The organism is Nonomuraea sp. NPDC003754, from assembly GCF_053605785.1.
In genome coordinates this window covers 54393-110280 of sequence record NZ_JBSGJX010000028.1, presented here as the reverse complement: position 1 = coordinate 110280, position 55888 = coordinate 54393, and the positions used below count along the sequence as shown (strand labels likewise).

General features: G+C 71.6%; 53 protein-coding genes and 4 pseudogenes (2 of these 57 only partly in view). 23 read left to right on the top strand and 34 right to left on the bottom strand.

From position 1 onward, the window contains the following. From ACWEVS_RS30215 to ACWEVS_RS30200, 4 genes are all read right to left on the bottom strand, one after another. Positions 1 to 49, bottom strand: the 5' end (the start) of a protein-coding gene (locus tag ACWEVS_RS30215; RefSeq protein WP_452554243.1) for a hypothetical protein. It extends 1376 nt beyond the left edge of the window; 49 of the gene's 1425 nt are visible here — the first part of the coding sequence; the start codon lies at positions 47 to 49; its stop codon lies off the left edge, out of view. Continuing rightward, on the bottom strand, positions 46 to 3657 hold the full coding sequence (locus tag ACWEVS_RS30210; RefSeq protein WP_452554256.1) for an outer membrane protein assembly factor BamB family protein: 3612 nt from the start codon (positions 3655 to 3657) through the stop codon (positions 46 to 48). The genes ACWEVS_RS30215 and ACWEVS_RS30210 overlap by 4 nt, the downstream gene beginning before the upstream one ends. 372 nt (positions 3658 to 4029) lie before the next feature. Then, positions 4030 to 4431, bottom strand: coding sequence for an ATP-binding protein (locus ACWEVS_RS30205; protein WP_452554242.1), 402 nt, complete (start codon positions 4429 to 4431; stop codon positions 4030 to 4032). A 146-nt stretch (positions 4432 to 4577) separates the two neighbouring features. Beyond that, the gene (locus tag ACWEVS_RS30200; protein WP_452554241.1) at positions 4578 to 5273 is read right to left on the bottom strand and encodes a response regulator transcription factor; all 696 of its coding nucleotides are present in this window, start codon (positions 5271 to 5273) and stop codon (positions 4578 to 4580) included. Between the two features lie 75 nt (positions 5274 to 5348). On the opposite strand from ACWEVS_RS30200, the gene ACWEVS_RS30195 reads away from it, so the two are divergent. After that, entirely contained in the window at positions 5349 to 5981 is a 633-nt protein-coding gene (locus tag ACWEVS_RS30195; RefSeq protein ID WP_452554240.1) for a M15 family metallopeptidase, read from the top strand. Positions 5982 to 6332: 351 nt separating this feature from the next. Here ACWEVS_RS30195 and ACWEVS_RS30190 read toward each other — a convergent pair whose 3' ends face one another. Together ACWEVS_RS30190 and ACWEVS_RS30185 are read right to left on the bottom strand one after the other, a co-directional pair. Next, a complete protein-coding gene (locus tag ACWEVS_RS30190) occupies positions 6333 to 7859 on the bottom strand; it encodes an alpha/beta fold hydrolase (RefSeq protein ID WP_452554239.1) in 1527 nt (508 codons plus the stop codon). Positions 7860 to 8461: 602 nt separating this feature from the next. Beyond that, the gene (locus ACWEVS_RS30185; RefSeq protein WP_452554238.1) at positions 8462 to 9382 is read right to left on the bottom strand and encodes an NADP-dependent oxidoreductase; all 921 of its coding nucleotides are present in this window, start codon (positions 9380 to 9382) and stop codon (positions 8462 to 8464) included. A gap of 177 nt (positions 9383 to 9559) precedes the next feature. Between ACWEVS_RS30185 and ACWEVS_RS30180 the strand changes: the two genes are divergently transcribed. Next, positions 9560 to 9964: a winged helix-turn-helix transcriptional regulator gene (locus tag ACWEVS_RS30180; RefSeq protein ID WP_452416145.1), complete on the top strand. Its 405-nt coding sequence runs from the start codon at positions 9560 to 9562 to the stop codon at positions 9962 to 9964. A 49-nt stretch (positions 9965 to 10013) separates the two neighbouring features. Here the strand turns inward: ACWEVS_RS30180 and ACWEVS_RS30175 are convergent, their stop codons facing one another. The 3 genes from ACWEVS_RS30175 to ACWEVS_RS30165 form a co-directional block, all read right to left on the bottom strand. Further along, entirely contained in the window at positions 10014 to 10667 is a 654-nt protein-coding gene (locus ACWEVS_RS30175) for a pyridoxine/pyridoxamine 5'-phosphate oxidase (protein ID WP_452554237.1), read from the bottom strand. 102 nt (positions 10668 to 10769) lie between these two features. Next, on the bottom strand, positions 10770 to 11714 hold the full coding sequence (locus tag ACWEVS_RS30170) for a hypothetical protein (protein ID WP_452554236.1): 945 nt from the start codon (positions 11712 to 11714) through the stop codon (positions 10770 to 10772). 124 nt (positions 11715 to 11838) lie between these two features. Beyond that, positions 11839 to 12321: an RrF2 family transcriptional regulator gene (locus ACWEVS_RS30165; RefSeq protein WP_354917772.1), complete on the bottom strand. Its 483-nt coding sequence runs from the start codon at positions 12319 to 12321 to the stop codon at positions 11839 to 11841. An 84-nt stretch (positions 12322 to 12405) separates the two neighbouring features. Between ACWEVS_RS30165 and ACWEVS_RS30160 the strand changes: the two genes are divergently transcribed. Next, entirely contained in the window at positions 12406 to 13152 is a 747-nt protein-coding gene (locus tag ACWEVS_RS30160; RefSeq protein WP_452554235.1) for an SDR family oxidoreductase, read from the top strand. Positions 13153 to 13262: 110 nt separating this feature from the next. On the opposite strand, the gene ACWEVS_RS30155 is transcribed toward ACWEVS_RS30160, so the two are convergent. Beyond that, a complete protein-coding gene (locus tag ACWEVS_RS30155) occupies positions 13263 to 13523 on the bottom strand; it encodes a hypothetical protein (RefSeq protein WP_452554234.1) in 261 nt (86 codons plus the stop codon). A 377-nt stretch (positions 13524 to 13900) separates the two neighbouring features. Further along, positions 13901 to 14425 carry a TIGR03086 family metal-binding protein gene (locus ACWEVS_RS30150; protein WP_452416153.1) on the bottom strand — a complete coding sequence of 175 codons (525 nt, stop codon included), beginning with the start codon at positions 14423 to 14425 and terminating at the stop codon, positions 13901 to 13903. 19 nt (positions 14426 to 14444) lie between these two features. On the opposite strand from ACWEVS_RS30150, the gene ACWEVS_RS30145 reads away from it, so the two are divergent. The 5 genes and pseudogenes from ACWEVS_RS30145 (at position 14445) to ACWEVS_RS30125 (ending at position 19504) form a co-directional block, all read left to right on the top strand. Further along, positions 14445 to 15272 (top strand): AraC family transcriptional regulator, encoded by an 828-nt coding sequence (locus ACWEVS_RS30145; RefSeq protein ID WP_452554233.1) that lies wholly within the window; start codon positions 14445 to 14447, stop codon positions 15270 to 15272. A 593-nt stretch (positions 15273 to 15865) separates the two neighbouring features. Beyond that, complete coding sequence (locus ACWEVS_RS30140) at positions 15866 to 17689, top strand: serine hydrolase domain-containing protein (RefSeq protein ID WP_452554232.1); 1824 nt, start codon at positions 15866 to 15868, stop codon at positions 17687 to 17689. 18 nt (positions 17690 to 17707) lie between these two features. After that, positions 17708 to 18118 (top strand): annotated as a pseudogene (locus ACWEVS_RS30135) (DUF7134 domain-containing protein); the annotation flags it as partial. A 157-nt stretch (positions 18119 to 18275) separates the two neighbouring features. After that, positions 18276 to 18842, top strand: a complete 567-nt coding sequence (locus ACWEVS_RS30130) for a sensor histidine kinase (protein WP_452554231.1) — start codon at positions 18276 to 18278, stop codon at positions 18840 to 18842. Beyond that, positions 18839 to 19504: a response regulator gene (locus ACWEVS_RS30125; RefSeq protein ID WP_452554255.1), complete on the top strand. Its 666-nt coding sequence runs from the start codon at positions 18839 to 18841 to the stop codon at positions 19502 to 19504. The genes ACWEVS_RS30130 and ACWEVS_RS30125 overlap by 4 nt, the downstream gene beginning before the upstream one ends. A 38-nt stretch (positions 19505 to 19542) precedes the next feature. Here the strand turns inward: ACWEVS_RS30125 and ACWEVS_RS30120 are convergent, their stop codons facing one another. From ACWEVS_RS30120 to ACWEVS_RS30095, 6 genes are all read right to left on the bottom strand, one after another. Continuing rightward, entirely contained in the window at positions 19543 to 20460 is a 918-nt protein-coding gene (locus ACWEVS_RS30120; protein WP_449923644.1) for an SPFH domain-containing protein, read from the bottom strand. A 69-nt stretch (positions 20461 to 20529) separates the two neighbouring features. Beyond that, positions 20530 to 21504, bottom strand: a complete 975-nt coding sequence (locus ACWEVS_RS30115; protein ID WP_452554230.1) for a CapA family protein — start codon at positions 21502 to 21504, stop codon at positions 20530 to 20532. 876 nt (positions 21505 to 22380) lie between these two features. After that, a complete protein-coding gene (locus tag ACWEVS_RS30110) occupies positions 22381 to 25053 on the bottom strand; it encodes a hypothetical protein (protein ID WP_452554229.1) in 2673 nt (890 codons plus the stop codon). Positions 25054 to 25957: 904 nt separating this feature from the next. Further along, a complete protein-coding gene (locus ACWEVS_RS30105; protein WP_449923655.1) occupies positions 25958 to 27112 on the bottom strand; it encodes an NAD(P)/FAD-dependent oxidoreductase in 1155 nt (384 codons plus the stop codon). A 69-nt stretch (positions 27113 to 27181) separates the two neighbouring features. Continuing rightward, positions 27182 to 28054 carry an RNA polymerase sigma factor SigJ gene (gene sigJ, locus ACWEVS_RS30100; RefSeq protein ID WP_452554228.1) on the bottom strand — a complete coding sequence of 291 codons (873 nt, stop codon included), beginning with the start codon at positions 28052 to 28054 and terminating at the stop codon, positions 27182 to 27184. A gap of 338 nt (positions 28055 to 28392) precedes the next feature. Then, the gene (locus ACWEVS_RS30095) at positions 28393 to 29175 is read right to left on the bottom strand and encodes an SDR family NAD(P)-dependent oxidoreductase (protein WP_452554227.1); all 783 of its coding nucleotides are present in this window, start codon (positions 29173 to 29175) and stop codon (positions 28393 to 28395) included. Positions 29176 to 29279: 104 nt separating this feature from the next. On the opposite strand from ACWEVS_RS30095, the gene ACWEVS_RS30090 reads away from it, so the two are divergent. The 5 genes from ACWEVS_RS30090 (at position 29280) to ACWEVS_RS30070 (ending at position 34002) form a co-directional block, all read left to right on the top strand. Further along, positions 29280 to 29861, top strand: a complete 582-nt coding sequence (locus ACWEVS_RS30090) for a TetR/AcrR family transcriptional regulator (RefSeq protein WP_449923664.1) — start codon at positions 29280 to 29282, stop codon at positions 29859 to 29861. A gap of 747 nt (positions 29862 to 30608) precedes the next feature. After that, a complete protein-coding gene (locus ACWEVS_RS30085) occupies positions 30609 to 31160 on the top strand; it encodes an ArsR/SmtB family transcription factor (protein ID WP_354917734.1) in 552 nt (183 codons plus the stop codon). Next, complete coding sequence (locus ACWEVS_RS30080) at positions 31141 to 32358, top strand: MFS transporter (RefSeq protein WP_452554226.1); 1218 nt, start codon at positions 31141 to 31143, stop codon at positions 32356 to 32358. Before ACWEVS_RS30085 ends, ACWEVS_RS30080 begins: the two co-directional genes overlap by 20 nt. Positions 32359 to 32615: 257 nt before the next feature. Next, the gene (locus tag ACWEVS_RS30075) at positions 32616 to 33263 is read left to right on the top strand and encodes a response regulator (RefSeq protein WP_449923673.1); all 648 of its coding nucleotides are present in this window, start codon (positions 32616 to 32618) and stop codon (positions 33261 to 33263) included. 79 nt (positions 33264 to 33342) lie between these two features. Beyond that, positions 33343 to 34002, top strand: a complete 660-nt coding sequence (locus ACWEVS_RS30070) for an adenylate kinase family protein (RefSeq protein ID WP_354917726.1) — start codon at positions 33343 to 33345, stop codon at positions 34000 to 34002. A 526-nt stretch (positions 34003 to 34528) separates the two neighbouring features. On the opposite strand, the gene ACWEVS_RS30065 is transcribed toward ACWEVS_RS30070, so the two are convergent. Continuing rightward, positions 34529 to 34879 (bottom strand): ArsR/SmtB family transcription factor, encoded by a 351-nt coding sequence (locus tag ACWEVS_RS30065; RefSeq protein ID WP_452416175.1) that lies wholly within the window; start codon positions 34877 to 34879, stop codon positions 34529 to 34531. Positions 34880 to 35008: 129 nt separating this feature from the next. Here ACWEVS_RS30065 and ACWEVS_RS30060 point away from each other — a divergent pair, with 129 nt between their 5' ends. Then, entirely contained in the window at positions 35009 to 36193 is a 1185-nt protein-coding gene (locus ACWEVS_RS30060; protein WP_452554225.1) for an MFS transporter, read from the top strand. A gap of 62 nt (positions 36194 to 36255) precedes the next feature. Here ACWEVS_RS30060 and ACWEVS_RS30055 read toward each other — a convergent pair whose 3' ends face one another. Next, positions 36256 to 36603, bottom strand: a complete 348-nt coding sequence (locus ACWEVS_RS30055) for a Tn3 family transposase (RefSeq protein WP_452554254.1) — start codon at positions 36601 to 36603, stop codon at positions 36256 to 36258. A gap of 154 nt (positions 36604 to 36757) precedes the next feature. Further along, positions 36758 to 37363 (bottom strand): annotated as a pseudogene (locus ACWEVS_RS30050) (GAP family protein); the annotation flags it as partial. Between the two features lie 157 nt (positions 37364 to 37520). Here ACWEVS_RS30050 and ACWEVS_RS30045 point away from each other — a divergent pair. Next, the gene (locus tag ACWEVS_RS30045) at positions 37521 to 37994 is read left to right on the top strand and encodes a pyridoxamine 5'-phosphate oxidase family protein (protein WP_452416180.1); all 474 of its coding nucleotides are present in this window, start codon (positions 37521 to 37523) and stop codon (positions 37992 to 37994) included. Positions 37995 to 38223: 229 nt separating this feature from the next. Here the strand turns inward: ACWEVS_RS30045 and ACWEVS_RS30040 are convergent, their stop codons facing one another. From ACWEVS_RS30040 to ACWEVS_RS30005, 8 genes and pseudogenes are all read right to left on the bottom strand, one after another. Further along, on the bottom strand, positions 38224 to 39183 hold the full coding sequence (locus tag ACWEVS_RS30040) for an Acg family FMN-binding oxidoreductase (RefSeq protein WP_449923683.1): 960 nt from the start codon (positions 39181 to 39183) through the stop codon (positions 38224 to 38226). 189 nt (positions 39184 to 39372) lie between these two features. Further along, a complete protein-coding gene (gene narI / locus ACWEVS_RS30035; protein ID WP_452554224.1) occupies positions 39373 to 40077 on the bottom strand; it encodes a respiratory nitrate reductase subunit gamma in 705 nt (234 codons plus the stop codon). After that, positions 40074 to 40676 (bottom strand): nitrate reductase molybdenum cofactor assembly chaperone, encoded by a 603-nt coding sequence (gene narJ / locus ACWEVS_RS30030; RefSeq protein WP_452554223.1) that lies wholly within the window; start codon positions 40674 to 40676, stop codon positions 40074 to 40076. The genes narI and narJ overlap by 4 nt, the downstream gene beginning before the upstream one ends. Further along, positions 40673 to 40855: pseudogene (narY, locus tag ACWEVS_RS30025) on the bottom strand (nitrate reductase subunit beta); the annotation flags it as partial. The pseudogene narY and the gene narJ, both read right to left, overlap by 4 nt. Beyond that, positions 40801 to 41247: pseudogene (locus ACWEVS_RS30020) on the bottom strand (nitrate reductase subunit alpha); the annotation flags it as partial. The pseudogenes narY and ACWEVS_RS30020, both read right to left, overlap by 55 nt. A 245-nt stretch (positions 41248 to 41492) precedes the next feature. Continuing rightward, positions 41493 to 41939 carry a hypothetical protein gene (locus ACWEVS_RS30015; protein ID WP_452554222.1) on the bottom strand — a complete coding sequence of 149 codons (447 nt, stop codon included), beginning with the start codon at positions 41937 to 41939 and terminating at the stop codon, positions 41493 to 41495. 188 nt (positions 41940 to 42127) lie between these two features. Next, positions 42128 to 43261, bottom strand: coding sequence for a sensor histidine kinase (locus ACWEVS_RS30010; RefSeq protein WP_449923691.1), 1134 nt, complete (start codon positions 43259 to 43261; stop codon positions 42128 to 42130). Continuing rightward, positions 43258 to 43911 (bottom strand): response regulator transcription factor, encoded by a 654-nt coding sequence (locus ACWEVS_RS30005; protein ID WP_452554253.1) that lies wholly within the window; start codon positions 43909 to 43911, stop codon positions 43258 to 43260. Before ACWEVS_RS30005 ends, ACWEVS_RS30010 begins: the two co-directional genes overlap by 4 nt. Before the next feature lie 112 nt (positions 43912 to 44023). On the opposite strand from ACWEVS_RS30005, the gene ACWEVS_RS30000 reads away from it, so the two are divergent. Continuing rightward, the gene (locus ACWEVS_RS30000) at positions 44024 to 44362 is read left to right on the top strand and encodes a hypothetical protein (protein WP_452554221.1); all 339 of its coding nucleotides are present in this window, start codon (positions 44024 to 44026) and stop codon (positions 44360 to 44362) included. Positions 44363 to 44455: 93 nt separating this feature from the next. On the opposite strand, the gene ACWEVS_RS29995 is transcribed toward ACWEVS_RS30000, so the two are convergent. Continuing rightward, positions 44456 to 45331 carry a universal stress protein gene (locus ACWEVS_RS29995; RefSeq protein ID WP_452554220.1) on the bottom strand — a complete coding sequence of 292 codons (876 nt, stop codon included), beginning with the start codon at positions 45329 to 45331 and terminating at the stop codon, positions 44456 to 44458. 135 nt (positions 45332 to 45466) lie between these two features. Beyond that, a complete protein-coding gene (locus ACWEVS_RS29990) occupies positions 45467 to 46132 on the bottom strand; it encodes an AIM24 family protein (RefSeq protein ID WP_452554219.1) in 666 nt (221 codons plus the stop codon). Between the two features lie 198 nt (positions 46133 to 46330). Between ACWEVS_RS29990 and ACWEVS_RS29985 the strand changes: the two genes are divergently transcribed. Both ACWEVS_RS29985 and ACWEVS_RS29980 read left to right on the top strand, forming a co-directional pair. Beyond that, positions 46331 to 46783, top strand: coding sequence for a hypothetical protein (locus ACWEVS_RS29985; RefSeq protein ID WP_452416190.1), 453 nt, complete (start codon positions 46331 to 46333; stop codon positions 46781 to 46783). Then, on the top strand, positions 46770 to 47294 hold the full coding sequence (locus ACWEVS_RS29980) for a DUF3995 domain-containing protein (RefSeq protein WP_452554218.1): 525 nt from the start codon (positions 46770 to 46772) through the stop codon (positions 47292 to 47294). Before ACWEVS_RS29985 ends, ACWEVS_RS29980 begins: the two co-directional genes overlap by 14 nt. A 4-nt stretch (positions 47295 to 47298) precedes the next feature. On the opposite strand, the gene argG is transcribed toward ACWEVS_RS29980, so the two are convergent. Next, complete coding sequence (gene argG / locus ACWEVS_RS29975; protein WP_452554217.1) at positions 47299 to 48747, bottom strand: argininosuccinate synthase; 1449 nt, start codon at positions 48745 to 48747, stop codon at positions 47299 to 47301. A 142-nt stretch (positions 48748 to 48889) separates the two neighbouring features. Here argG and ACWEVS_RS29970 point away from each other — a divergent pair, with 142 nt between their 5' ends. The 5 genes from ACWEVS_RS29970 to ACWEVS_RS29950 all read left to right on the top strand — a co-directional run bounded on the left by ACWEVS_RS29970 (position 48890) and on the right by ACWEVS_RS29950 (position 53333). Beyond that, positions 48890 to 49747 (top strand): LLM class flavin-dependent oxidoreductase, encoded by an 858-nt coding sequence (locus ACWEVS_RS29970; protein ID WP_452554216.1) that lies wholly within the window; start codon positions 48890 to 48892, stop codon positions 49745 to 49747. Between the two features lie 109 nt (positions 49748 to 49856). Then, positions 49857 to 51035, top strand: a complete 1179-nt coding sequence (locus ACWEVS_RS29965; protein ID WP_452554215.1) for a tryptophan 2,3-dioxygenase family protein — start codon at positions 49857 to 49859, stop codon at positions 51033 to 51035. Positions 51036 to 51099: 64 nt separating this feature from the next. Then, entirely contained in the window at positions 51100 to 51534 is a 435-nt protein-coding gene (locus ACWEVS_RS29960) for an RrF2 family transcriptional regulator (RefSeq protein WP_452554214.1), read from the top strand. Positions 51535 to 51639: 105 nt separating this feature from the next. Next, entirely contained in the window at positions 51640 to 52830 is a 1191-nt protein-coding gene (locus tag ACWEVS_RS29955; RefSeq protein WP_449923718.1) for a globin domain-containing protein, read from the top strand. A 53-nt stretch (positions 52831 to 52883) separates the two neighbouring features. Further along, positions 52884 to 53333, top strand: a complete 450-nt coding sequence (locus tag ACWEVS_RS29950) for an ACT domain-containing protein (protein WP_354917660.1) — start codon at positions 52884 to 52886, stop codon at positions 53331 to 53333. A gap of 47 nt (positions 53334 to 53380) precedes the next feature. Here the strand turns inward: ACWEVS_RS29950 and ACWEVS_RS29945 are convergent, their stop codons facing one another. From ACWEVS_RS29945 to ACWEVS_RS29935, 3 genes are all read right to left on the bottom strand, one after another. After that, on the bottom strand, positions 53381 to 54802 hold the full coding sequence (locus ACWEVS_RS29945) for an amino acid permease (RefSeq protein WP_449923721.1): 1422 nt from the start codon (positions 54800 to 54802) through the stop codon (positions 53381 to 53383). Between the two features lie 91 nt (positions 54803 to 54893). After that, positions 54894 to 55352 carry an MSMEG_0567/Sll0786 family nitrogen starvation N-acetyltransferase gene (locus tag ACWEVS_RS29940; RefSeq protein WP_452416199.1) on the bottom strand — a complete coding sequence of 153 codons (459 nt, stop codon included), beginning with the start codon at positions 55350 to 55352 and terminating at the stop codon, positions 54894 to 54896. A 7-nt stretch (positions 55353 to 55359) separates the two neighbouring features. After that, positions 55360 to 55888: the final stretch of an MSMEG_0568 family radical SAM protein gene (locus tag ACWEVS_RS29935; RefSeq protein ID WP_449923726.1), read on the bottom strand. It continues 575 nt past the right edge of the window; the window shows 529 of its 1104 coding nt (coding positions 576-1104); its start codon lies off the right edge, out of view; the stop codon is at positions 55360 to 55362.

The following is a 55888-nucleotide window of genomic DNA, read 5'->3' as shown; positions in this document are numbered from 1 at the left end:
CCGCCACCGCGAGCAGGCGGACCAGGACCCGTCGTCCAACCACGGTCACCGACCGGAACCGCCGCGCGGCTTCCTGGCCACCAGGGCGTGGACGGAGCCGTCGTCGGTCAGCGCGTAGAGCACGTTCCCGCTCACCGACAGCGCCGAGGCCACACCCCCGCCCAGGTTGTACTCGGCCAGCTTCCGCCCGCTCGCCCGGTCCAGCGCCACGACGCGCCCGTCCCAGGTCGCGGCGTACACCACGGACTCGGTCGCCAGGGCGTGCATGGCGGGCGAACCCGGCCCCGCGCCCGCGCACCCGGCCGCGACCCGCCACTTGTCGTCCATCGGGCTCTCGCCCGGCAGGTACCCGAGCGGCGTCTCCCACACCGGGGTCGCCGGCGTCGCCGAGGCCGTGTCGTAGGCCCTGACCACGCCGTCCATACTGGCCACGTACGCCATCGCACCCCTGGTGGCGGGGCTGGTCACCGGCGGAGGCCCGGGCTCGCACGTGCTCGAGGTGCCGAGCTTGGCGTGCCAGACGACCTTGCCCTGCGCCTGCACGTCATGGCCGCGGACGCCCGACATGGTCGCCGTCACCAGCCCCGCGTCGGTCAACACCGGGGAGGACTGGCTGAACAGGTCGCCGCCCGTGTCGACGGAGGACTGCTGCGTGCAGGTGGCCAGATCCATCGCGATCAGCGTCTGGCTGGACCCCGAGTGCAGGTAGGCGGTGGTCGAGCCGGGCCGCCGTACGGCGACGCTGTGGTACTCGCCCCAGCCGCCCGGCGCGGCGAACCCGCCGGGCAGGCGGGTGCCGGTCCTGGCGTCGCGGCAGCGCACGCCGTCCCACTCCTGGTAGACCGCCACGCTGCGGCCGTCGGGCAGGTCGAACACGCTCACGGGGCCACCGGCGCGGCCGTAGCGGCGCACCGTCGACCCGGTGACCTGCTCGGCGTCGATCGTCTCCCAGACCACCTTGCCGGTGCGCGCGTCGAGCGCGTAGACGCGGCCGACACCCGTGGTGAGGTACACCTTGCCGTCGTGAACGGTCGGGTAGGACTCGGCGTCGCCGTCCAGGTAGGTCCGCCACCTCTCGGCGCCGGTCCGCGCGTCGTAGGCGAGCATCATGCTGTACGGCGAGTCGAAGGCCTGCGAGGCGACGATCACCTTGCCGTCCCACACGGCGGCGCCGTTGAGGTGGAACTGCTCGCCGGTGTTGGCCGCCCAGCGCAGGTCGAGCGTGGCGCCCGGGTCGTCCTCGGCCGACGAGCGGCCCTGCTCGTCGCCGCCCTGCCTGGTCCACTCCCGGCCGGGCGACGGCCTGCCGAGCCGCGGCTGGCCGCTCACCGTGAAGCTGGTCGTGACCGCCGGCCAGGTCGCCCCCGCCGTGTCCTTGACGACCAGCTCGGCGGTGTAGCTGCCGGGCAGCAGGCCGGTGACCCGCTCGCTCACCCTGGTCCACGACACGTGCGCCTGCGGGCACGGCTCGGCCGTACCGCCCGGCGGGGTGTAGCAGTTGACGATGCCCTTGGGCGAGGTCGCGCGGCCGAACGGCATCGCCTTCTCGTGCCAGACGGTTCTGCCGTGCCGGCGCAGGGTCAGCGAGGCGGTCGCGGGGGTGCGGCCGTCGTCCTCGGCGTACACCTCGACGGGCACGCCCGAGCGGGCGCTGTGGACGCTGTCCTGGGCGGGGCTGACCAGGGCGACGTCGTCGTCGACCTCGAACTGGCGGCGGGTGCCGGTGATGTAGCCCTTGTCGTCGCCGGTGACGCCGCTGAAGTCGAGCACCTTGTAGTCGGGCCTGGCGGCGTCGATGCCGTAGGTGCCCATGTTGTTGACCTCGACCGACCTGGCGAACGCGCCGCGCCGGTACTCGGCCTGCTGGTTGTGACCCGCGGCGAACATCCGCACGTCGTACTTGGCCAGCTCGTCCACGGTCGGCTGCATGCCGGCGCCGGGGCCCCAGCGGGTGAACAGCGAGCGGTGGGCGAACACCAGCACCTGCTTGCCGGCGGCGTGCCTGCGCAGGTCCTCGCGCAGCCAGGCCAGCTGCGGGGCCAGGCCCCTGGCGTCGTAGTTGTCCTCGAGCACCACGACGTGCCTGCCGTTGCGGTCGAAGCTGTACCACTCGGGGCCCAGGTTCCTGCGCCAGTACTCCAGGCTGCCGCCGTACCCGGTGGAGGTGGCGGTGCCACCGACGTCGTGGTTGCCGATGACCGGATAGAACGGCATGCCGAGCCTGCCCTTGCGCAGGCCCTCACGCAGCAGGTCGTAGCCGCCCTGGCGGCGCGGCTCGGCGGCGTAGTCGGTGACGGTCAGGTCGCCCGTGGTGATCGTCATGGTGGCGCGGTGCACCTCGGACATCGCCTCGACGTGCCCCTGCCACTGCGGGAGGGCGGTCCTGGCCTCGGCGTCGGTGCGGTTGCCCACCTCGACGTCGGAGACCATCAGCCACTTCTCCTTGGGGTCGGCCGCGTTGGTGTCGGGCACCAGCGCGAAGTCGAGCCGCTGCCCTTCCTTCGCCTCGCGGAAGAAGGTGGGCACGTAGTCGTCGCGCAGCACCGGTGTGTAGCCGTCCGGCGAGACGACGGAGACCAGGTCGGTCTCCCTGCGCGCCCGGTCGACGGTCAGCGTGTAGCCGCCGTCGGCGCCGGTGGTCGCCCAGACCGCGCCGTCGGTGACGGACACGTTCGGCAGCCCCTTCTCGCCCTGGTCCCTGACGCCGTCGGCGTCACGGTCGGCGAAGACCACGCCCTCGACGGTCACCGGCTCGGCGGCCGCTCCGGCCAGCGTGAACGTCACGGGCGCGGCGAGCGGGTCGTAGCCGTCGTCGGCCAGGAAGTGCGCGCTCCAGGCGCCTTCCCCGAGCGCGGCGGTGGACAGGGTGACGGTGCCGGAGGCGAGCGGCGCCCTCACCCAGGTGCGGGAGGCGACCTGGCCCGGTTTGTCGGCGGCCGCGTACAGGCCGACCCAGTTCAGCGCGCCCGGCTTGTCGGTGGTGTAGCTGAAGGTGACCGGCTGGCCGGCCTTGGGGTTGGGGGTGGTCAGCGCCAGGGTGCCGGCGGCCGTCGCGGAGGGCGTCCCGCTGGGGGAAGGACTCGCGGCCGTCGCCACTGTCGTCGCATCTGTCGTTGCCTCTGTCGTCGTCTTCTCCGTGCCCTGCCCGGGGTCGGCGAGCGCGGCGCCGGGGGCGAGCACGACCACGGCCAGCACCGCCGCGACGGCCGTACCGACGGCCCGCCTCGGCGTGCGCCGGTCCGCCGGCCCGGAGCCCGGCAGGCGGCTGCCCGCCCGGCCCGTACGGCGGCGCAGCGCCGCCACCGCCACCCCCATCAAGCTCAGCGCAAGGATGAGCGCCAGGCCCAGGACCACCACCGTGAGCCGGCCGGGGCCGGCCGCGTGCGCGCCGGCGGCGTCGACCACGGGCAGCTCGGCCGTCACGTTGACGGTGGTGCCGTCGAACTCGGTGATGATCTCCGACAGGCCGCCGGACTTCAGCACGGCGCCCAGATCGAGCCCGTCCACCGCGCAGGGCCACGCGAGCTCGATGACCACCCCGTCCGGAATGCCCCCGGTGTCGCCGGACACTCCTTGCGCGGTGACCGGACAGCCGCCCGCGAGCAACCCCTTCGCCCAGGCGCCCGCCTGGCCGGGAGTGACGACATCCTTGTGCACAACCAAGCGACCGCTTGTTGAACTGGATGTGGCGTGCACGACGAGCTCGGCATGCTGCCTGCTGAGGTGTGCCGCAGCCGGAGCTGCGACGACCAACGAGCCGATCACGGCGGCGATTAACGCACAGAAGATCCGGACGGCATTAAATGTGTGATATGGCCTATATTGCATGCCGACTAAGCTAGACAAGTTGCCTGCCGCCGGACGAGCACCGGCAACGATGTTCACCCACCCGCCCCAAGAATTCACCCGTCGTCACCTCCTGGACCACGCCGGGCGGATCCACTCGGCGGCCGCCGGGCGATCCGTGCTGATAAATGACGCCCCGCCTCGCCCCCGGCACGGACCTGGACGACCTCCTGCAGGCGCTCATCACGCCGAGGCAACGCCCGAAGTGCCGCCGGCAGCCCGGGACAACGCCGTCCATGCCCTGCGGAGCAGCGTCAGCGCACCCGACATGGGCCGGGTGGCTGTGCGGCAGTTGCTTTGTCCGTCATCCGCCGGGGTGCGGGGGTGCGGGGGTGCGGCGGGTAGGCGCACGGCGACGGTGAGCCCGCCGGTGGGACGCGCGGTGACGGCGAGTGTTCCGTCGTGCGCGTGGGCGATACTCTTGACGATCGCCAGGCCGAGACCGACGCCCTCCCGGGTGAAGGACCGCTGGCCGGCACGGCTGAGCAGGATCTGCGCCTCGGCCAGGTCGATCGCTCGGGTGTTGACGATGTGGAGGCGTTCGACGAGCTCGTCGGCCTGCCGCCGCGGATCGTTGCGGGCCACGTCGGGAAGGGTCTGTGTGATCGCCAGCGGGGTGCGCAGGGAGCCAGCATGCTACCGGCGAGAATCCACCCTCCCAGGAGGCCGAACACCAGCAGGAAGGCCGGCACCGCGACCGCTGCCGGACCGAAGGCGCGCAGCCAGGCGCCCTACTCACCGTCCCCTCCCCCGAAACCGGTGCCGGACGCCGTGCCGATGCGGTACCCGACGCCGGGCACCGTCGCGATGACCCAGGGTTCGCCGAGCCGCTTGCGCAAGGCCGAGACCGTGATGCGCACGGCGTTGGTGAAGGGGTCGGCGTTCTCGTCCCACGCCCGTTCCAGCAGCTCCTCGGCGCTGACGACACCGCCTTCGGCGGCGACCAGCACCTCGAGAACGGCGAACTGCTTCCTGGTCAGCGCGACGTACCGCCCATCCCGGTAGACCTCCCGCCGGAACGGATCCAGCCGCAGACCGGCGATCTCCCGCACGGGCGGCCTGCTGTGGGCGCGACGGCGGTCGAGTGCCCGGAGCCTGAGCACGAGCTCTTTGAGCGCGAACGGCTTGGTGAGATAGTCGTCGGCGCCGAGCTCGAAACCCGAGGCCTTGTCGTCGAGCCGGTCGGCGGCGGTGAGCATGAGGATCGGCATGCCGCTGCCGGAAGCGACGATGCGTCGCGCGATCTCGTCACCGGACGGTCCGGGAATATCACGGTCGAGGACGGCGATGTCATACGGATTGACACCCAGCAACTCGAGAGCGGTCTCGCCGTCACCGGCGATATCGGCCGAGATCGCTTCCAGACGGAGCCCATCACGGATGGCTTCCGCCATATAGGGCTCATCCTCGACGATCAGTACGCGCATTCTGCCGATACTACGAACCCGAACATATCGTCGGCGTATCGGAAATCGCATAAGCGCTGGTAACACCACGCTGCCTTGACTGGCGGCATGAGTCTTCACACACCGGCGCGATCAGGAGTCGGCCGCGCCCGCCGGCTCGTAGTCGTCGGCCTGGCAGCGGTCATCGCCGCGATCGTCGCAACCCTCGGTTATCAGCTGGTCTCGTCGTCGGCCACCTCGTTCAGCGATGTTCTCGGCGAGCACCGGGGTGCTGCCGGCGAGGCTGACGGCGTCGTCCCCGACGGCGTGACGGTCTTCGACGACGAGTTCCCGGCTGTGGCCAAGCTCGATCCGGACCTGCTCGAGGCCCTGCGCCGAGCCGCGACCGACGCCGCTGAGGACGGCGTCGAGTTCCACGTCAACAGTGGATGGCGTTCTCCGCGGTACCAGCAACAGTTGCTCCGCGATGCCGTCTCCAGGTACGGCTCGCAAGAGGAAGCCGCGCGGTGGGTCGCCACAGCGGACAACTCCGCCCACGTGTCCGGGGACGCCATCGACATCGGACCCTTCGACGCGACGGCGTGGCTGTCCAGGCACGGCGCCGACCACGGGCTATGCCAGATCTACGGCAACGAATCCTGGCACTACGAACTGCGCCCCGAAGCAGCCGACCGTGGGTGCCCACCGATGTATGCCGACCCCACCGACGATCCAAGGATGCGGCACTGACCAACGCCGTCGGCGTATCCCGTCCCGGTGACCCCCACTCACCCTGCAGACCTTTCCCGACCGCGGCAGGCAGGCTGCAGAGCCGGGATCCGGTTGGAGCTGCTGATCGGGCCGCTGACGGGAATCTACGACCCGAACGGGCTGGGAGGCGTGGCGCCGTTGCCGCACGGCCGGGGTGCTGGACGTGAGGGTCGCGGCCGGCCGTACATCGTGAGCGAGTTCATCGCGGGCTCGCGACCCTCGACCGGCTCGAACGGCCGCGAAGCGGCCGGCGACCACGACAGGCGCCCGGGGCCGCCGCAGGACCGCCGCCGGCACGGCCGGGGACGCGAACAGGCCAGGTCGACGCGCTCAGCCGGTGGTGAAGGGCGGAACGGTGAGCGTGTCGACGCAGGAGGTGTCGTAGCCGCCGGAAGGCTGGTCGAAGAAGCCGACCAGTATCGCGCGGGCGCATGCGGATTGGTCGAACACGGAGTGGCCCAGCCCGGGGAACACCAGGACGCGCGAGCGGGACAGGCCGGTGGCGGCGGCAGCGGCCCACCGCGTTCCGGCGGGCCCGTCGAAGGTTCCCGACATCAGCAGGGCGGGCACGTCGCTGCGGGTCTGGGCCGTCACCCGCCGATCGGCGCGTCCGACGTCCCAGGCCGCGCAGTCGGGGAAGATCCGGGCGACGAACTCCTGCTGCGGCGGCAGCGACAGCACCCGGTCGGGGAAGTCGGGCAGCGCGGCCTGGCCCGCGGCCTGCACCTTCCGGCGGTCGGTGAAGGCCGCCTGCTCGCGGCAGACCACCCCGTAGAACAGGCCCCAGCCGACGAAACCGGGCGGGGAGTTGCCGGCCAGCACCGTCCTGGCCGCGGGCAGGCCGTCGCCGGCGGCCAGGGCGTGCACCGCGGCGGGCACGGTGGTCAGCGCCCAGGGCGGCAGGGCCGCCACCACGACCATGTTGGCCAGCTGGTAGCCGTCGAACACCACGGTGGTGGGCGGGGCTCCCGCCTGGCCGGGCACGGGCACCGTCAGCGGCCGGCGGTTCAGGCGCCGCACGGTGGCGGTGAACTCGGCCCGCAGGCCGGGGTAGGCCGCCTGGCAGGCCGGCTGGGCCGCGCACGCGGCGAACATGGCCTGGTACTGGTCGGCGGCGTTGGGCCACAGGCCTTCCAGGAGGTTGAGGTGGGGTGTGACGACGGAGTCCAGCACCATGCTGCGGATGCCCTGCGGATGGTCGCGCAGCAGTTGCAGGGCCAGATCGCTGCCGTAGGACACCCCGTAGACGTTCCATTCCTTGACGCCCAGCGCCGTGCGCAGATCGGCGATGTCGGCGGCGTTCTCGGTGGTGTTGTACGCCGACAGGTCGTAGCCCGTCCTGGCCAGCCGGTCGCGACATGCCCGGGTCGCCTCGACACCCTTGCGGGTGGTGTCCGGGTCGGTGGCCACCATCGTGACCGCCCGGCGGGTGAAGGCGTCGATCTCCGGACAGCTCAGGAGCGGCTCGGCGCGCCCCGTCCCCCGCTGGTCGACGAAGACGACGTCCCGGTCGGTGTTGATCGCCGGAGAGAGCCTGGAGACGGTGAAGGCGTCCAGCAGCCCGGACCCGCCGGGTCCGCCCGTCAGCCACACCACCGGGTCGGGCCTGGGCCGCGCCGCGGCGGCCTTGAGCCGGGCCACAGCGATCTTGATGGTGCGCCCGCCGGGCCTGGCGCGGTTCTCCGGCACGGTCAAATACCCGCAGCTGAACTCCGGCCCCAGCGCGGGCACGCCGCGCAGGATCGGCGCCGGACACGCCGCCGGGGCGTAGCGCGCCCGGGCGGCCGGCTTCGGCTCCTCGTTCGCACACCCGGCGGCCCCCGCCGCCAGCAGCACGGCAACGGCGAAGCCTGCCACCGCGCGCAGCCGGCGACCGGCGCGCCCGCTCGCCTTGACGCGCCTGTGGCTCGGCCAGAAGGTCCGCGTTTTCCTGTCCGGCCACGGACAGGTTCTCGACGGAGGTCGCCCGGCGTGCGTGCGCCCGTCCGCGTGCCGCGCGGCGCCCCGCCCTGCGCGGCGGCCCGGTTCGCCGTGCCCTGGTTCGCCGTGTCCCGGGCTGCCGGCGTGGACGGACACGGCGTCGGGTGGTGTGTCGGTCATCGTCCCTCCCGGCCGAGCCCGCGGGTCTGCCCGCCGGCGAGCCGGGGACGGCCTGGCGGCCGTCGCTTCCCAGCGGAGGCGTCGATGCCGGCGCCGACGTTCACGCCGTCCGGCCGGAGCGGTCCGGGATGAGCCCACCGGCCGGGGCCGGACCCACTACCCATTAGGCACCCGCCCCTGCGCATCCCGCAAGCCGCCCTTCGCGGCGGCACCGCAGGGTCCCGCCGGACGCCCACCACAGCTTTGCCGGACTGGCCGGACCGGGCCTCGGCGGTCCGTCGCGGACGCGCCCTCTCCGGCAGCAAGCGGCCCCGAAGGCGGCGATCAGCGGTGCCGCCGCACCCGGGTCCGGGCGGGCTTCACCCGACGGTCACCGCGAGCTTGCCGACCGTGCCGCCGGTGAAGTCGGCGACCGCCTGGGCGCCGTCGGCCAGGTCGTAGGCGCGGGCGAGCGGCACCCGCAGGCGGCCGGCGACCACCTCGGCGGCCAGGAAGGCCAGCGTGGCCGGGCTGGGGTCGGCCATGATCGCGGTGGCCTTGACGTCCTCGCCGTCCGGGACGAAGTGCAGCGTGGAGGCCAGCCGTCCGCCCGGGACCAGCAGGCCGGCCACCGCGGCGCCGTCGCCGGCCAGGTGCAGCGCGGCCTGCACCCCGCCGGGCGCCACCGCCTCCACCTGCGCCCGCAGGTCGTCGGGATCCACGACGTAGCGGGCGCCGAGCGCGGTGACGAAGGCGGCCTGGGCGCCGGGCCGGGCCGTGGCGATGACGGCGGCGCCGCGGGAGGCGGCCAGCTGGACGGCGTAGGCGCCCACCCCGCCGGTCGCGCCGGAGATCAGCACGCTCTCCCCGGGAGCCGGGGCCACGGCGTCGACCGCGTTGAGCGCCGCCGTACCGGCCAGGCCCAGCGCGCCGGCCCTGGCGTGGTCGAGCCCGTCGGGGATGCGGCTGATGCCGTACTGCTCGCCGACCACCACGTACTCGGCGAAGCCGCCCTGTCCGAGGGTGGGCCGCATGACCACGCCGAACACCTCGTCGCCCACCGCCAAGCCGCTCACCCCGGCCCCGACGGCCGCGACGCTGCCGGCGAAGTCCTTGCCGAGCACGACAGGGAACTCGTACTCGTAGACGCCCTTGAGGAATCCGCCCAGGACACCCAGGTCGAAACCGTTGACCGAGGCGGCCCGCACGCGCACGAGCACCTCGCCGGGGCCGGGCTCGGGGGTGGGCAGCTCGATGAGCGCGGGAGCGGCTCCGAAGCCGGAGAACGCGACAGCACGCATATCTGGTCACTCCTTGTTCGATGACGATGACGTCTGGCGCCGGCAGGCGCGGGACGGTTCCGGTCGCGGACGGTCCGCCCTCGTCGGGAAGGCCGTCCGGCCGGGCGCAGGCCTACCGCACTTTCTGTGCGTTGGTTATGCCTTGTGCGCGCCTCGAGTCTGGTCCAGAATGCCGCCATGACGGAAGAAGGCACTTTGACCAGCCCACCGCACACCGATGTGCGCGTCTCCGAGGACCACCATGTGTGCCAGCTGCGCGATGTGCTGGATCGGGTGGGCGACAAGTGGAGCGTGCTGGTCATGAGCCTGCTGGGCGACGGCCCCAGGCGGTACTCCGAGCTGCAGCGCGCCATCGAGGGCATCTCCCAGCGCATGCTCACGCTGACGTTGCGCAGCCTCGAACGCGACGGCCTGGTCGAACGGACGGTCACCCCGACCTCGCCGCCACGCGTCGACTACGCCCTGACCCCTGTCGGCCAGACGCTGTCCGGCCAGGTGAGCGGGCTGATGCGCTGGGCGGAGCAGCACCGCGCGTACGTGGCCGAGTCCCGCCGCCGCCACGACCTCGCGGCAGCCGGTTGACGCGGCAGCGGGCCGCCTGCCGTACGGCGGGGCCACCGCCCGGCCGCGATCACGGCCACAGCCGGCCGCGCAGCCAGGCCGATCCGGTGCGCTCGTAGCGCAGGCGCGTGTGCCTGCGCTCGTGGTCGGCCTGCCAGAACTCGACCTCCTCAGCGGTGAGGGCATACAGCGTCCAGGCGGGGGCGACCAGGTCCGGGTCGGCCGTCACCCGGGCGTAGGCCTGCTCGAAGGCGGCGTCGAGCTCGGCCGGGTCGTCCAGCGGCTCGGACTGGCGGCCGATGAGCGCCTCGGCACGCGAGGCCGGCGGGCGCGCCAGGAAGTCGGCGGCGCCGGCCTCGGCCCCGGCGGGCGCGACCGGGCCGCGGACGCGGATCTGGCGGCCCAGCTCGGGCCAGTAGAAGACCAGGGCCGCGTGCGGGTTGCCGGCCAGATGGCGGCCCTTGGCGCTGTTGGCGCCGGAGGCGAAGAACCAGCGGCCGTCCTGGCTGACGTCCTTGCAGATGAGCACGCGGGCGGCGGGACGGCCGTCGGTGTCGGCGGTCGACAGCGTCATGACGTGTGGTCCGAGCACCCGCGCCTCGATCGCCTCCCCCAGCCAGCGCGCGAACAACGCCACCGGCTCGTCCGGAGCGGCCGCGGCGTCGAAGTCCGGCAGCTGGTCGGGGAAGACCGGAAGGGACCGCAACAGATCGCGCACAGTCATCAGGCCATCTCCTCCTGGGTCATGGCGTTCGGGTGGGATCTCCGCCATCATGCCGAATCCGGACCGCCGGCGGTGAGCGGGTGCCGCCGGACGGAGGCGTCCCTACCGGTCGAAGTGCCGGATCGGGTGGCCGGACGGATCGGTGGTGAGCCATGATCCGTCCGCCAGGGGTTCGAGGGCGTAGGGGTTGCCGGCGTGCCCGTCGAGTTCGTCTTCGACCTGGCCCGTGCGCAGGTTGACGCGCCAGTGGCGCAACCACTCCCGCTCGTCGTCGCCCTCCCCGCCGAGGGTGACGACGGCCGTGTCGGCAGTGAGGTAGCCCCCGCCCCATTCGACGAAGGTGTCGTCAGGGTCGTGGCCGAAGGCCTCGACCGGCAGCTCGAGCGTGACCTCACCGTCCGGCCAGGCGTGGAAGGCGACGTCGGCCTGCTCGTGGTCGACGGTCATGAACTGGGCGCCGTCGGGCGCCAGGGCGATGAGGCACCGGTCGTCCCACGGGTAACGGACCAGGTCCAGCCGGTCGCCGCTCAGCCTGCCCCGGAACAGGGCCGTGCCGTCCTGGCCCTCTCCTACGTCCAGGAGAAGGTGCTCGCCGTCGGGGTGGCGCACGTGCCGGCCGCCGTGCCCGGCCGTCTCCAGCTCCGCCTGCGCGATGACCTGCCCCGTGTGCGCGTCCAGGGTGACCCATCGGTCGGGCCGGTCCCGCCCGGCCATGCTGTCGGGCCGGTAGACCCAGACCACACGGCCGTCGAGGGACAGCACGCAGCCGGGCCAGTGCCCGTACGGCTCCGTCGACAGCGGCTCGAACGGCGAGCGCCAGAGCTCGCTCCCGTCACCGGCGACGCAGACGGCGGCGTCCAAGGTCGTGTAGACGGCGCGGCGCAGATCGGCCGCGGCCGTATGGTCGACGACCTCGTCGCCCGCCGACGGCCGGAACACCCGCGCCGGCGACAGCGTCCCCCGGCCGTCGCCGGCCAGGTCGTAGGCGCAGATGCCGCCGTCGACGAACCGTGTGAAGATCTGGAGCGAACGAGGGGTCCGAAGCATGTCCAGGAGGTTAGCGCGAACTCCCGGGCCTGCCCGCCGGGGCTGTCGTCCGGCGGCGGCCGGCCGGGAGCCCGTCGAAGGTGCCGGCACCGAGGAATCCCGGCATCCGGCCGGCCGTACCCGATCAATCGGGCTGTCCCGTTCCGGCCAGGCGCAGGCGGGTGCGGGACGGGGCCGACGGGGGCAGCGCGGCGAGGATGTCGGCGAGGGTGACCCCGGTGAGGCTGCCTCGCCACGCCTGGTGCGCGTCGGCCATCTTCTCAGCGAGGATGCAGGTGCTGCGGCAGTCCTCGGCAGGCAGCGCTCCGCGCCCCTGCCGGCGGATCTCCCGGCACTCGTACGGCGAGGAGTTGCCGTCGACGGCCTCGACGATCTGCAGGAGCGTGATGTCGGCGGCGGGCCGCCCGAGCCGGAACCCGCCCCGCGGCCCCGTGGTGGCGCTCAGCAGGCCGGCTTTGACCAGCGCCTTCAGCTGCTTGGCCAGGTAGGGCGCCGGAAGGTCGTAGTACTGCGCGAGCTGTGTCGTCGACGCGCTGGCTCCCGGTTCGAGCTGTGCCAGCGTCGTGGCGCAGTGCAGAACCCATTCCGTGCTCACAGGCAGCTTCACGACCCCGAGCCTATCGCAGACATTACGGACCTTTTTAGTCCGTGATAGGTTCCAGTGGAACCCCTTCGAACAGGAGAGACCACCATGAGGATCGCAGTCGCCGGCGCGACCGGACGCATCGGCGCCCTCACCGTCGCCGCCCTCGAACGGGACGGCCACGACGTCGTGCGCATCAGCCGCTCGCTCGGCGTGGACCTGTCGACCGGCGACGGCCTCGGCGCCGCCCTGGCCGGCGCCGAGGCCGTCGTGGACGCCACCAACGCCCCGGCGGCCGGCCCGGCCGAGACGGTGGCCCGCTTCGGCACCGCCACGCGCAACCTGCTGGCCGCCGAGGAACGAGCCGGCGTCCGCCACCACGTGCTGCTGTCGATCGCCGGCATCGATCGCGTCGAAGGCAACGCGCACTACGCCGGCAAGCGGGAACAGGAGCGCCTGGTGGCCGCCGGAGCGGTGCCGTGGACGATCGTGCCGGCCACCCAGTTCCACGACTTCGCGGAGATGGTGACCGGCTGGACCGAGCAGGACGGCATCGCCACCATCGCGCCCCTGCTCGTGCAGCCGATCGCACCCGCGGACGTGGCCGACGTCCTGGCCGAGATCGCCGTCGGCGAGCCGCAGGGACGCTACGCCGACGTCGCCGGTCCCGAACCGCAGGACCTGGTGGACATGGCCCGGCGCACCCTCCAGGCGCGCGGCCGCACGGTCAGGCTCGTGCCGACGTGGTCGTCGACGGTGTTCGGCCCGGAGATGGCCGGGGACACGCTGCTGCCCGGCGAGGGCGCCCGCATCGCGCCCACCACCTTCGACGAGTGGCTGGCCGCCCAGCGGTAGAGCCGCCGGCCGATCACCCGCTCACCAGGGGCGGGTGGCCGGGCAGGCGTGGCCGGCCGGCCATGCCTGCGTCACAGATCCTTCGGTGCTCCTTCGGAGGCGTCCCGGCGTCACTCGTCGATGCCGGAGCCGGAAGGATTGGTGATGTTGTCTTCGTCATCCATGGGCCCGCCACCGCCCCAGCGGGCATAGCACGCGGCGGGATCCTTGTGGAAACGGCAGGGATGGGCCGCGAAGGAGGTCACCGGCGCGGCCGACAGCGCCTGGGCGACCGGCTCGACGCCTGCGACCTGGGCCGATGTCGCCACCGGCGCGACGAGGGTGGTACCACCCAGCGCGGCGGCCAGGAGAGCGTTCCTTATCGTGATCATGACTGAGACTCCATGGTGGATTCCTGGGCGATCCCAGGGCTGACGGAGCGCCGAATCGGCATCACGTCCGCACCGATTCAACAGAGGAACGGATTTCCACGCTAATGAGCGGGAACTGCGGCGGTCACCTAGAGAAATCCAAAGCCTGAAGGCGGTCGGATTACTCTCCCGCTCCCCAGAGCGACCACGACATCACTCGAGGCGACAATCGCTCGCCGCGCGGCCTCGCAACCCCTGCGCCGTCCCGGGGACGCCGCCGCTCCCCGGGCAATGTTCCGGCAATCGTCCCGGCCGACGCACCGGCCGCGCCCCGGTTCCCGGCCTGCGCAGGCACGCCGAAAACCCGGACCATGCTCACAGAAGAGTCTCCACGCGCCTCACGGGGTCCAGGCCGGATCCCGGCCGATGACGCCGAGCAGGCGGTCGAACGGCGGGGCATGGTCGGCCACCGCCACCGCCGCCCCGAAGGCGCCGCGCTGCCTGCCCATCTCCGCCATCCGGTCGGTGAAGTGCAGCGCCCGAGAGACGGCATCGGGGTCCGGCTCGTAGTCCTGGCCGGTGGCTCGGGCCAGGTCCCAGCCGTGCACGACCAGGTCGACGAGGTACATGTGAGCCAGGACGCCCATCGGCAGGCCGCCCATGGCGGGGCTGGCACCCTCCCACGCCTCCGGCCGCGACCAGGCGGCCAGGGTGCGCTCCGCCCGTTCGGGGAAGTCGCCCGCGTAGGGACCCTGCTCGGGGCGCGGCCCCTGCCGGCCCAGCGACTCGAACATCTCCGCCACCCACTCCAGGTGGTTGATCAAGTCCTTGACGTCGAACTTCTCGCACGGCGTCGACAAGCCGAGCTGCTCCTGCCGTACGGCGCGCACCAGGCCCGCGGTCCGTTCGGTAGCGCGTGTCATCAGCGGCATCATGTCTTCCATGGCAGCGATCGTGCCGCGCCGGCCGGAGGCGCGGCTTGTAGAAAGGCGACAGCGCGGCTGGGTCGACCCGTACGCGGGACTCGACGCCTTCGACTACGTCCGCCATGCGCCCTCGCCGGCGATGTCGGCGTACGTGGAGCACTTCTGGGTCGTCACGTGGACCGGCCTCGCCGAGCCGTACGAACAGCGCATCGTCTCCCACCCCAGCGTGAACATGACGATCACCCATGACTTCCACCAGATCGCCGGAGTGATCAAGGGCGGGTTCTCCTACACGATGCGCGGCAGCGGCCGCGTGCTCGGCACCCGCTTTCGCCCCGGCGGCTTCCGGCCGTTCCTCGACGGCCCGGTCTCCCAGCTGACCGGCCGCTTCGTGGAGATCGGCGAGATGTTCGGCGCGGCGGGCGCGAACCTGGTCGAGCACGTCCTGGCCGAACCCGACGCCCGGGCCGCCGTCGCGCTCGTCGACAGGTTCCTGCTGAACCTGGGGCCGCATCGCGATCCGCAGGCCGACGAGGTCGCGGCGCTGGTGGCGACGATGGAGAGCGACATGTCCATGACCCGGGTCGACGAGCTGGCCGCAGGCTCGGGACGGTCGGTGCGCTCGCTGCAGCGGCTGTTCCGCGACTACGTCGGGGTCGGCCCCAAGTGGGTGATCCGCCGGTTCCGGCTGCACGAGGCCGCCGAGCGCGTCTACCAGGGCCTCGACCTCGCCACGCTGGCGGCCGAGCTCGGCTACACCGACCAGGCGCACCTGACGCACGACTTCACCGCCGCGGTCGGCATGCCGCCCGCGGCCTACGCCCGGCTCGGCGGCCGGGCCTGATCGTCTCCTCCGGCGTGCGCCCGCCTGCCTCGGCCCGGCGCCGGGAACCGGGCCGGGCATCGCGGGTTCGCGGGGGCTCGCATGGGTTCGCGGGGGCTCGCATGGTTTCGCGGGGGTTCGCGGGGGCTCGCGCGGCGAGTCCTCGGGAGGACGGCCTGCGACGTGGCCCGCCGGCCGCCGACGCAAGCCAGATGAAAGTCCGTCCGCGGTGAACAAAGGCGGCTGACCGGGCTCGCCACACGGCGCCGCGCCGCCCGTATCCCGGAACCGCGCGGTCGACAGAGACGAACAGGAGGTCCATCACACGACAGGCCAAGGCCGCGCCGGCCGCCACTGTGCCCGGCCTTCCCACCGCCCGACAGGAACCACCCAACACCGAGGACAGACAGTGGTCGCGCCGCGCACCGACTGGAACCGGAGCCGCTGGCGGGGAGCACTCTCGCCGGACCGGCCAGTCATGTCCGGCCGCGCGGCCGCCGTGCGGGCCGAGGCCCCGTCGCCGCGAAAGCCTGCTCTCTCCCCCGGGCGGCGGAGGGACGAATGGGTGGCGTCGGCGATGTGCCGGCAGGGGCCGGCGCAGCACCCTTGACGGCATGTTGCTGAAACTCATGACCGCTCTGGTCCTGATGACCGCCCCGGCGCAGGCCGTCGAGCCGCCGGCCCTGCAGGGGCTCGGCGCGTTGGTCGACGAGCACGTCACCACGACGATGGCCGAGGAGAAGATCCCGGGCGTGGCCGTGACGGTGGTGGCCGGCGGCGAGCGGGTGGTGCACAAGGGGTACGGCTGGGCCGATACGGAACGGCGGGTGCCGGTGGATCCCGAGCGCACCCGGTTCCTCATCGGCTCGGAGACCAAGTTGTTCACCGCCCAGGCGGCCCTGCAACTCGTCCGCGCCGGCAAGCTGGATCTGGACGCCGACGTGAACGCGTACCTGAAGACCTTCAAGATCCGTGACACCTACCCGGGTCCGGTCACGCTGCGGCACCTGCTCACCCATACGGCCGGGTTCGACGAGGATTACGTCGTGGGCAGCGGCGCGGACGTGCTGCCGCTGGGCGAGGCGCTGGCCGCCCACCAGCCCGCGCGGGTCCGCCCGCCCGGCACCGGGGTGTCCTACAGCAACTACGGGGTGGCGCTGGCCGGGTATCTGGTGCAGACCGTGTCAGGGATGCCCTTCGAGGAGTACGTCAGGCGGCAGGTGTTCGAGCCGCTCGGCATGAACGACTCGGTCATCGCCTGCGGCGGGCTGCGCGGCACCAAGGCCTACCTGGTGGACGGGACGCCGACGCCCATCGACTGCGCGGACTTCGCCGCCTCCGGCGCCGGGCCGGCCTCGACCGCCGCCGACATGGCCACCTACCTGCAGGCCCACCTGTCGCGGGACGCCCGGCTCGGGGCCGGGGTCGCGACCGAGATGCAGCGCCGACAGTACAGCGAGCATCCCAGCCTGGCCGGGATGGGCTTCATGTGGGAGGAGCGGCCGTACAAGGGGCGTCGGCTGCTGTTCAAGGGCGGCGACATGCCCGGCATGCACTCCTCCATGTTCCTCTTGCCCGAGCAGGGCATCGGCATCCACGTGATCTCCAACGGGGACGGCACCGGGCGGCACGGGCTGGACGGGTTCGCGCTGATGGAGAAGATCATTGACCGGTACCTCCCGGAAACGGCGCCGCCCGAGGTCACGGCGCTGGCGGGCGCGTCCTCACGCGTCTACGAAGGCTGGTACCGAAGCAGCGGCGTCAGCCGCGGCAGCCTGCTCAAGGTGCAGGCGTTGACCGACACGCCGGTGCACGTCACCGCCGCCGCCGACGGCAGCGTCGTCACCACCGGGCTCGGCGGCCGGAAGCAGCGCTGGATCCAGTTCGAGCCCGGCGTCTTCCAACAGGAGGGCGGGTGGAGCCGCATCGCCTTCCCCGAGCCCGGTCAGCTCGCGCTCGGCGGCGGCACGGTCGTGTTCGATCAGATCGGCCTGCTGGAGCATTCGTGGCCGCATCTCGGCCTGCTGGCGTGGGCGGTGGTTGTGTCGGTGATCGCCATGGTGGGGTATCCCGTGGCGCTGGCCGTACGCAGGATTCGCGGGCGGGTGGCGCGCGGGCCATGGGTGCCGCGGCTGGCGGCCTGGCTCGGCGGCGTCGCGGTGGTGGTGTTCGTGGCCGGGCTCGGCTCTTTGCTCGCTGACCAGGGCCGGGCGTTGCCGCTGGTCCTACAGGGGGCGCCGGTACTGATCGGGCTGCTGGTGCTGGCGACGCTGACCGTGGCGCTGGCCGTCGCCTTGCTGGCCGGTGCGATCCTCGCCTGGTGGCGGCGCTGGTGGCGACCCTGGGCCAGGCTCGGCTACACGCTGGTCACGACGGGCGTCGTCGCGTTCGCCGTCGTGGCCGTCCTTTACAACTTCGTCGGCCCGCCCTACACCTGAGTAGGATTTCGTCACGATATGTCAGCTATCGCCAGATCAATCCGCCGCATTCCTCCGCAGGCCGCGGACCTCGCGATCGCCCTGGCGGTACTCGCCGCACATTCGGCCCCCTTCATCCTCACCATCCGAGAGGCCGACCCGGTGACCGGCTACACGCTCGGGCAGTACCTGCCCGTGCTCGGCCTGACGCTGCCGCTGATCTGGCGGCGGCGCGCACCGCTGGCCGTCCTGGCAGCAGTGACAGCCGCCACGGGCGCATACCTGCTCAACGACCCCGACACCGCCCCACAACCGATCCCCTACGCGCTCCTGATCGCGATCTACACGGTCGCCGCGCACGGCTCACGCCGCATCCGCGCCTGGGCCATGGCCCTGCTCATCACGGGCACCGGCGCCCAACTCGCCGGGCTCGTCCTCAACCCACCGAGCGCGGACACCACCGCACGGGCACTGGTGATGTACATCGCGGCCTGGGCCATGGGCCGGGCCGCGGCCAACGCACACCTACACCCGCCAGCTCGAACGCGACAAACAGCGCGAAGCGGAGCGAGCCGTCGAGCGGGAGCGCGCGGCGATCGCCCGGGACATGCACGACGTCCTCGGCCACGCCATCAGCCTGATCGTCGTGCAGGCAGAAGCCGGACCCCTGGCCATACGTCCCGACCCGACACGGGCCGAAGCCGCCTTCGACGCCATCGCCGCGACCGGACGCGAGGCGATGGACCAACTACGCCGCCTCCTCGGCCTGCTCGGCACATCCTCACCCGGCGCCCCGCCGACCGTGGCCCGCATCGAAGCACTCGTGCACAGCGTGGACCGGGCCGGGCAACGCACCACACTGACCATCCACGGCACACCACGCCCCCTACCCGCCGACGTGGAGGCCGCCGCCTACCGGATCGTGCAGGAGTCGCTCACCAACGCCGTCAAGCACGCCAAGGCGACCGCGGTGACCGTCGAACTGAACTGGAGACACGACACGCTCATGATCGCCATCACCGACGACGGCCGCGGCCACACCGGCGGCTCAGGTCACGGACTGATCGGCATCCGCGAGCGGGCCGCGGCATGCGGCGGGTCGGCGACCTTCAGCCCCGGACCGGACGGGCACGGCTTCGCCGTCACGGTGCACCTGACAGGAGCCGCATCGTGACGATCCGCGTCGTGGTCGCCGACGACCATGAACTCATGCGCAGCGGCTTCGCCCTGATCCTCGACACCCAGCCGGACATCACAGTCGTCGCCGAGGCCGGCGACGGCGCCCAAGCCGTCGCGGCGGTCCGCGCACACGCACCCGACATCGCCCTGCTCGACATCCACATGCCCGTCATGGACGGCATCCAGGCCGCCAGGACCATCTGCGCCGAGACCCGCACCAAGGTCGTCATCCTGACCGTCTTCGACCAGGACGAATACGTCTACGAAGCCCTGCACGCCGGAGCCAGCGGCTTCCTCCTCAAGGACGTACGGCGCGACGACCTCGTGCACGCCGTCCGGGTTGTGATGGCCGGGGAATCCCTGCTGGCCCCCGTAGTGACCAGAAAGCTGATCGACGACCTGGTCCGCCGTGACGCCCGCCCACCGATCGCGATACCAGGAATGGACACCCTGACCACCAGGGAACGAGAAACCCTCGCCCTGCTCGGCCAGGGGCTGTCCAACCCCGAGATAGCCGCGGCCCTGACGGTCAGCGAGCACACCGTCAAGACCCACGTCAGCAACGTGCTGTCCAAGCTCGGCCTGCGCGACCGGATCCAGGCGGTCATCTGCGCCTACGAGTCCGGCCTCGTCCACCCGGGCCACTGGCGCCGTTGAGACCTAACGCCGCTCGACCTCCTCTGGCGCCGCTGGGCCTAACGCCGCTCGACCTCCTCGCCGGCACCACGAACGAAGCTCTCGCGCACCACCTCGTCCGCCGACGCCAGCTCAAGCGTCGCCGGATCAGGCAACTCCTCCCGCCGGGCAACCGGCCGCTGCTTCGGCACCTCCGCGCCGCGCTCGCCCGCCTGCTCCCCCACGCCCGCCAGACGGTCGAAGTAACGCAACAGCTCCACCGGCAACGGCATGACCAGCGTGGAAGACTTCTCCGCCGCGACCTCCACCACCGTCTGCAGCAACCGAAGCTGCAACGCACCCGGAGTCTCCGACATGATCGCCGAAGCGTCGGCCAGCTTGCGCGCAGCCTGGAACTCACCCTCCGCGGTGATCACCCGAGCCCGCCGCTCCCGCTCCGCCTCTGCCTGCCGAGCCACCGAACGCTTCATGGACTCAGGCAACTGCACATCCTTGATCTCCACCCGATCGATGTGGATGCCCCAGCCCAGCGCCGGACTGTCGATCATCAGCGCCAGACCCTTGTTCAGCTCCTCACGGTTGGACAGCAGATCATCCAACTCGCTCTTGCCGATGATCGACCGCAACGAGGTCTGCGCCACCTGCTCCACCGCGAACAGATAGTTCTGCACCTCCACAGCCGCCCGCAGCGGATCCTGAACCCGGAAGTACGCCACCGCATCGACCTGAACCGAGATGTTGTCACGAGTGATGCCCTCCTGCGTCGGCACCGGCATCGTGACGATCTGCACGTTCACCTTCCTCATCCGATCCGCGATCGGAATGAGCAGGTTGAACCCCGGCTGGCGAATACGCTTCTGGGCCTGGCCGAACCGGAAGACCACGCCACGCTCCACCTGATTGACGATCCTGATGCCGCTCAGCACCACCCCGACACCGCAGAGGGCCACGAGCGCCAGCACGACTTCGTTGATCATGGGCCTATCCCCCCCGTTCAAGGCTAGGTCCGGGCCACGTACGGAAAACCCCACGACATCGTCAAGAAATCACGGGGTTCCCACCACCAGCACACCCTCCTCCACACGAGCCTCCGTGCCCAGATCCGCGCACGCACCCACGAACCGCTCACAGATCCACGCACACTCCGACCCCCGCGCCAGAACCGTCCTGCCGTACTCCAACTTGATCGGTACGGCCCGCAACCCCACCACCCGCGAACCATCGAAGCTCACCAGGAACAACAACGACAGATCGTTACGCAGATCAGGATCGACCGCATAGTCATCCAGGAAGTCCCCTAGATCAAACAGCACCGGCAACGCCACCCCATGAACGACATGAGCGGAATGACCCGCCACCAACGTCGCCCCCGACGCCACCAACGCCTCAGCCGCCGCCCGCACATACGGCAACGGCCGCACCGTCATGTTCGGCCCCCAATGCGGAGTCACCAGCACCACATCCACCGGCATACCGCACCGCATCGCCGCCACCGTCTCCGTCAACCACACCGGCACCCGATGCAGCAGATCGACATAAGCCACACCAGGCCGGTCGGCCCGCGCCGCGAAGTCCGCCGGATGATCGGTCACCCCCACCACCCCGACCCGCAACCCACCGGCCACCAGCACCGCCGGCCGCCGCGCCTGAGCCTCGTCCGCACCCGCGCCCACCGCCTGGATACCCACCCGGTGCAGATGGTCCAGCGTGTCGAGCAACGCGTCGTAGCCGTAGTCCAGCGCGTGATTGTTGGCGAGCGTCACACAACCGACCCCCAACTCCGCCAGCAGATCAGCCGCCTGAGGCGGTGCCCGGAAATGGAACGGCTTGCCCGCCTGCGCCCACCTGCTGCCCCGCGCCGACACACAACACTCGAGGTTGAGAAGGAACAGGTCAGCCTCGGCCAGATGGTCGCGCACGCCGCGAGAAAGATAGGCGGCAGGATCGGTCGTGCTCTCCAGCAACGTGGCGACGCCACGCCCGAGCATCGTGTCACCCGCCAGCGCGAGTGTGACGGACATACCTGTCAGCTACCCCGGCTCAGCAGGATGTCGACCTGGGCCGCCGATTTCTGCCGAGCCGCCTCGGCCTTGTTTGTCGATGAGTCTTCAGTCCTTGAATGAGGGGCGGCTAAAAGCCGCCCAGCCGGGCGCCTTTACAAAGTAGATTTATTACAGAAACCGAAGATCATCCTTCGGGATCGCGGCTTCGTCCACACCGCGCCCTCGATGGCGTGTTCCTCCCAGCCGACTCCGGCAGGCACTCCGGACAACACCGGCCGGCCTTTGCCGAGCCGCCTCACCTGCAGACGACAGGCGTCAACACCGATGGAGCCGGGTGTGGACGTCCACCGTCCAAGAGATCGCCGGAAGGCGATCGAGGTCGCTACGTCAGCCATAGGAGCGGTTTGAGATGCCTCTCCCCTACCCCTGACCAGGCACGACGCCTGGTCGGAGAGGCTCACCTCGGGGACGATCATGTATGCGCGATCGAATGCCTGCGGCGGCTTGCCGAGGAATCAACGAGGCGATGCCGCACCTGCTGCGTTCACAAGCTGAGGTGAAACCTCCGCTTGGCGGCCGCCAACCGCGGCATCTGAAAGGCCGGCGAGCTTCAGCGGATGCTCGCCGAGCATGGCCTGAAGATCAGCGCAGGCAAGATGTGATCACGTCGTTCCAACTTCCTGGTCGCGGCACGATCGTTGTTCGCGTACACGCAAGCAACGCAGGATCTTCCGCAGCCCCACCCAGGGCATCCGCGTCGGCCAGCACCCCTACGGCGTTGCCCAGCGACTTGACCAGCCTTGGGTGATGACCGGCCGGGCGGAGAGGTGTTCCTTCACCGCTGCCGCTGATGGTGAGTCACCATCAGCGGCAGCGGTCGGCGGGGGCGTGGTGTCAGGCCTGGTCGTGGAGTTCGGTGCGGGTGGCTTCGACTTGTTCGGCGATGGTGGCCAGGACCGGCGGCGGGACGTGCTTGTCGCGGAAGGTGTCGACGAGCTGGTCCAGGACGGCGTCGGCCTGTTTGAGGTCGTGGGCGCGGGCGTGCACGCGGGCCAGGCGGCGCATGGTGGCGTTGAGGGTGATGTTGTCGACCCCGGCGTCGGTGCCGGTGTCGAGGGTGGTCTCCACGACCGCGCCGAGCTGTTCGATGCTGGTGGTGGTGTCGGCAGGCCGCACCTCGATGCCGTTCTTGCCGAGGGTCAGGAAGTGGCGTCCGGCGTTGGTGCCCTTGACCATGAGCGCGTAGACCGCGAGCGGGTGGTCGGGGTGGGTGGCGATGAGCTGGTCCAGGGCGGCGTTGCCGTCGGCCAACTGGGGGGCGTCGGAGCCCAGGAAGGCCAGCAGGGTGCCCTGCTGGGAGCCGATCAGCAGGTCGCCCGCGCGCCGGTCCTGTTCGCTGGCCGGCGGGCTGATCTGGATGGTGTGCTCGGGTGAGGTGACGGTGGAGCCGTCGGGGGCCTTGCACAGGGCGCGCAGCCGGTAGGTGCCGGGCTGGGTGAAGGTGAGGCCGTCGGCCCCGTAGCCGAGGTAGGCGCTGTCGTAGAGGGCGGGGGTTCGGGCGTCGAGGGTGACGCGGCGGTCGGGGTTGCCGCAGTGGCGGGCGATGGGCCGGAAGGGGCGGATGGCTCCGGCCGGGTCGGTGACCAGGATGGTCAGGTTGTCGCCGCGGGGGCTGAGGTTGGGGAAGGCGTCGGCTCGGGGGGTGCTGCCGTCCAGGGACAGCTTGATCTCGGTGACGACGGGTTCGCCGTGGGAGAAGGTGTCGCGTCCGAACAGCTCCAGCCGCAGCCCGGACCGGCTGGCCGGTGGCAGGTCGAACTCCTTCGGAGCAGCGCGATAGGCGGCACCGACACCGACCTTCAAGCCCAAGCCGCCCATGACGACGTTGCGGTAGAAGCCGTGGCGCAGATGCCGCAGCTCATTGGCGGTGAACTGGTGGGTGAAGGCCTCCCAGAAGGCGGCCTCGCCCTTCTCTCCGTTCGGCCCCTGGTACAGATGCTCGTAGTTCATCCACGACAGGTCGCCGTAACCGTTGCGCGGACCGAGCGGCTGCGGGGGAACGGCGGTGGTGGCCTTATCCCAGCTGTGCACCAGGTTGAAGGCGTGGCCGATCTCGTGCACCCAGGTGTGAAGCTCCGTGCGGGTTCCGGCCACCTGCTGCATGGCCATCTCGGTGTGGAACACCGCCATCCCTTGGCGGGGAGATCCTTCGCGGTCGAACATGACGCCCTGGGTGGCGTCTTTGTCGACGTGGCGGGTGGCGATGAAGCTCCACAGCTTCCACTGCTCGCTGTCGCGGTGGCCGCTGAAGTTGCTGACCATCGCGGCATGCAGCTCGGCATCGTCCCACCTCAGGTCCGCGCCCGCCCCGGCGACGGCGACCTCATTGACGACGGTGCCGGACGTGCGCAGCTCGATCCCGACCTCGGCGTAGACCGACTGGACGGTGGCGATCTTCTTGTCCAGACCCGGCGGGCGGGGATGAGTGCCGGTGAAGTACTCGGGGGCCGGTTGGGTGCCCGCCATGGCGTCGACTTCCCAGTCGATGGTGCGCAGGAACCGGGAGACGTAGGCGCAGGTGTAGGTGGTGGTCTGCGTTCCGTCGGCCGTGCTGCGGGTGAGGGTGGCGGTGCCGCCGGGGGCGAGCTTGTCCACGACCACCGAGATCTTCGGCATCTGGGTGGATTCGGCGAACTTCGCGGTGCCGGTGATGGTGGCGGGCAGCGTGACGGGCTGGCTGCCCTCCAGGACGAAGGAGTTGATGTAGGCGCCGTCCGGGACCCCGAACGTGTCACCGGAGATCACCGGCACCGGGCCTGTCAGGTCGACGCGGAGATCGATTCGCTCATCGTCGGCCGTGCCGGAGAAACGCCCGGCGGCCGGCAGCCGAGGAGTCTGGTAGGGGGCGGGTAAGGCGCCGAGCCCCGGCAGGACCTGCGCCCACGGGCCGATCTTCGTGGGCCCGTCGATCCAGTGGAAGTCCATCGCCTGGTCGCCCTTGATGAACACGGTCCGGTTGTTGCCTCCGGCATACAGCATCAGGGCGTCGTCGAAGTCGCCTCTCATCTGCGCGGGTAGCTTCGCCCATCCCGCCTCACCTCGTTGGTACAGAGGTCCTTCGTACTCGACGCCCCGCCCCCAGACGATCAGCGCGCACCGCTCGCCCTTGATCAGGAGGGTCTTGTACGGTACGCCCGGCACCTGCATCGCGACGTCGATGTCGCTGCGGTATTCGGCCGGGAGGTAGGGCCCGAAGTCCGGCAGGCCGGTGACCGGCCCCTCGTACTTCTGTCCGACGGTCCATTCCCAGTCCAGGCACCGGTCGCCGGCGATGAACACCATTCGCGTGCTGGAGGACGGCACCTCGAGGTCGAGCGCCGCCTCGCTGCAGCTGGCGTACGGCTCGGGCAGTGTCAGACACCCCTGGTGGACATCCGTCAGCGGACCCTCCCACACCAGCCCTGTCTCGCTGATCTGCGCGACCCGCTCGCCCCGCAGGAACATCGCCCTCCACGGGGCTTCCCGTGTCGGGATGATCCCGGTGAACCCTGTGGTCTTGGCCCGCATGAACGCCATTGTTCGCCTCCCGGCCGGGCCCCGCGGGCCCACGCCGATGACGCTAAAAGAGCACATTGATGCTCACAATAAGCAAAAAGAGATCACGCCCTGTCGGGTTGGACCGAAACAAACAGAGTGGGCTCACCTTTCAATTGCGGGCCACCTCTTACCCCTCGTGCCTTCGCCTTGGCTTCCCCCTTCGCCACGATCGACGGCGCCGGCACCGCTTTCCTGTCTCGGCGCGACGCCGCAGGTCCGGGTCGGAAGCACCCAACCTTTGACCTGGCCGCCAGGAGGAGACCATCGGCTCTGCCACCCCCTGCCCCGTCAGCCTCGGGACCAGACAGCCGTAAACATCGCCATCTCGTGGCCTCATCCGGCCACCACCGGTGCAGCAGCCCGGCGATCGACCCGCAGGCGACACTCGCCGACCACGACCACGCCTTGATGGAACGCGAACAGGTGGCACCGGCCGTGGGAAGGCGACGGAGCGATGCCCAGCAAGATCGTTCTCATCGATAACCGCTGTCCGCCGGCTCCTCAGCCCCGAGCTCGTCGCTTTGTATCGCCCCTTCAGCGCCCACCTGGCCGGCATGCTTCTCATGATCGGCATCGACGCGTGCGCGAGGTCAGCAGCGCACATGTCGACCGGGATGACGCCCCCGACTGGTCCTTGGACACCGGCGCCCGTGATCAGCGCCGCTCAGGACCCCTGCTGGTCGCCTACGGCCGGAATCTCCCCCGCCCGATCAGCTCAGGCCAGCGACACGACCTGGTTTCCACACTCGCGCAGGACGGCCATGACGTGGGCAGCCGAGCGGCCCCACCGCTCATATTTCCAGCGTTTCATGGGGCCGCTCGGTCGGCGCCGCGGCGAATCCCGGACGTGCGCTGCGCGGACGGCCGGAGATCGTTATGCGGTTGGGGCGGTCTCGTCCTCGTCTCGGGGGAAGAAGGGGAGCTCAACGTAGACGCGGTCGGCGGCGGCGAGGATCTTCGGGGCGTCGTCGACCGGCGGGTGGATGTGGTGGTTGATCCGCTTCTTGACCTCCTTGGCTTCGGCGCCCGAGGCCATCACCCTGCGGTCCCAGCCCCGGGTGAAGATGGCCCCGGCACCGCCCAGGTCCAGGCAGGTGACGTACGGGCCGGGGGTGAAGTCGCGCAGCGGCAGGTCGAGCAGGTCGGCCGCCGCGTTGTACCCGGCGACCTTGCCGAGCGGGGTGGCGTGCTGGCAGGCCTGCATGACCGTGTGCTCGGCGTCGAACGGCGCCGCGGCCGTGTCCCCGGCGACGAACACCTCGGGAAGGGCGCGCAGCCGCCGGTCCACCGGCACCCGGCCGAGGTGGTCGAGGTCGTCGGAGATCTGGCTGGTGAGCTCGCTGGCCCTGACCCCCACGGACCAGACCACCGCGTCCGCCTCGACCTTGGTGCCGTCGGACAGGACGGCGTATCCGTCCCCTACCTCCGTCACCGTCGTCCCGAGGCGGCGTTCGACGCCCACACGGTCCAGCGCTGCCTCGATCTCCTCGCGCGGGCCCGGGCCGAGCTGGTCCCCGACCACCTGCGCCTGGTCCACCAGCAGCACCCGGCCCCGGGCGGCCAGTTCGGTCGCGGCCTCCAGCCCGACGAACCCGGCGCCGACGACCACGGCGGAGTAGTGCTCGCGGTCGCGCAGATGGTCGGTGAGCCGCCGCGCCCCGTCCAGGGTGTCGATGTCGAAGAGCCGTTCAGCGCCGGGCAGGCCCTGCGGCTGGACGAGCTTGCTGCCCGCCGCCAGCACCAGGCGGTCGTAGCCGACCTCCTGGCCGTCGGCCACCACCACGCGGCGGTCGGTGTCGATCCTGCTCACCGAGGCTCGCAGGTGCTCGACGCCGATCGGCTCGAGGATCCTGCCGAGCTCAACCTTGGCCAGGTCCGGCTCCGGCTCGTACAGGCGCGGCCGCAGCACCAGGTGGTCGTTCGGCGCGATGAGCGTGATGCGCAGCTCCGCCTCTCCGCGCGCCAGCGCCGCTCCCGCCGCGCTCCACACGCCCGCGAAACCGCCTCCGATGATCACAACGTGCGCCACTGTGTCTTCCTCTCAGCCTCGCCCCCCGAGGATCGGGGGGTCGGTCGGCAGGGAGACAAGATTGCGGGTTCAGATGTGACCGATGTGGGCGAACTTCTCGGGATTGACCAGTCTTCTGAACGCCGTGATCCGCCCGTCGGCGATCTCCACGGTGTCCAGCCAGACCAGCTCGCCACCACGATAGGTCGCCAGGGCCGGGTGACCGTTCACCTCGATGATCTGGAACGCGTCGGGCCGCCTGAGCTCGATCTGCCTGACCGCCAGCAGGGCGATCCGCTCCGCGCCCCGGACCGGCCTGCGCGCCGCGGTCACCTTGCCGCCGCCGTCGGCGACATAGACGACCTCGGGGTCCAGCAGCGCGACGAGCCCCGCCATGTCACCCGCGTCGGCGGCCGCCTTGAACGCCTTGAGCACGCGTTCGGTCTCGGCCTTGGACGCCTGGGGGCGCTCCCGGACCGCGGCGACCCGCGCCCGCGCGCGGGAGGCGAGCTTGCGGCTGGCGGCGGGCGTGCCGCCGAGCACCTCGGCGATCCGGGCGAACGGGAAGTCGAAGACGTCGTGCAGCACCAGCGCGACCCGTTCGGCGGGGGTGAGCCTCTCCATGACCACCAGCATCGCGGTGCTCACCGACTCGTCCATGAGCACCTGAGCGGCGGCGTCGGGCCCGGTCAGCAGCGGTTCGGGCAGCCAGGGCCCGACATAGGACTCGCGCCGGACGCGCGCCGACTTCAGCATGTTGTAGGACGTACGGGCGGCCAGGGTCACCAGCCAGGCCCGCAGGTCCCGAACCTCGGACAGGTCGGCGGCGACGGCGCGCAACCAGACCTCCTGCGTCACGTCGTCGGCCTCGGCCACGGTGCCGAGAATCCGGTAGGCCGCCCCGAAGACAGCGGAACGGTGCGATTCCCAGTCAGCCTCCCCCAGCACGCCGGTCAGCTCCACCTCGGCCTCCTGCCCCCTCCGGATCAGTGATCGGCCTCCGATCCTAGGCAAACCACCCCCGACCACCCCAAGCGCGGGGGCGAGATTGGCGATGGCGTCCAGGGCGAGATCAGCGGAGGCGTCGAGCGGTCTGGGGCGGACCGGGGCAAGCGCGAAAGGGGACCCGGCCCCAGGAAGGTGATCCGCGGGCGCCTCGGCGGGCGGCGGGATGCGACTGCCGACCGTGCTCGTGCTGACCGGGCACCGCTCCATCACGGACATTCTGCGCTGGTCAGACCGGCGCCGCCGTCACCAGGCCACCGCCCGACGCTGCCACTACCAGCGCAATCACTGGGGTATTAGGCGGTCTTGACTGAGCCGCCGTCGATGATGTGGTCGGCGCCGGTGGTGCTGCCCGCGAGCGGCGAGGCCAGGTAGGCGATAAGGGTCCCGACCTCGGCCGGTTCCACGAGCCTACCGGTGGTCATCCCCATGGCCGCGGGCAGGCCGGCGACCAGCTGCTCCCTCTCCAGGCTCATCGAGGTGGCAAGCGCGGCGCCGTACCCGTTCGGGTCCTCCCACATGGCTGTACGGACCGGGCCGGGCGACACCGTGTTGACGCGCACGCCCTGCGGCCCGAACTCCTCGGCCAGTGCCTTGCCGAACGCCGTCAACGCCGCCTTCGCGGTGGTGTACGGGACTGGCCCGGCGTGCGGCATCCGCGCCCCGTTGGACGAGACGTTGACGATGGCGCCGCGCTGCCGTACCAGGCTGGGCAGCGCGGCGCGCGTCGTACGCACGGCGGCGAAGAGGTTCAGGTTGTAGATCTCCTCCCACGCCTGGTCATCGAAGGAAAGGAACCCGCCGACCGCTCCGCCGTCGCCTCCGCCGACGTTGTTGACGAGCACATCGAGCTCGCCCAGCTCCGCCAGCGCGGCCTCGACCAGGGTCCGCGGCCCGTCCGCGGCGGCCAGGTCGACCTGCACGATGATCGCCCCGGTCTCCTTCAGCTCCGGCGTGGCGGTCCGGGCCGCCGCGACCACCTTCATCCCCTCGCCTACCAGCGCCGTCACTGTCGCCAGCCCGATGCCCCGGCTCGCCCCGGTCACCACCGCGGCCTTGCCGTTCAGCAGCATGTCCATGAGATCTCCCATCGCTGCGCCATTGATGATGCGGCTACAGTATTAGTCGCAACACAAATGTTGCAAGTCGAGGGTGAGCGGCTACCCTCCTGTAGTGTTTTCATGTGACGAAGCAGCCAGTGCACGCCAAACCTCTGCGCGCGGACGCCGAACGGACGGTGCGCGCGATCCTGGCGGGCGCCGAACGCGCGCTCTCGGCGAACCCCGCGGCCACGATGGAGCAGATCGCCGAGGCGGCGGGCGTCGCCCGCACCACCGTGCACCGCCGTTTCACCACACGCGAGGAGCTGGTGCAGGCGCTGACCGCCTGGGCGACCGCGCAGTTCGCCGAGGCCGTGGACACCGCGACGTCCGAGACGGCGCCACCGCTGGTCGTCCTCCACCGGGTGACCGCGAATGTCCTACGTGTGAAGATCGGCTGGGGCTACGCGATGAACCGGGCCGCCGCGTCGTCCGATCCCGAGATCGCGCGCGTCCACGCGGACGTCCTGGACAAGTGCGACCGGCTCTTGCGCCGGGCGAGGGCGGAGGGGCTCCTGCGCGCCGACGTCGACATCGAATGGGCACGCCGCTGCTACTACGCCCTCATCCACGAGGTGACCCAGGATCGCGGCGCCACCGAGATCGACGCCGACGCCCTCACCACACGGCTCGTCGACACCCTGCTCAACGGCCTGGGCGCCTGACCGGGCGCCCCAGCCCACGCCGTCATCGGACAGGACGGCGTGGGCGTCACGACTGCGCGGCGCCGACCACCAACAGCCCGCTCGAACCGTCCGGCCCCGTTCCACCGGCCAAGCCCGATGCCGCCGCGAAATCGACTTCACCAGCCTCCGCGAAAAGCTCGACACCACCACCCCCGGCGGCTGCCTCGTCTTCCACGTCTTCGCCGCCCAGGCCGAATTCATCCGCGAACTCATCGTGGCCGGCGCCTACGAGGGGGCCTGGCCGCCGCCGAAGCCTGAGGCCGCACCGGCCGGCGCCCCACCGTCGTCAACGCCGACCCACTCAAGGCCACCGCGACCTGCTGTCCGACCCCGAACGCCCGGTCACCTCCATCGCCAAGCTGCTCGGCATCTCGGTCGGCACTCTCTCCAACCACATCCCCGGCCTACAACAGCTGCGCCTTCGCGAACGCAACAGCGAAGCACCTCCGAACGGAAAGTCACGGTAAGCACGCCCCCACGCTCGCCTTAGCGGGACCTTCGTTCCGATGCTCGTCATGCCCCTTCACCGAGACCGGAACCGCCTTCACCTGAACGCCGCACCGGGCCACGGCGTCTCGCCGCGGCTTCGTCCCGGGCCGGAGGCGAGACTCGCGCTCCGTCACTCCGGCGCGCCGAACGAACCCGGCGCCTTTACAAAGTAGATTTCTACGCCAACAGTCAAAGAAGTCTTTGACACTTCCGAAAAGCCAAAGATATCTTTGGCACATGCGCATCACTGATCCGCGGGCCATGCGTGCCCTGGCGCACCCCCTACGGCTGGAGCTGATCGACCTGCTCGGCAGGATCGGCCCCGCGACGGCCGCCACCTGCGCCAAGCACCTGGAAACCTCCCAGGCGTCCTGCTCCTTCCACCTTCGCCAGCTGGCCAAGTACGGCTACGTCACCGAGGCCGACCCCTCGACGGACAAGCGGGAACGCCTGTGGCGGTTGGCCGACCACGAGCAGGCATGGTCCGCGGCGGAAGGCGGCCCGGCGGCGCTCGAACTGGAGCGCGTGTTCATCGAGCGGGAGGCCGGCCGCATGGCCGCGTGGGCCCAGGCCCGGTCCTCCGCTCCCCCGGCCTGGCAGGAGGCGGCGTTCGCGTCCGGCGTCAGCGTCCCTGTGACCCCCGAGGAGCTCGACGCCATCGGCAAGGACTTCATGCGGCTGCTCCAGCCGTACATCGCCCGCCTGTCCGACCCGTCGCTGATCCCCGAGGGCGCCGAGTCCGCCCGCGTCTTCCTCCACGGAGCCCCCCATGCGCCTCTTGGTGCGTAACCCGCGCTTCCGCCGGCTGCTCCTCGGCGACGCCGTCTCGAGTTTCGGCGACAGCGCGCTGTTCTTGTCCCTGGCCATCTGGGCCAAGGACCTGACCGGCTCGGCCGCCGCCGCCGGGATCGTCTTCCTGTGCATCACCGCCCCGGGCCTGGTCTCCCCTCTCTACGGTCACCTGGTCGACCGGGTCCGTCGCAAACCATTGCTGATGGCCATGTACGCGGCGATGGCGGCCATCGTGCCCGCCCTGCTCCTCGTGCGCACGGCGGGCGACATCTGGATCATCTACGCGGTGGCGCTGGCCTACGGCGTCCTGTTCTCCACACCGGCCTACGGCGGGCTGCTGAAGGACCTGCTGCCCTCCGCCGACGCGGCCGCGGCCAGAAGCATGCTGATCACCGTCCGTGAGGGGTTACGCGTTCTTTCACCGGCCGCCGGCGCGTGGATCTACCTGACCTTCGGCGGTGGCACGCTCGCCGTCGTCGACGCGATCACCTTCGTCGTCGCCCTCCTCGTACTCGCCTCCATCGACGTCGTCGAATCGCCGCCCGAGCCCGCCCGCGCCGGCGACGGCTTCTGGAACGCCGTGACCGCCGGATTCCGCTACCTGCGCGACGTACCGCTGCTGCTGCGACTGTCGGTGGCCTTCGCCGCCTTCCTCGCCGGAGCCGGTCTGCTCGACACCGCCACCTTCGCCGCCATCGAGGGCCTCGGCCGGCCCGCCGCCTTCTTCGGCGTCGTCACCGCGGTCCAGGGCGCCGGGTCGGTCCTGGGCGGCCTGCTGTCGGGCAGGCTCATCGCCCGGCTGGCCGAGACGCGCACCACCGCCGTCGGCTACGCGGTCATGGCGCTGGGTGTCGGCCTCTGCCTCGTCGAAGCGGTCCCGGTGTACCTGCTGGGCACTGCCCTCCTGGGCGCCGGACTACCGCTGCTCCGCGTCGCTCTCGGTACGGCGCAGCAGCTCTACGTGCCCGCCCGCCTGCAGGGCCGGGTCGGCGCGGCGATCGGCATGGTGTCGGACCTGACGCAGACGCTTTCGATCGCCCTCGGCGCCGCGGTGGTGGGGCTGCTCGACTACCGGGTGATGCTCGGCGTCGTCGCCCTCGCCGCCCTGCTCTGCTGCCTGGTGGTGCTCGTCCGCCCCGCGCCCACCCCCGCGATCGTCCCCTCGATCGCGGACACGCCCCAGCCGGTCGGATAGCGCCCCCTACGGCGGGCGCCCTCCGGTGGGTGTCCCGTCGCGCGTCCGCGGGCGACGCCTTGCCGCCACCCGCTCATCGGCACCCCGAGACCGCGCCCCGTCACCGCACCTCGTCACCGCACTCCGTCGCCGCACCCGCCGACCGGCGCCCAGCACCGCGCCCCGGCGCCGCCACCCGACACCGTGCCCTCACCGCGCCTGACCGCGCCCCGAGGCCGCCGAGTCACGCCGACCGCGGGAGGGCTAGGGTCGAAGCCATGATTCGCGTGTTTCTCCTCGACGATCACGAGGTGGTACGCCGGGGCGTCGCCGCCCTGCTGGAGGCCGAAGACGACATCGAGGTCATCGGGGAGGCGGGAACGGCCGAGTCGGCCATCGCCCGCATCGCCGCGCTCAACCCGGACGTGGCCGTCCTGGACGTCCGGCTGCCCGACGGCAACGGTGTCGACGTCTGCCGCGAGGTGCGCTCCCGCCTGCCCGACCTGAGGTGCCTGATGCTGACCTCCTACGCCGACGACGACGCTTTATTCGACGCGGTCATGGCCGGGGCCTCCGGCTACGTGCTCAAGCAGATCCACGGCTCCGACCTCGTCGGCGCCGTCCGCACGGTGGCCTCGGGGCAGTCGCTGCTCGACCCGCAGACCACCGCCGCGATGCTGCACCGCCTGCGCGACCAGGCCACCCGCCGTGACCCGCTGGCCGCCCTGACCGACCAGGAGCGCCTGATCCTCGACCTCATCGGCGAGGGTCTCACCAACCGGCAGATCGGCGAGCGCCTCTACCTGGCGGAGAAGACCGTCAAGAACTACGTCTCCAACCTGCTGGGCAAGCTCGACATGCAGCGCCGTACCCAGGCGGCGGCCCTCGCCGCCCGCCTCAAGGCGGACCGCAAGGAGAAGCACTGACCAACGCCCCCGTCCGGGCCCTCGGCGGTTCCCCGCGGGGGCCCGGCGGGCGAACCGCCGGCGTGTGTCAGAGTGCAGTATGCGCAAGTACGTCATCATGGGCGTCCAGGGCAGCGGCAAGGGCACGCAGGGCACCCTGCTCGCCCGGGACCTCGACCTGGTGCACATCAGTGTCGGCGACATCTTCCGGTGGCACGTCCAGAACCACACCAAGCTGGGGGCCATGGTCCGGCGCGTGATGGCCGCGGGGGAACTGGTCGGCGACGACCTGGTGGAGAAGGTCGTGCGCGACCGGCTGGCGCAGCACGACTGGAACTACGGCTTCGTCGTCGACGGGTTCCCCCGCAACCAGCGGCAGGCCGAGTTCTTCCTGGAGAGCTACGACATCGACAGCGTCGTCCATCTCGATCTGCCTGATGAGGACGTCCGGCGCCGGGTGCTGGCCCGCCGCCTGTGCGCCCGCTGCGGCATGGACTACAACCTCATCGCCCACCGCCCGAAGGAGAACGGCCGGTGCGACGTGTGCGGCGGCGAGCTCGTCACGCGGGAGGACGACACGCCCGAGGCGCTCGCCGGCCGGCTGCGGGACTACCACGACAAGACCGACCCGGTCCTCGCGCTGTTCCGCCGCAAGGAGTACGTCGTCACGGTCGACGCGAGACCCGACCGGGTCTCGGTGCAGCGGGAGATCCGTACACGTCTGGGCCTTCCGCCGTACGAGCCGGACGGCTCCGGCTGAGCCGCCTCGCCGACGCCGGAGGCCGGCCGCCAGCGGCCGGCGAAGGCGGGCCCGGAAGACCCGTTCCATGGACACGCCCTGGCCCACCCCCGCGCCGGCGGGTTCGATGCGCGCGACGAGAGCCCTCCGCTCCCGAACGTGTCCCCCGGCCCCACAGCAGGTTGAGCGGTGCTCGCTGACCCTCCACTCCGAATGCGTGGTTCTACCCGTGTGAGCCGGCCCCACTTACCCGTCAGGTCCGGCCCCCCCTTCACCGCACGGCGTCCGCCGCGCAGGTCGGCGCCGAGCACCGGATCCTGCAGCGGCTACGGCAAGCCGGACTTCCCTTCCAGGTGCCTGAGCCGGTCCCCGCGCCCGGCGGGGGCACGATGATCGAGACCGCGGCCGGGCCCGCCGCCGTCTACCGGTGGATCGCAGAGGTCACCAGTCGGCTTGGCCCCCGGCCATCAGGGCTACCGCTCTCGCGTGACCTGGGGAGTGGATATCGGGGAGCGGGCTCGTTTGACGGGTGCCGGGGAGCGCAGGTCTACGGCGCCTCGATAGTGCCGGTGGTCGTGGTATCACGTGTTCGGCGCTGTGCGCTCAGTACGGAGTCGAGCAGGCCGGGGAACAGTTCGTCGAGGTCCTCTCGGCGCAGGCGTACCAGCCGGGATCGGCCCTGCACCTTCGTCCACGTCACGCCGGCCTCGCGCAGCACCCGGTAGTGGTGCGACAGCGTCGTCTGATGCACGTCGATGTCGGCGCCGATCGCGTTGCAGAAGTCCTCGCCCATCCGGTCGAGCCGCAGGACGAGGTCCAGCCGTACCGGATCGGCCAGAGCGCGCAGCACCTCCACCAGCCGGATGGCCTCGGTCGCCGGTTGTGACACCTCACGCATCGCCGCCCCCTGTGTTGAGCACACCCGCCACGCTACCAACACATGGATATATGGACAAGTATCCATGTATTGCCTAGGGTTCCCCTCGGCACTTCTGAGGTTCCTCTGGAAAGGCGGCACCACCCGGTGTTGAAACGACTTCTTCCTCTGGCCCTGGCGACCTTCGCCGTCGGCACCGACGGCTACGTCATCGCGGGCCTGCTCCCGGCCATCGCCACCGACCTGCAGGTCTCCACTCCGGCCGCTGGGCAGTTGGTGACGGCGTTCGCCCTGGTGATGGCCCTGTCGGCGCCCGTCATGGGCGCGCTCACCAGTGGACTGGACAGGCGGTCCGCGCTGCTGATCGCGTTGAGTGTCTTCGTGGTCGGCAACGCTGTCACCGCCCTGGGCACGAGTTACGAGGTGGTGATGATCGCCCGTATCGTCACCGCGGTCGGGGCCGGGATGATCAACTCCGCCGCCTCCAGCACTGCCGGGGCCATCGCACCCCCGGAACGCCGAGGCAGGGCACTTGCCTTTGTGTTGGGCGGCCTCACGTTGGCGACGGCGTTGGGTCTTCCTCTCGGCACGCTGATCGGCGGTACCGACTGGCACATCACCATGTGGGCCGTCGCCGGGATCGGCCTCGTCGCGGCCCTCGGGATCGCCGCCGGCCTGCCCAGGGTGACGCTTCCCACCGCATCACTGGGCGATCGGCTGCGCCCGCTCAAGCAGGGCCGGGTCCTCGCGCTGCTGGCCGTCACCACGCTGGTCTTCCTCGGCGCCTACACCCTCTACACCTACATCGGCCCGGCCCTACAGGATGCGACCCGCGGCTCCGAGTCGCTGCTCACCGTCATCCTGCTGGCCTGGGGAATCGGCGTCCTGGCCGGAAACATCATCGCCGGACGGCTGGTCGACCGGCACGACCCCGCGCACGTGCTGACCGGTCCCATCGCCATCGCCGCCGTCGCGCTTGCCCTCACTTCGGTGGCGACCGCCACGCTCGTGTCCACCCTGGCATGGGCCGCGATCTGGGGCGCGGCCCTGGGCGTCATCGTCGTGCCCCAACAGCACCGGCTCATCGCCCTCAATCCGGCCGCAGCACCGGTTCTGCTCGGCCTCAACTCCTCGGCCATTTACGTCGGGATAGCTCTTGGTGGCGGCCTGGGCGGACTGGCCCAGAAGTGGTTCGCCATCGCGCCCGCCGCGCTGGGGCTGCCAGCCGCCGGTGTCACGACCTTGGCGCTGCTCTACCACCTGACAACCGCACGCCACCGTGCGCCCTCAGCGCCTGAGCCGGCTCCCTCCACCCCGAAGCAGGCTGAGGCGTAACGCCCCCGCTGGGGCCCGCCACGAGCGTTGCCGGTTCCGGGGCTCGAACGCTACCCGTCTACTCACGGCACGGGACTGAGCGGGCGGAGCCCGCCGGGCATCTCCGGGAGCTGGCGGCCCATCAGGTTGATGTGGTGCCGCACGAACGGCGCCAGGCGGGCCACATCCTCCTCGCGCGCCTCGAACCCGCTCGTGCGCAGGTGGGTCAGGGCGGCGTCCATGGAGCGGGTGTCGAACAGCACGATCGCGTTCGACACCAGGCCCAGCGCGCCGATCTGGTCCTCCACGCCCTCCTGGTAGTTCTGGTAGAGCTGCCCGTTGCGGCCAGGTGGATGAGCTTGCGGGCCAGGGCGTGGCGGCCTTCCTGCAGGTTGGCCTGGACCTTGATCTGGGGCCGCCGCTCCTTCCAGTTCCCGGATGCGCTGCGGGCGTCAACCGCTCAACCCCATCCCACGAGCGGGGACGCGTATCACTCGAGATGGGCGAACACAGGCGTGCCGCAGCGTCCCGGGCGACCAGGAATCCCGCTATGGCGAGCACCCATCCAGTGGCACCGGCGCCCTTGTCGGTGATCCAGATGGTGATCCGATGCGGGACCGGCTCGATCCGGACCGCAGCGATCATCCGGGCCAGCAGCAGTACCCCAGCGGGAAGCACCATGACCAGGCAATACCCGGCGAGCAGCAACGCATCGGCGGCGGCGTTGAGATCGGAGGTGGCCAGCATGGCGATCGCCCCCAGGTAGGGCTGCATCGTGGCGAGCTCGGCCAGCGCCGCCAGCAGGGCGAGCCCGGCCAGCCATGCCGATGAGGAAGAACCTGTCGTGACGCGTTCTCGCCATCGGGTGATCCCGTCGCGGCCCGCGCGCCGTTGGGGATCGAAGCGAATGCTCAGTGCGAACAGGCCGACACCGACGGCGAGCTGGACCCACAGCGCGGCACGGCTGTCCAGTGCCGCACCGACCGCGTCGGCAACCGAGCCGGCACCACCGATGACGAGCAGGCCGAGGGCGAAGTAGAAGGCCGCGAGGGTCGCCAGGTACAGCAGGACGCGTCCGGCCCGGGGACGCCCGGGTCCCAGCAGCAACCACACCGGGATGAACAGGGTGCCGATGCTGGTGCTGTCCAGCAGCGCGAGTCCGGCCAGAGACAGCAGCAGGGCGGTACTCATGAGTGCTCTCCCTTGCGGATGTTTCCCCCGGGTGAAAACCCTGTCGAGGTAACCAGAGGGGGCAGCCGGCGGCATATGTCCGTGATGTCGATCGGCGGAGGAGATCGGGACTTTCGGCCCTAACGGGGCCGCGTGTGCGGACGGCAGGCTGTCTGGCATGCATGTCGACGGTTCCGGCCTCCAGGTACTCTCCCGCCGGGAATGCCTGAATCTCCTCGCCTCGGTGCCGATCGGCCGGATCGTGTTCACCGACCGGGCACTGCCGGCCGTACAGCCGGTCAATTTCCTCCTGGACGGCGAGCACGTCGTGATTCGCACCGCGACCGGGTCGAAGCTGGCCGCGGCCACGCGCCAGGCCGTGGTCGCCTTCGAGGCCGACGAGTTCGACGTGAGCGAACGCACCGGATGGTCGGTCACCGCGGTCGGCCACGCGCGCGCCGTCTCCGACCCCGAGGAGCGGGAACGGCTGGCCGCGCTGCCGCTGGAGCCGTGGGCGCTCGGCGAGCGGGACCACTTCATCGTCGTGCGGGTCGAGCACATCTCCGGGCGGCGGATCACGGCGGGACGGCCCAGCCCGATCGTCGCGTCCCCGGACGAGCGGCTCGAGACTCCCGAGTGCCGGACCGGCTAGCCCGATCGGCCACGTCTCCCCCGGGATGTCCCCGGGATGTCCCCGGGGCGGGCGAGGCCGACCACCGGGGACGCCGACCACCGGGGACACCATCGGGGACGCCACCGATGACCCCGCTACCGGGACGCCATCGGGGACACCGCTACCGGGGACGCCGCTACCGGGACGCCGTCGGCCGCGCGCCGTTGGACACGCGCCCGCCTGCCGGTCGCGTGCGCCTGCGTCCCGTTCAGTCCAGGACTTCCGACAGCGGGCGGCGCACGCCGCGGCTGTCCTCGAAGGTGATGCCGAGCCGCATGATCATCTGTGGGTACTCGTCCGAGCACAGCTCGTGCCGCAGGAACTCGCGCAGCTGGTACATCTCCAGCGCCTGCGTGTGGAAGGCGGCGCTGACACCGTAGGCGGAGGCGTGCAGCAGCACCCGCTGCAGTGCCTGGCCGGTGGCGATCCAGTCGTGGTGGCCGTCGCCGGGTGTCGTCATGATCGCCACGATGCCGGTGGAGGTCGACGTGCTCTGGTCCGTGGTGGTGCCCCAGTCGTGGCCGTGGGCGTAGTCACGCTGCGGGAAGCGCTCCTGACCGCTCTTGCGGGGGTAGGCGTCGGCGGGCACGCCGTCGCGGCGTGAGCTGCCCGGCGGGCGCGCCCAGCGGATCACCTCCAGGCTGAAGGCCCGGTCCCCGCTCTGCACGCGCTGGGCGGCCTGGGTGAGGGCGGCCACGACGTCGACCGCTTCGGGCATCCGGATCGGGGTCAGCGTGGCCTTCTCCGCCGCCGCCTGCCCGACCAGCCGCTCGATCAGACGGTCGGGAACCGGCAGGTCGGTGAACCCGGCCCGGTGGGTGCGCCGCCGTTTGATCTCGCCGGCCAGGATCCCCGTGATCTCGTCCGGGGTCAGCGGGGAGCCGAGCCGTACGGTGGCCAGCAGCGCCGGGCGGTCGGGGTCGGGCAGCACCCGCACGATCGGCTCGTAGCCCTCTGCCCGCAGCGCGGTGCGCAGGGTGAACAGTGCCGCGCCGCAGCTGATGAACAGCTCGCGGGCCTGCGGGTCGCTCACCCGGAGCTTGCGCTCGACGTCGGCGCGGACCCTGATCTCCTCCCCGGACACCGCGAAGGTCCAGGGCTGGGTGTTGTGGACCGAGGGGGCCCAGGTCGCGGCCTCGATCGCCGCGTGGATGGCCTTGTCCTTCATGGCGGTTGCACCTCCTGCGCATTACCACCAGCGCATCACGCGGCGGACCGCCGGGTGAGGGCCGAAAGTCCCATCGTGGGGTGCCATCGGCCCCGTGCGCCGCCGCGGGGATGCCGTGGATGGGACAGGGCCGTCCGCCCCCCGGATCCTCTGCCCTGCCGGGAGCGGTCCACCACCTCGCGCCGCATGTCAGGAGGCCTCCCAGCCGCGCCGTGGCGCGGGCGCCTGCCTGCTGCGGTAGACGATGTAGGGGCGGGTCAGGTACCCGACCGGCGCGGTCAGCATGTGCACCAGCCGGGTGAAGGGCCAGATGGCGAACAGCAGCATGGCGCTCAGCGCGTGGAACTGGAACAGCGGCGGCGCGCCCGCCATCAGCGACGGGTCGGGGCGCAGCACGAAGATGGAGCGGAACCACGGGGAGACGGTGGCGCGGTAGTCGCAGCCGCCGCCCAGGATGTTGGCGGCGACGGTGGCGGCCAGGCCGAGGACGATCGTCACCGCGAGCACGGCGTACATGGCCTCGTCGTTGCGCGTGGTGGCGCTGAAGACGGGGCCGACGGTGCGGCGCCGGTAGATGAGGATGGCCAGCCCGCCCAGGGTGCACACGCCCGCGACCGTGCCCAGGCCGACGGCGGCGACGTGGTAGGCCGCCTCGGTGACGCCGACGGCCGCCGTCCAGCTCTTCGGGATCACCAGGCCCCCGATGTGGCCGAGCAGCACGACGAGGATGCCGAAGTGGAACAGCGGGCTGCCGACGCGCAGCAGGCGCGACTCGTACAGCTGCGAGGAGCGGGTCGTCCAGCCGAACGTGTCGTAGCGGTAGCGCCACACGTGACCCAGGACGAACACCGTCAAGGCCACGTACGGTGCCACGACCCAGAGCAGGACGCTCATGGGCGTTCTCCGATCGGGTAGGGCTCCAGCCCGACCGCCTCGGCCGGCGGCCCGTCGGCGGCCAGGCCGCGGGCGGCGCGCAGGTCGCGCGCGGTCGGCGGCGGCAGCGTGGCGATGACGGCGTCCACGACGCGGGCGTACGGCGAGCCCTCCGCCGCCAGCCCCTGGGCCAGCACCTCCAGCCCGGCGCGATGCTCGCGCAGCAGCCGTACGGCCTGCTCCGTGCCGCCTCGCGCCGACAGCTCGCACACCACGGCCAGGTGGTCGGGCAGCTCGCCGTCGGCCGGCTCGAACCCCGCCTCCCGGAAGGCCTGCTCGAAGCGGAGCAGGGCCATGCCGCGCTTCCGCGTGTCGCCGTAGGCGTAGTACGTCAGGTAGGGGCAGCAGCGGCGCTTGAAGTCGAACACCTCCACGTAGTGCTCGGCCAGCTCCTGGGGGCGCACCGTCGCGAGGTGGTCGAGGAAGCCGGTCAGCGGCGTGGACGGCACGGTCGCGACCGCCTTGCGCAGCAACGGGACGGCCTCGAACAGCCTCGCGTCCGGGTAGCCGAGCAGGACGGAGGCCACCAGGTGGACGGTGCGTACGTGGTTTTCGGTCATGAGTCCTTCTTGGGTGGGAAGAGTCCGTCGGGCAGGCCGGTGCCGTCCCAGTTGAGGAGGTTCACGCGGCCGCGCAGGTCGCTGGTCTGGCGGCTGCGCAGGGCGTGGAAGTTCTCCACCGCGACCGGGTCGGGCTCTCCGGGTCCGTGGTGACCTCCGCCCAGGCGGCAACCGGGTCCAGACCGCCGCGCCGGGCCTCGCCGTACATGGCGACCAGGACGCCGCGGGCGTACGGGTAGCGGACCCGGGTCGGCGAATAGGTGTACCAGGAGAAGGCCGCTCCGCGCGGGCAGCCGCGCGGCTCGTACTCCGGCCGGTCGCCGCCCACGCTGGGGTAGTCGGTCTGCTGCGCCTCCCAGGTGATGATGCCGTCCTGGACGTACACCTTCCACGAGCAGGAGCCGGTGCAGTTCACGCCGTGAGTGGAGCGCACCACCTTGTCGTGGCTCCACCGGTCGCGGTAGAACACGTCGCCTTCGCGCCCGCCGACCAGGTGCAGGCTCCGGCCGTCGGTCGACACCTTCCCCGGCCGCAGGTGGGTGGCCAGCCTGAGCAGGGCGTCCATCGTCATGCCGCGCTCTCCCGCCGAACCGGCTCCAGCCGTCCGGTCGGGGTCGGCCGCGCCCGGGCCCGGCGGTTCACCGCGAACGCCCGCGTGAGAGCCGTCACCCGCTGGGCCGTGGTCGGCGTCGCCGCAGAGGAATCGGACGTCATGCTCCTGCCCTCGCCTTCAGGTCCCATGGCCAGAATCCACGGCGCGCACTGCCCCCGGTAAGGGTCTTTAGTCCCTTCTGTGCTCGCGGCCGGGTCCGCGGATCACGCCACCAGGGCCGATGCCAGCAGGATCACGCCCACCGAGCCGATGAGCGAGGCGACGGCCATGACGCGGGCGGCGGTGGGTCTGCCGGATCCGGAGGCCCAGCCGTGCAGGCCCGCGGTGGCCAGCACCGCGCAGAAGAGGACCAGCTTGGCGGCGAGTGTCCGGCCGTAGCCGGGCTCGGCCAGCGAGGCCCAGGTCACACCGGAGTGCCAGGCCAGCGCCAGGCCGGTGGCGATCTGGACCGGCAGGAAGCCGGCGAGCGTGATCAGCCCGAAGCGGCGTCCCACCGCGCGCAGCAGGGCGGCCCGCTGTCCCTCCGGCAGGCCGCGGCGGGCCAGCGGGAGCACCACCAGGGAGACGGCGAGCTGCCCGCCGACCCACAGCGCGGCTCCCAGGATGTGCAGGAAGCGCACGATCGTCCACCACGTCATCGGCTCGGCCACGTCCAGTCGCGGGTCTCCGTCGCGGCGTGCCAGTACGCATCGATCCTGTCCATGGTTGCGAGCCTTCCGTGCGCCCGATCGATCGGATAGAGACCTTGGTCCCTATCCGATGAGGACGACGGACCACCGGGCGATTTCACGACTTTCCCGGAGCTGCGCAACGCGCCGGCCGCGTCGCCGGACAGGCGTCACTCCGCGGCCGGTGAGCCATGACGCCGGCGGTTGCGCGGATCGTCCGGGGGGTCGAGGGCGACGATCACCTCGAGCCCCCCGTCGCGAAGCGGACGGACCGCCAGCGTGCCGTGGTGTGCCTCGACGATGGCGGCCACGATCGACAGGCCCAGCCCCAGGCCGTCGCCGTCGGCCTTCCTGGCGCTGTCCAGACGCTGGAAGGGCTGCAGGAGCAGGGGCAGCCGGTCGGCCGGAATCACCGGACCGCTGTTGGAGACTCGGAGAGTGGCGCGTCCGGACCGGACGCTGGTTTCCACCCTGACCCACCCGCCGGGCACGTTGTGCCGCAGCGCGTTGTCCAGCAGGTTGGCGACCAGCCGTTCGGCCAGTGCGTGGTCACCGAAGGCGGGTGCCGGCCGCAGAGAGGACTCGACGCGCGGCTCAGCGTCGGCACGGTGGCCGAGCGCCTGCGCGGTGATCTCGGCCAGGTCGAAGGGCCGGCGGTGCCGCAGGCCCTGCTGGCCCCGGGCCAGCGTGAGCAGCGCCTCGACGAGCCGCTCCTGGTGCCTGCCCGCGGCCACCACGCGTTCCAGCACCTCCCGCAGGGACGCCGTGTCGGCCGCCGGATCGGCGAGCGCCACCTCGGCCATGGCCCGCTGCAACGTCATCGGGGTCCGCAGTTCGTGGGAGGCGTTGGCGACGAACCGCCGCTGGGCGGTGAACGCGGCCTCCAGCCGGTCCAGCAGCTCGTCGAAGGTGTCGGCCAGCTCTTTGAGCTCGTCGTCCGGCCCGGTGGCGGCCAGCCGCCGGTCGAGCCGGTCGGCCGTGATGCGCCGGACGGTGGCGGTCATCTCGGCCAGCGGCCGCAGCACGCGCCCGGCCATGAGCCGGCCCAGCAGCAGCGCGGCGAACGCCATGGCCGCCAGCGCGATCAACGAGTTGACCAGCAACCGGCGCAGGTGCTCGGTGGAGGCCGCCAGGGGCGCCGGAGCGGGAGGGGCCGATCCGCCCGGCGCCGCGGGAGCGGCCGGTGGCGCCGGGAAGGGCGAGTACTCGACCAGAAGGTAGATGAGGGCGACCAGCAGCACCGCGGCCACCAGGAACAGGCCGCCGTAGAGCAGGGTCAGCCGCGACCGTATGGGCTGTCTCATATCCGGTATCCGGCCTGCGGGACCGTCTCGATGAGCGGCGGGTCGCCGAGCTTCCGCCGTAACCGGCTGATCGTCACCTTCACGGTCTGCGTGAACGGATCGGCGAACTCGTCCCAGCCCCGCTCCAGCAACTGCTCGGCGGAGACCACCGCGCCCTTGGCGGCCATCAGCAGCTCCAGCACGGCGAACTCCTTGGGACTCAGCGGCAGCCGGCGCCCGTCACGGGTGGCGATCCGGGTGGCCGGATCCAGCCGCAGGTCGCCGTGGACGAGCACCGGAGGCAGGGCCCGGCTGGGTCGCCTGGCCAGTGCCCGGATCCGGGCGACCAGCTCGGCGAAGGCGAACGGCTTGGGCAGGTAGTCGTCGGCGCCGATGCCCAGTCCGGTCACCCTGTCATCGATGGTCACGGCGGCGGTGAGCATCAGCACCCGCGCCGGGTGGCCGGCGCCGACCAGCGACCGGCACACCTCGTCACCGTGCAGGCCGGGCAGGTCCCGGTCGAGGACGACCACGTCGTAGTGGTTGACCGAGGCCCGCTCGAGCGCGGCCAGACCGTCCAGCACCACGTCGACGGCCATGCCCTCGCGGCGCAGCCCCGCGGCCACCGTCACGGCCAGCTCCTCGTGGTCTTCGACGATCAGCACTCTCACGATCTCCAGCATGCCCCGTCTCCCGGTTACAGCGGGGTAACCGCCGCCGTTGCGGCCCGGTAACCGGCCCTCGGCTTGTCTGGGCGCATCGACAGCAACGAAAGGAGCCATCATGGCCGGCTCGACGATCCGAAGAGTGGTCCTCACCGTCGCGGTCCTCACCGCCGCCTTCGCCGCAGGCGTGGGCTGGGTGACGACCGCCTCGTCCGCGGCGCCCGCCGACGACGGCAGGGCGTTCACCGCCTGCATGCGCGCGCAGGGACTGCCCGGCTTCCCCGAGGTCGCGCTCTCCTCGGACGGGCTGATCAACTTCGACATCAGGGGAGAGCGCGTCGACGTCCTGTCCGACAAGTACGGGGCGGCGGTGCGGGCCTGCGGGTCGCTGCTCCCCGCTGGTTCCCGGCTGCCCGGCGCGCCCGCGGCGCCGTCCGCCCCATCACTGCCCTCCTGAGAACCACGGCTGAGAACCACGGCCCCGGCGGTCAGCGCGGGCGGGCGTCCTCGCCCGGGCTGCCGGGCCGTCCGGGGCCCGGCCGCCGGGCGCTCAGGCCGTGCTCGCCACCGACGCCATGGTGGGGCGGATCACCGCGACGGGACAGCGCGACTCGTGCAGGACGCCGCGGCTGACCGAGCCCAGCAGCGCCGAGCCGAACAGGCCGCGTCCCCGCGAGCCCACCACGACCAGGTCGGCCGACGCGGAGGCGCGGCAGATGGCCGCCACGGCTCCGCCCGGCACGATCTCCTCGACCACCCGCACCTGCGGGTGCCGGTCCCGCCACCGCTGCAGCACCAGCACCGCGCGGTGCCGCGCGGCCGCGAAGAGCTCCTCGAAGATCGGATCGGCACCGAGCACGAACGGCGAGACCGTCGGCGGCTGCCAGGCGTGGACGGCCCGCAGCCGGGCGCCGCGCCGGGCGGCCTCCTCGAAGGCGAACCGCAGCGCGGCAGCGGAGTGGTCGTCGAATCCGACGACGATCTCGCCGCGCTCCCGGGCGGGCGGGTCGCGCACGATCACCACCGGGCACGGGGACCGTCCGGCCAGCCCGGCGCTGACCGAGCCGAGGCGGGCCGGGGAGAAGCGGCCGTACCCGCGGCTGCCCACGACCAGCGCCGTCGCCTCCGTGGCCGCCTGCCTGAGCACGTCGGCGATGACGCCCTCGCCCAGGACGGCGCCCATCGGCAGGTCCGGGTGCCGCCTGCGGGCCAGGGCCCCGGCGTCGTCCAGCACGGCCCGGCCGTAGTCCTCCGGGGTCGCGAAAGCCTGGACGACCTCGCGCAGCGGGATGTCGTAGGCGTAGACGCCGGTGACGTGCACGATCCGCAGCGGGCAGGCCCGCCTCATCGCCTCGTCGGCCGCCCACCGCACCGCGTTCAGCGCCTCGGGCGAGCCGTCCACGCCGACGACGATGTGTCCGTTCATGGCGCGCTCCCTTCCCGTCCAGGAAAGCCCATGACGCGCGGTGATCGCCGCGGTCGAACGGCCCCGGCGCGTGGGACCAACGGCCCGCCGGCGGGACACCCGCGCGCACCGGGAAGCCTCGGCCGGGGTGAGCGGCTACTGCGCCGAGACCCCCGGCGGGCCCTCGCTGGCCTGCACGAGCACGAACCCCTGCCCCTGGAAGGCGAGCTGGACGGCCTCGCCGCTGCCGCGGCCGATCAGCGCGCCCGCCTTCATCGTGCGGTTGACGCCCACGTGCAGGTCGGCGCTCCAGCACACCGCGGACTGGCCGTCGGCGAAGGTCGGCATCCGCGAGGTGTCGAGGAGCACGGGGGAGCCGTGGGCGGTGACCGCCACCCAGCCGATGCCCTTGACCGTCATGTTGAACAGCCCGCCCGCGGCGATGCCCGCGCCCTGCACGCGCCTGATGTCCCAGGTGAGCGCGGAGTCGAAGGCCAGCAGGTTGCGGCCGTTGACGGTGATGGCCTCGTTCTCCAGGTAGAACAGGTGGATGTCGTCGGCGTTGTCGGCGAGGAACAGCAGGCCCTGCCCCCTGACCCGCATGAGCGGCGCGCCCTCGCCGGTGACCATCTTCTTGAACAGCTTGCCGACGCCGCCGGCGCCCTCGTAGTCGAAGTCCATCTGGCCCTGGAAGGCCACCATCGACCCCTGCCTGGCCAGCACCTCGTGCGGGAGTTGGACGCGGAGCATCTTGGCGTTCTGGAGAGCGAAGTTGGCGGGCACCTGTGAGCTGTCCAGGTTCCCGAAAAGCGCGCTGCGCATGATGGCCCTTTCCGCGACGTGATCGACACGATGATGACGAACGAGCCGATGCTACGGGTTCCCAGGTCAGCGGACGGCTTCCGCGTCGGGCGCGGGATCGGCGGCCAGGACGCGCGCGGGCGGATCCCTCTGGCGGGGGAGGCCTCTCCCCCATGCTTGGGAGTCGCCGCCCGGGGCGCCGTGGCTACGGTCGCGGTCATGACTGGTTCTGTTCGTGTGCGACGCTGGCCGGCGTACGCGCTGGCCGTGCTGTTCCTCGGTTACGCCGTGGGGAAGGCCGGCTACGCCATGCAGGCCCGGCTCGGGTTCCCGAGCGGCCCGCCCGTGTCGGCCGCCGAGGCCGCGGATTACTTCCTCGACCCGAGCACGGCGCAGTGGCTCGCGACCCTGTCCGGCGTGCTGGGCGCGTGCCTCGCCCTCGCCACCGTCACGCCGCTGGGCCGCAGGGTGCCGCGAAAAGTGATGCTGCTCCTGCTGGCCGCGATGCTGCTGGCCGTCGGCGGCGGCGCGGGCATCATGATCGTGGACGGGTTCGTCGGTATCGGCGTGGGCTGGCACTGGTACCACGGGGTGCTCGGCGTCGTCGTGATCGGGCTGCTCGCGGAGATGATCCGCTCCTACGCCGTGGCGCCGAGACATGCCGCGCGCTGACCGGGCGCGGCTGGGCGCGTACGGCGCGGCGGCCTGCGCGGCCGTCTACGGGTCGATGAAGCTGGCGCAGGCGCTGGGGGCCAACGCGCTGGCCGACAAGGACCCGCTGCCCCCGGAGATGCGCGAACGGCTGCTCGCCCGTGATCCGCTGTTCGTGGCGAGCCACTGGCTGCTGGCCGGCGCCGCGGTGATCGGTGTCATCGTGGCGCTGGCCACCGTACGGCCGTGGGGCGCGGTGCTGCCCCGCCGGCTGGCGGCCGTCGTCGCCTGGACGCTGGGCATCTTCATGATCGCCCGCGCCGCCGGCGTGCTCGGGTTCGGCTTCGCCGGCGACGCGCTGCTGCTGACAGGGGTCCGCCCGGCCTCCGGCGAGCACGCCGAGCTGGCTCGCACCCTGGCGCGCTGGGACCTGCTGCTGTGGTCGCCGTTCTTCCTGCTCTGGGGGGTGTGCTGGACGGCGGCCGGATGGCGGCTGACCAGCGGCAGGGCCGTACGGGCGCGCGGTGGGTGAGGCGTCAGTCGGTGCCTGACTCCATCGCGGCGTGGTCGAGCAGCTCGTCGTCGCCGGTGACCTCGCCGCGGGAGGCGATCGCCTCGGCCCCGCCCTCCGGCATCGCGCCGATCAGGCCGGTCGGGGTCACCTGCGTGGCGCCGATCAACGTCGGGTGCGGGCTGCCGACCATGCCGAGCCTGGCGTACTGCTCCAGCTTGGCGCGAGAGTCGGCGATGTCGAGGTTGCGCATGGTGAGCTGGCCGATGCGGTCGACCGGCCCGAAGGCGGAGTCCTCGGTCCGCTCCATGGACAGCTTGTCCGGGTGGTAGCTGAACGCCGGCCCGGTGGTGTCCAGGACGGAGTAGTCCTCGCCGCGCCGCAGTCGCAGGGTCACCTCGCCGGTGACCGCCGCGCCGACCCAGCGCTGCAGCGACTCGCGCAGCATCAGCGACTGCGGGTCCAGCCAGCGGCCCTCGTACAGCAGCCTGCCCAGCCGCCGCCCGTCACTGTGGTAGCTGGCGAGGGTGTCCTCGTTGTGGATGGCGTTGACCAGCCGCTCGTAGGCCGCGTGCAGCAACGCCATTCCCGGCGCCTCGTAGATGCCCCGGCTCTTGGCCTCGATGATCCGGTTCTCGATCTGGTCGGACATGCCCATGCCGTGGCGGCCGCCGATGGCGTTGGCCTCCAGCACCAGGTCGACGGCGGAGGCGAACTCCTTGCCGTTGATCGTCACCGGCCGTCCCCGCTCGAAGCCGATCGTGACGTCCTCGGCGGCGATCTCCACGGCGGGGTCCCAGAACCGCACGCCCATGATCGGCTCGACGATCTCGATGCCCGTGTCGAGGTGCTCGAGGGACTTGGCCTCGTGGGTGGCGCCCCAGATGTTGGCGTCGGTGGAGTAGGCCTTCTCGGTGCTGTCGCGGTACGGCAGGTCGCGGGCGAGCAGCCACTCGGACATCTCGGTACGGCCGCCGAGCTCGCTGACGAAGTCGGCGTCGAGCCACGGCTTGTAGATCCGCAGGGAGGGGTTGGCCAGCAGACCGTAGCGGTAGAACCGCTCGATGTCGTTGCCCTTGAAGGTGGAGCCGTCACCCCAGATCAGCACGCCGTCCTCGAGCATCGCGCGCACGAGCAGGGTGCCCGTGACGGCCCGCCCGAGCGGGGTGGTGTTGAAGTAGGTACGGCCGCCGGAGCGGATGTGGAAGGCCCCGCACGCCAGCGCCGCGAGCCCCTCTTCGACGAGGGCGGCCCGGCAGTCGACCAGCCGGGCGATCTCAGCGCCGTACGCCGTGGCGCGCCCGGGCACCGAGGCGATGTCGGGCTCGTCGTACTGGCCGACGTCGGCGGTGTAGGTGCACGGCACCGCACCTTTCTCGCGCATCCACGCGACCGCTACCGAGGTGTCGAGGCCGCCAGAGAAAGCGATCCCGACACGTTCGCCGACAGGCAGGGAGGTGAGTACCTTAGACACGAGTAGAAATATATACACACCACCGCATGAACATGCAAGACCATGACGGCGTGGCGCGACACGCCTCTCAGGTCTCCCCGCGCGGCGATCACTCCTCGTAGCCTGTTGACCAGGCACGATGTCGACCCGAGGAGCCCGAGAGATGACCAGCACGCCTTCACCCGCGCCCGCCGGAGGCGGCCTCCGCTCGGGACTGTGGTTGCCGCTTTTCGACGAGCTCGCCGACCCCCTCGTCGTCACCAGCCTGGCCGCCGAGGCCGAGGAGGCCGGATGGCACGGGGTGTTCGTGTGGGATCACCTGCGCTGGGGCGAGCCGGTCGAGGAGGTGGCGGATCCGTGGATCACACTGGCGGCGATCGCCATGGCCACCGAACGCGTGCGCATCGGCCCCATGGTGACCGCGCTCCCCCGCCGCCGGCCGGTGAAGGTGGTCAAGGAGACCGTGACGCTCGACCAGCTCAGCGGCGGGCGCCTGACCCTCGGCGTCGGCCTCGGCAGCGACCGGTTCGGCAGCGAGCTGTCCACGACCGGCGAGGAGCTGGACGACCGGGTCCGGGCCCGGATGCTCGACGAGTCTCTCGACGTGCTGGCCGCGGCGTGGTCCGGCGAGGCCGTACACCATCGGGGCGAGCACTACACGCTCGACGGGGTACGGCTGCTGCCCAGGCCCGTGCAGCGGCCGGGGATCCCGGTGTGGGGCGCGGCGCTGCCGGGTAAGCAGGGACCGTTGCGGCGCGCCGCCCGCCTCGACGGCTTCTTCCCGGTGGCGTTCGCCGGTCTCGACGAGTTCGCGGAGCTGGTGGCCGCCGTCATGCGGCTACGCGCGGCCGAGGGGAAGGATTTGGCGGGCTACGACGTCGCGGTGTCCCTGCCGCCCGGCACCGATCCCGCGCCCTACGCCGGAGTGGGGGCGACGTGGTGGATGGTGGAGTTCCCGTGGGGCGCGGTGTCCGTGGACACGGTGCGCGGCGTCCTGCGCGAGGGCCCGGCGCCGTCCTGACCGGAAGACGCCACGTCCCCTGCAAGTGGTACGAAAGGGACTGACAACCACGAAAGCCTACAAATGGTCATGAGTCGCCCAAAGGGGGCGCCATCTGGAGTGACCCATAATGATCAATCTCGAGCACGCCACCGAGGGAACGGAATGCCGGGGGCTGTCGCTGGCCCGCCTGGTCGCCGACGAGGTCCGGCGAGCGGGAAAGCACTTCCTGCCAGAACGCCTGCTCGTCGAGCTGAGTGACGTCCGCCGCCGGCGCGGCGCGCGGGAACCGCTTCTCGACGCGTTCCTCGACTGCGTCCTGGACAAGCACGAAGGGCGCTTCTGGAACCGCACTTACCTGGCGCTCCCCCTGCTCGAGCTGCTGCTGGACGAACGGCACGCCGGGCTGAGCCCGGCCAGGCTGGCCACCCTGCTCGTCTCCGACGTCGTCCGCTTCGAGATCGAAGCGGCGAACGGTTCCCCGCACGCGCCGGGCGTGGACCGGCCCGACCCGATGACGCTGCGCAAGCGGCTGCGGCACGCCATGCGGTTCGTGGCCGACGACCTCGACGGCGGGCCTTCCCTGCCCACGCGCACGACGGCCGGGTCCAGGCCGGAGGATCTGCTCGACCGCCTGCCGAGGCCGCCGGCGACCGGGGCCGCCCGGTGGTTCGACCTCACCGTCCAGCCGGTCTACGTCCTGCACGACGAGTACTTCTTCATCCGCGTGCTGCAGACCCACGAGATGATCTTCACCACGATCGTGTCGGACCTGCGCGCGGCGATCGCGGCGTTGCGCGACGGGCGGATGGACGCCTGCGTGGCGCGAGTGGATCACGCGGTCGCGGTGTTCGAGCGCGCGGCGTCGCTGTTCCGGATGGTCGCCACCATGCGGCCGGCGCACTTCCACGGGTTCCGCCGGTTCACCCAGGGCGCCAGCGCCATCCAGTCCGAGCAGTACAAGCGGTTCGAGATCCTGTGCGGCCCCCCGCCGGCCGCGCGGCTGGGGTCGGCGGCCTTCACGAGCGTGCCGGTCGTGCGGGCCGAGGCGGAAAGCGGCCAGGACAGCCTCGCCGGAGCGTGCCGCGAGCTGCGCGCCGAGGGGCGGTTCAGCCCGGCGGAGTGGACGGCGCTCGAGGCCGCGCTCGGCCGGCTGGAGGCCATCCATCAGCGCTGGAAGTCGACGCACCGCACGCTCGCGGTCCGCATGCTCGGCCAGGCGCGGGGCTCGGGCGACACGGCCGGCGTGCCGTACCTCGACCAGTGCGTGGGCAACCGCCTGTTCCGGCAGCTGGGCGCGGCCTCCTGAACCGGCCGCCGGGCCGTCTCGGCGCGCGGGCCACCCTCCCGCGGTGAGCCCCTACCGTGGAAGCATGCGCCTGACCGCTTTCACCGACATCTCGCTCCGCATCGTGATGCGGCTGGCCGTGGCGGACGAGGGCGAGCTGCCGACGACCCGCTCGGTCGCGGAGGCGCTCGCGGTGCCGTACACCCACGCCGCGAAGGCGGTCGCGCGTCTCGGCGAGCTGGGCCTCGTGGAGACCAGGAGGGGAAGAGGCGGCGGCCTGCGGCTCACCGAGGCGGGGCACCACGCGTCGGTCGGCCGGATCGTCCGCGAGCTGGAGGCCGCGGGCGACGTGGTGGGCTGCGAGGACGACCCGCCGTGCCCGCTGCGGGCCGCCTGCCGCCTGCGGGGGGCGCTGCGCCAGGCGCAGGAGGCGTTCTTCGCCGCGCTCGACCCCGTGACGGTCGACTCCCTGGTGACCGCCCCCACGGGACCGGTGTTGCTGTCGCTGTCCGTGCGCTGATCCGGGGCCGGGTGCGAGGGCACTCGGCGCGGTCCTTAATATGAATTTGAGATTCCAATTTGTTTCCCCTGGGATCTCGTCCCACCGTCGTTGCCAGGAGGCCCCATGCTGTCCCCGGAATCCGCCGGGATCATCCGCGCCACGCTCCCCGTCGTCGGCGCGTCGCTCGACGCCATCACCACGCGGTTCTACGGCACGATGTTCGCCGAGCGCCCCGAACTGCTCGACGGGATGTTCAACCGCGGCAACCAGGCCAACGGCGAGCAGCGCAAGGCCCTCGCCGGCTCCATCGCCGCGTTCGCCGCCGCGCTGGTCGAGCACCCCGACGAGCGGCCCGACCGGCTGCTGGCGCGCATCGCCCACAAGCACACCGCGGTCGGCGTCGCCTCCGAGCACTACATCATCGTGCACAAGTACCTGTTCGGCGCGATCGCCGAGGTGCTCGGCGAAGCGGTCACCCCCGAGGTCGCCGCGGCATGGGACGAGGTGTACTGGCTGATGGCCGGCGCGCTGATCGCCCTGGAGGCGCAGATCTACGCCGCGGCCGGCGCGCGCGACGCGAGCACCTGGCGCCGGTGGCACGTCGTCGAGCGCCGCGAGGAGACCCCTGACGTGGCCTCCTTCCTGCTGCGCCCCGTCGGCGACGACCCGGTGCCGCCCGGCCGTCCCGGCCAGTACGTCAGCGTCCGCACGCGCATGCCGGACGGCGTGCACCAGCTGCGCCAGTACTCCCTGTCGGGCGCGGGCCAGGACGGGCTGCGCCGGATCACGGTCAAGCGGGTGAGCGGCGGCGGCGCCCCGGACGGCGAGGTGTCCACCCTGCTGCACGCCACCGTCGGCGCCGGCGACGAGCTCACCCTGTCGGCGCCGTTCGGCGACGTGTGCCTGGAGGAGGGCGACGCCCCGCTCGTCCTGGTCTCGGCCGGCATCGGCTGCACCCCGATGGCCGCGATGCTGGAGCACCTCGCCGCCACCGGCTCCACCCGCCGGGTCCTGCTGCTGCACGCCGACCGGACCAGGAAGGACCACGCGCTGCGGGAGGACATGGAACGGCTCGCCGACGCGCTGCCCGGCGCCGAGCGGATCTTCTGGTACGAGGAGGCCGACGGCGACGCCCGCACCGGCCTGATGGACCTGACCGGCGTGGCGATCCCCGAGGGGGCCGTCACCTACATGTGCGGGCCGCTGCCGTTCATGCGCGACGTGCGCGCCCAGCTCGTCACGGCGGGCGTGGCACCCCGCGACATCCACTACGAGGTCTTCGGCCCCGACCTGTGGCTGGGCGCCGACGACTGACCGGCGCCGCGGCCGCCCCGCCGCGCCGGCCGTCGTGAGAGGATTGAGGTGCCATGCCGACGAACATCACCGTTGTACTGGATGATCGGCCGGGAGAGCTGGCCCGCCTGGGGGAGGTCACCGGCGAGTCCGGCGTGAACATCTGCGGCCTCGCGGCCTTCACCGGAGACGGCAAGGGCATCGTCCATGTGCTGGTCGACGACGAGGACGCCGACCGGTGCCGGCAGGCGCTCGAAGCGGCGGGGATGGGGATCGCGGACGAGCGGACCGTGCTGGTGGTGGACGTCGCGGACCGGCCGGGGACGCTCGGCGAGCTGACCCGGCAGCTCGCCGAGGCGAACGTCAACATCGACCTGGCCTACACCACCTTCGGCGGCGTGAAGCTCGTCGTCGCCACCGACGACCTCGAGAACGCGCGCGCGGCGCTCGAGTGGTCCGCGGACCGGCCCTGGGCCGCCGGCCGCGCGCCGGAGGTCCCGAGCATCTGGGATCAGCCGGAGTAGGCCGGCGGCCCTCAGCGGACGAAGTCGCGCGCGGGCCGTCCTGACCGTCAGGGTGTCTGCTGGCGGTTCAGCTCGGAGTGGCGGTAGCTGTAGGTGAAGTAGATGATCAGGCCGATCAGGAACCAGACCGCGAAGCGCAGCCAGGTCAGCGGGTCGAGGAACGTGATCAGCCACACCGAGAAGACGATGCCGACGGCCGGGGTCACCGGCATGCCGGGCGTGCGGAAGGTCCGCGGCAGGTCGGGCCGCCGGTACCGCAGGACGATGACGGCGATGCACACCACGACGAAGGCCAGCAGGATGCCGATGTTGGTCAGCTCGGCCGCCTCCCTGATCGGCAGGAATCCGGCGATGAGCGCGGAGACCGCCCCGACGATCCAGGTGATGCGGGTCGGCACCCGGCGCACCGGGTGGAGCTTGGCGAACCAGTGCGGCAGCAGCCCGTCACGGCTCATCGAGAACCACACGCGGGTGACGCCGAGCATGAAGGTGAACATCACGGTGAGGATGCCGATGATCGCGCCGACCGCGATGACACCGGCCAGCTTGGTCAGCCCGACGGAGGCGAACGCCGAGGCGAACCCGCTCTCCGGGTCGATCTCCTTGTAGTTCTGCATGCCGGTGAGCACCAGCGTGGCCAGGACGTACAGCACCATCGAGATGGCCAGCGAGTAGATGATCGCCTTGGGCATGTGGCGCTGGGCGTCCTTGGACTCCTCGGCGGCGGTGCTCATCGCGTCGTAGCCGAAGACGGCGAAGAACACCGTGGCCGCGCCGGTGATCGCGCCCGCCACGCCGTACGGGAAGAACGGGGTGTAGTTGGCGGGGTTGATGAAGAAGAAGCCGACCACGATCACCACCAGCACCACCACGACCTTCACGGCGACGACGGTGGTCTCGAACCGCGCGGCGGTCTTGATGCCCAGGTTGAGCAGGAACGCGATGAGCAGGCACAGGATCACCGCGAACAGGTCCACCGCTCGGCCCGGCCCGGTGCCCGGCGCGCCCAGCATCCATGCGGGCAGCTCGATGCCCAGAGCGCCGACGAGGAAGCCGAAGTAGCCCGAGATGCCGATCGCCACGACCGCGACGATGGCGGTGTACTCCAGCAGCAGGTCCCAGCCGATGAACCACCCGGTCAACTCGCCGAGGACGGCGTAGCCGTAGGTGTAGGCGGATCCGGCCTTCGGGATGAGCCCGGCGAACTCCGCGTAGGAGAACGCCGCGGCCGCGCTGGCGACACCGGCGATGAGGAAGGAGACGAGCACGGCGGGCCCGGCCGTCTGGTTGGCGACCGCGCCGGCCAGCGCGAAGATCCCCGCGCCGATGATGCCGCCGATGCCGATCGCGGTGAGCTGCCACAGGCCCAGCTCCCGTTTCAGTTCGCCTTCGTGCTCGCCGGCGATCTGCTCCACCGGCTTGCGCCGGAACACTCCCGAGCCGCCTCCGAACAGATGCTGATGCGACATCGTCTCGCCTCCCTCGTCACGATCGCTGTCATTTGTGAGGGGGAATGGTGCGAAGTATCTGCTGTGGAGGCGATGGGCCTGGGCCGGGGTGTCAGCGCAGCTCGATCGCCATGGGCTGGTGCGGGAGGCCGGCGTAGACCTCCACCTCACCGGCGCGGTGCCAGCCCAGATGCTCGAAGTAGCCGACGTTCCGCAGCTGGATGTGGGCGACCATGAGCAGGCCGCCGCGGCGCGCCGCGGCGGCGACGGCGTACCTCACCAGCGGGGCGCCGAGTCCGTGGGCGCGGTACTCGGCGAGGACGGCGAGGCGGTCGCCCTGCCAGAGCTCGCCGGTCCCGTCGAGGGGATAGAGACGGACCGCACCCGCGACCACCTGGTCGGCGTAGGCGACCACGTGGATGGTCAGCGGGTCGTCGTCGCGGGCGTCGCGGTCGGTGCCGGGGAACAGGCGCTGCTCGTCGACGAAGACGCGGTGCCGTACCGCGTGGTGGGCCGCGAGCTCCTCCGGCGTGGCGGCCGGGTGGCAGTCGGTGCCGAGCGTGCGCAGCATGACCGGCTCAGGCGGCGGGACGTGGGCCGATGCGGAGCAGGCGTTCCATCGAGCTCAGCCCTGAGCACGCCTGGCAGCGGGCGCAGCCCGCCCTGGAGGTGGCCGACGTCATGCCGCGCCTGGCCATGTAGGCGAGGACCTTGGCGTAGATCGGCCGCGTGTAGGACCGCGGCGGCGGCTGCCAGCCGGCCATGGGCGTGCCGACGACCGGGCGCAGCGGCACGATGAACGGGTAGACGCCGGCGTCGACGGCCCGCTTGCAGCCGTCGATCGTCAGCTGGGGGCTCTCCCCCATGCCGAGGATGACGTAGGTGGACACCTGTCCGGCGCCGAAGACGGCCACCGCCCGTTCCCACGCCCTGAAGTAGCCCTCGATCCCGGTGCGCGCCTTGGCCGGGGCGACGCGCGCCAGCACGGCGGGGTCGAAGGTCTCGATGTGGATGCCGACGGAGTCGACGCCCATCGCGCCCACCTCGTCGATCACGTCCAGGTCCGCCGGCGGCTCGAACTGCGCCTCGACGGGGAGTCCGCTAGCC

Excerpts from the sequence above, each read along its gene's own strand:
- ACWEVS_RS30200 (WP_452554241.1), bottom strand. The coding sequence starts at position 5,273 with ATGCGCGTACTGATCGTCGAGGATGAGCCCTATATGGCGGAAGCCATC.
- ACWEVS_RS30185 (WP_452554238.1), bottom strand. The coding sequence starts at position 9,382 with ATGCGTGCTGTCGCGTTCTCCGGCTTCGGAGCCGCTCCCGCGCTCATC.
- ACWEVS_RS30180 (WP_452416145.1), top strand. The coding sequence starts at position 9,560 with ATGACGGAAGAAGGCACTTTGACCAGCCCACCGCACACCGATGTGCGC.
- ACWEVS_RS30175 (WP_452554237.1), bottom strand. The coding sequence starts at position 10,667 with ATGACTGTGCGCGATCTGTTGCGGTCCCTTCCGGTCTTCCCCGACCAG.
- ACWEVS_RS30170 (WP_452554236.1), bottom strand. The coding sequence starts at position 11,714 with ATGCTTCGGACCCCTCGTTCGCTCCAGATCTTCACACGGTTCGTCGAC.
- ACWEVS_RS30160 (WP_452554235.1), top strand. The coding sequence starts at position 12,406 with ATGAGGATCGCAGTCGCCGGCGCGACCGGACGCATCGGCGCCCTCACC.
- ACWEVS_RS30155 (WP_452554234.1), bottom strand. The coding sequence starts at position 13,523 with ATGATCACGATAAGGAACGCTCTCCTGGCCGCCGCGCTGGGTGGTACC.
- ACWEVS_RS30150 (WP_452416153.1), bottom strand. The coding sequence starts at position 14,425 with ATGACACGCGCTACCGAACGGACCGCGGGCCTGGTGCGCGCCGTACGG.
- ACWEVS_RS30145 (WP_452554233.1), top strand. The coding sequence starts at position 14,445 with ATGGCAGCGATCGTGCCGCGCCGGCCGGAGGCGCGGCTTGTAGAAAGG.
- ACWEVS_RS30140 (WP_452554232.1), top strand. The coding sequence starts at position 15,866 with ATGTTGCTGAAACTCATGACCGCTCTGGTCCTGATGACCGCCCCGGCG.
- ACWEVS_RS30130 (WP_452554231.1), top strand. The coding sequence starts at position 18,276 with ATGCACGACGTCCTCGGCCACGCCATCAGCCTGATCGTCGTGCAGGCA.
- ACWEVS_RS30120 (WP_449923644.1), bottom strand. The coding sequence starts at position 20,460 with ATGATCAACGAAGTCGTGCTGGCGCTCGTGGCCCTCTGCGGTGTCGGG.
- ACWEVS_RS30115 (WP_452554230.1), bottom strand. The coding sequence starts at position 21,504 with ATGTCCGTCACACTCGCGCTGGCGGGTGACACGATGCTCGGGCGTGGC.
- ACWEVS_RS30110 (WP_452554229.1), bottom strand. The coding sequence starts at position 25,053 with ATGCGGGCCAAGACCACAGGGTTCACCGGGATCATCCCGACACGGGAA.
- ACWEVS_RS30095 (WP_452554227.1), bottom strand. The coding sequence starts at position 29,175 with ATGGACATGCTGCTGAACGGCAAGGCCGCGGTGGTGACCGGGGCGAGC.
- ACWEVS_RS30085 (WP_354917734.1), top strand. The coding sequence starts at position 30,609 with ATGCGCATCACTGATCCGCGGGCCATGCGTGCCCTGGCGCACCCCCTA.
- ACWEVS_RS30080 (WP_452554226.1), top strand. The coding sequence starts at position 31,141 with ATGCGCCTCTTGGTGCGTAACCCGCGCTTCCGCCGGCTGCTCCTCGGC.
- ACWEVS_RS30075 (WP_449923673.1), top strand. The coding sequence starts at position 32,616 with ATGATTCGCGTGTTTCTCCTCGACGATCACGAGGTGGTACGCCGGGGC.
- ACWEVS_RS30070 (WP_354917726.1), top strand. The coding sequence starts at position 33,343 with ATGCGCAAGTACGTCATCATGGGCGTCCAGGGCAGCGGCAAGGGCACG.
- ACWEVS_RS30065 (WP_452416175.1), bottom strand. The coding sequence starts at position 34,879 with ATGCGTGAGGTGTCACAACCGGCGACCGAGGCCATCCGGCTGGTGGAG.
- ACWEVS_RS30045 (WP_452416180.1), top strand. The coding sequence starts at position 37,521 with ATGCATGTCGACGGTTCCGGCCTCCAGGTACTCTCCCGCCGGGAATGC.
- ACWEVS_RS30040 (WP_449923683.1), bottom strand. The coding sequence starts at position 39,183 with ATGAAGGACAAGGCCATCCACGCGGCGATCGAGGCCGCGACCTGGGCC.
- narI (WP_452554224.1), bottom strand. The coding sequence starts at position 40,077 with ATGAGCGTCCTGCTCTGGGTCGTGGCACCGTACGTGGCCTTGACGGTG.
- narJ (WP_452554223.1), bottom strand. The coding sequence starts at position 40,676 with ATGACCGAAAACCACGTACGCACCGTCCACCTGGTGGCCTCCGTCCTG.
- ACWEVS_RS30010 (WP_449923691.1), bottom strand. The coding sequence starts at position 43,261 with ATGAGACAGCCCATACGGTCGCGGCTGACCCTGCTCTACGGCGGCCTG.
- ACWEVS_RS30000 (WP_452554221.1), top strand. The coding sequence starts at position 44,024 with ATGGCCGGCTCGACGATCCGAAGAGTGGTCCTCACCGTCGCGGTCCTC.
- ACWEVS_RS29995 (WP_452554220.1), bottom strand. The coding sequence starts at position 45,331 with ATGAACGGACACATCGTCGTCGGCGTGGACGGCTCGCCCGAGGCGCTG.
- ACWEVS_RS29990 (WP_452554219.1), bottom strand. The coding sequence starts at position 46,132 with ATGCGCAGCGCGCTTTTCGGGAACCTGGACAGCTCACAGGTGCCCGCC.
- ACWEVS_RS29985 (WP_452416190.1), top strand. The coding sequence starts at position 46,331 with ATGACTGGTTCTGTTCGTGTGCGACGCTGGCCGGCGTACGCGCTGGCC.
- ACWEVS_RS29980 (WP_452554218.1), top strand. The coding sequence starts at position 46,770 with ATGCCGCGCGCTGACCGGGCGCGGCTGGGCGCGTACGGCGCGGCGGCC.
- ACWEVS_RS29970 (WP_452554216.1), top strand. The coding sequence starts at position 48,890 with ATGACCAGCACGCCTTCACCCGCGCCCGCCGGAGGCGGCCTCCGCTCG.
- ACWEVS_RS29965 (WP_452554215.1), top strand. The coding sequence starts at position 49,857 with ATGATCAATCTCGAGCACGCCACCGAGGGAACGGAATGCCGGGGGCTG.
- ACWEVS_RS29960 (WP_452554214.1), top strand. The coding sequence starts at position 51,100 with ATGCGCCTGACCGCTTTCACCGACATCTCGCTCCGCATCGTGATGCGG.
- ACWEVS_RS29955 (WP_449923718.1), top strand. The coding sequence starts at position 51,640 with ATGCTGTCCCCGGAATCCGCCGGGATCATCCGCGCCACGCTCCCCGTC.
- ACWEVS_RS29950 (WP_354917660.1), top strand. The coding sequence starts at position 52,884 with ATGCCGACGAACATCACCGTTGTACTGGATGATCGGCCGGGAGAGCTG.
- ACWEVS_RS29945 (WP_449923721.1), bottom strand. The coding sequence starts at position 54,802 with ATGTCGCATCAGCATCTGTTCGGAGGCGGCTCGGGAGTGTTCCGGCGC.
- ACWEVS_RS29940 (WP_452416199.1), bottom strand. The coding sequence starts at position 55,352 with ATGCTGCGCACGCTCGGCACCGACTGCCACCCGGCCGCCACGCCGGAG.